Source organism: Thiomonas sp. FB-Cd, assembly GCF_000733775.1.
Taxonomy (GTDB): domain Bacteria; phylum Pseudomonadota; class Gammaproteobacteria; order Burkholderiales; family Burkholderiaceae_C; genus Thiomonas_A.
Genome location: NZ_JPOE01000005.1, coordinates 1,370,660 through 1,427,781 on the forward strand (window position 1 = coordinate 1,370,660; position 57,122 = coordinate 1,427,781).

The window sequence follows — 57,122 nt, forward strand, 5'->3', positions numbered from 1 at the left end:
GTTCACGCGCGATCCGTCGGGTAAGCGGGCGTCAACCATGGGGCTGGACTCGTCGATGCGGCGTCCCACCCGCGAGACGATCTTGTCGATGATGCGCATCAGGTGCGCCTCGTCAGAGAATCGCACGTCGGTGAGCTGGAGCTGGCCGCGTCGCTCGACGAACACCCGTGCATGGGTGTTCACCAGAATGTCGGAAATCGTCGGATCGGCCAGCAGCGGCTCCAGGGGCCCAAGCCCCAGCATCTCATGCTGGATGTCGCGCACCAGGCTGCGGCGCTCGACGTCGTTGATCACCAGGGGCTCCTCGGCAAGAAGCCGTTCCACGAGGATGCCGATCTCGTTGGACAACTGCTCGGGCGCCATGCTTTCCATGGCCGCCAGATCCAGGCGCTCGAGCAGGCGCTGGTGGATGCGGGTCTTCACCTCCTGGTGTTCGGCGGCGGCCGCCGGCTCCCGCCGGTGAATCACCTGCACGGTGGCGGAATCCTGGCTGATGCTCTCGAGACGGTCTCGCAGCGACATGATGATTCTCCCGATGGTTCAGGCCTTTTGCTCGCGGCGCTTCAGCCGGCTGAACCAGCTGCCCTGCGGGTCGGCGGGAAGCAGGCCCTGCACAAATTCCTGCAGGGCCTTGGTTACGGGGTTGTTGCGCGCCACGTCCAGCATGGGCTGCCCGTGGTTGACCGAAGCCGCCACGGCCGCGTAGCTGTTGGGAATCAGAAACGGTCGATCGCAGCCCAGAACGCGTTCAACGTCGTCCAGCGTGATCTCGCTTCCGCGCTCGTAGCGGTTGACAATCATGTGAATCTTCTCCTTGGCGTAACCCAGGGAGCGGAATACGGTGAGCAAACGGTGCGCGTCGCGCAGGAACGGCAGCGTCATCTGCATGACGGGGAACACGCGACGGGCTCGATCCAGCGCCTTGATCGTCACCGCGTCGAGCGAACGCCCGATGTCGATCATGACAAAGTCATATTGCGCCACGGCCAGGTTCAGCAGCGCATCGACGTGTTCGGGGCGGACCTCCATGGCCTGACCAGGGTCTTCCGGGGCCGCCAGCACGCCGAACTGCGGGTTCACCTGCACGAGGCTGGCCGCGAGGAAGGACGCGTCCAGGCGGTGGATGTTGCGCGCCACGTCCGCCAACGTGGTCTTCGGACTGTGATCATGCACAAACAGCACGGCGTCGCCGAACTGCAAGTTGAGATCGATCAGGATGACCTTGCGGCCCTCGGAGGCCAGTTGGTGGGCCGCGTTGGCGGCGATGAACGTGGAGCCGCTGCCGCCCTTGCAGGGAATGAAGGCTAGGATTTCGCCCGAGCGCCGCCCGGGCAGCGCGCTACCGAGCTTCTGATCGGCGCGCCCGATGGCAGCCAGCAGGCTTTCGGCGTCCACGGGCGAGGCCAGAACCTCGCGCACCCCTGCGCGCATGGCGCGCAGCAGAAACTCGGGCGTGTGGTTGGCGCACAGCATGATGGCCATGAGCTGGGGCCGCAGCATCGTCACCGCCTCCAGTTCCGCGAGCTCGCCGGGGTCGCGGCACATGCAGTCGAGGATGACCAGATCGGGCTGCGCCTGATTGACGACACCACGCAGCTTGCTCATCCCGCCTTCGGCGAGGTGCAGCATCTGGGGCTGCTGTCCGGCGTCGCGTAGCAGCTGCCCGATGAGTTCAAGGCTGCTGGGGCTGGGCGAGATGACAGCGATGTTCAACATGGCGCGATGTCCGAATGCTCAGAAGCAAACCGGGTTTTCTTGCCCGGCACTGTTGATACTCTGCATGCTCTCGCGTGGCAGCGTGGTCGAGAAGGCCGGCACCGAAGGCATGAGAAAGCCCATGAAGGGACTGATGAAGGGGATCTGATAGCCGCTGATGGACACCGTCACGCTCGTGCAGCTGCTGGATGTGCAACCGGACGGGTTATAGACGACCGACAACTGGGCGCTCGTCAGGTTCTGATTGAGCAGCACGTTGCGCATGCCGGCAAGAATGCTGGGGTCGCCAACATCGCAGACCACCGCCATGCGCGCACCGAGCCGCGTGGCCTCGGCCGCAGCATTCCACTGGAACAGGATCCGGCCAAAGTCGATGATCGCCAGCAGCACCGTGAAGAACAGCACAGCGACGAGTGCGAACTCGACAATCGCGGAACCCGTCTGCCGCGCTGATATGGGCGGATGATCTCGAGTGGCGGGGCCGGTGCGCATGGCAAGACTCACGACTGGCGCATCACGGTGCTGATGGTGCCGAAGGTGAACGACGGCAGGCCGAAGTTCAGTCCGAAGGCCGTAAAACCGACGCCGGACTGGAAGATGTATCCCTGGATCTTCACGGCGACGAGATTGATGCCTCCAGTCAGTGTGTAGGGCGGATCGCCTGGGCATTGCGAGGCGTCGACGCTGTCGCAGATCTCTACCATTGCCGGCGCCAGACCCGGAGCGAGTGCCGGCCCGGAGCAGCCCGTGTTGCCATATACGGCCAAGCACAGCGCAATCGCCTTGGCGGCTGGGTCGCCCGGGGCCTGGGTCGAGAGGTATCGGCACGCGTCGCGCGTGGTCTTGGCCAGGGTGTCATATTGGAATAGCGCACGGCTGAACTCGGTAATGCCAAACAGGACCAGCAGCAGCAGGGGCAGCAGCAGTGCGAACTCCAACATTGCCACGCCGCGCTGCATACGGGAGAGAGGATGGCGCATCATGGTCATTGCACCAGCGTGGGAACCATCGGCCCGAAGCTGCCTCCCGGCAGGCCGGTCGTGGCGCATGGATTGCCAGGCGTGTTGGACAGCCCCTCGAACTCGACACTGGCAGCACCTGCTCCATTCTTGTCGGTGATCGGATTGAGCATCAAGACGCAGGCATAGCCCTGCACCGGGGTGGACTGCGGGTTGGAGCCCGTCAGCAGGGAACAGTCGATGATGGGGGCCACGGCGATGCGGCGGTTGCCGGCAAGCGGGCTTGGCAGCATGTTGGCGTAGTTGTTCCCGAGCCCCATGGGATTGGCGGATTGATAGGGCAGGCCCTGGGCCTGAGAGGTCACGAAGTTGGACGCCGTGGCCTTGTCTCCTGATGCATCGACGCACGTGGAGGCGTTGCCGCCATAGGCATTGAAGGCGCAAGGCCAGGTGAGGCTGTTGGCGCCGCTTGTGGATGAAGCCGTGTAGGTAATCCCGGTCTTGTCGGGCTGCGCGCTACTGGGCGTGAGGTTGCTGGTGTAGAGGCCAAAGCGCGTGTTCCAGTATTTGGACAGCGCCGTGAGCTGGCCCTGTTGGCCGACTAGCGTGCCGACCGGCGGCAGATTGCATTCACCCGTTCCTGCGAGCATGGCATAGAGCTCGTTCGCCCCGCCGCTCGGCGGCGTGAAATCAATCCAGTTGTAGCTGCCGGTGTTCGGCCCGCCCGGAGCATAGAGTCCCGTCAACCATTGGCCGACGGTGAGGCCGTAGTCATTGGATGCGCCTTGTGAATTGGGGCCCTGGCAAACGCCCAGCGGAATCGCGCAACTGGTCACCGATGGCGACAGTGTGGCCACTGCCATGGCGTTGACCGTCTGCGGGCCAAAACCGAGCAAACGCATGAAGTACATCACGATGCCGGTCTGTGGCAGACTGCACATCACGTACTGCGCGTTCGGACTGGCGCCGCCGGCGATGGTCTGGTAGACGGAATCCGACCCCCCGGAGCCGCTCAGCACTGTGCTGAAGCTGATGTTGCCAGGCCCCAGCGCAGCATTCGTGGATTGCAGGTCGACCAGATTGCGGTTGCCCACTGCAATGCCGGCAGCCTCGGCATTCTGCAGGAATGTCCCCGGGCAGGTACCGCCGACGGCTGAGGCGCTACAGGTGAGCTCGCGCGCTGCGGCCAGAGCGCAGGCGTCGGTGGCGTTCTGCAACTCGGTCTTGATGATGAACATGCGACCAAGGTCGACGATGAGCCCGAGAAATCCCAGCATCACCACGAGCGCCAGCGCCACCATGACGATGATGGCGCCTTGCTGGGGCGCTCGCCGCACACGTGGCCGTTTCATGGCATTCGCCTCGATCGCGGGTGGTGCAAGGGGTTCACTGACCCCCGCTACTGCTGCCGCCGGCGATCGTGCCCCCGATGTTGATCACGTTGAAGGCAGGCGGCGGCGACTTGTAGCTCTGGTGGTAGCGGTCGATCACCGCCTGCGCGGATTTGCCGTCCAGGCCCGCAGGACTGCCTGGCTGGATGCCGGCCTGGGGGTCGATGTATTGCGCCTGCTTGTCGTACAGGACAGCCTGGCCGAAGCTCGAATCGAGCATGGGCGTGGGGCTGCTGCACCCGCTGAGGAGGCCCAGAAGCCCGAGGGATACAAGGATCAAGCGGTTCATGATGTGCGCTCCTGTCGGGGTGCTCGTTCAATGGGTTTCGAAGCCGCCGGCAGCAGCGGGTGCGGCCGGTGCCGAGGCTGGCGGGATGGAGCCTTCCATCTGACCCTTCAGGAAGAAGTCGGTGTAGCTGGGCGTGACGAACCGGTCAGTCGGCAGCGCGTAGTGTGCCGGCAGTGGCTTCACCAGGTGAGGGGTGATGACGAACACCAGTTCGGTCTGGTTCTTCTGGAACTGGCTGCTGCGGAACAAGGGCCCCAGCACCGGGAGGTCACCCAAACCCGGGACACGCTTGATCGTCTCGTTGGCGTTGTTCTGGATCATCCCGGCAATGGCAAAGCTCTGGCCATCGCCGAGTTGCACCGTGGTCTGCGCACTGCGGGTCGTGAAGGTGGGCAAAACCGCGGTGACGCCGCCGACGGTGGTGAACGGCGAGCCGGTTTGCGACAGCTCGGAGACCTCGGAGCTGATCCTGAGGTTGATGTTGCCGTTGTTCAGGACCACCGGGACAAACTTCAGGCCGACGCCAAAGCTCTTTTCTTCCAGCGTAATGGTCGGCACGCCGCTGATGGCATTGGTCTGCGACACCGGGATGAAGATCTTCCCACCCGACAGGAAACTGGCCTCCTGCCCGCTGATGGTCATGATGTTGGGCTCCGCGAGTACGCGCACGACGCCGTTGTTGTTCTCCGCATTCACGGCGACCAGTCGGTTGGCGCTCTGGATTGCGGCGAACACCCCAATGTCGCTGCTCAGCACGGCCGCCGCCGCACTGTCGAGGATGCTGCCGCCCGCTGAAAACAGGTTCGCGCTCCAGCCGCCAATGGCACCCCGTGCGCGGATTTCGGCGCCAAGGCTGTCGAGCAGTGTCTTGGAGATTTCCGCCACTTTCACGTCCAGCATCACCTGTTGCGGCGCGCTCACATGGAGCATGTTGATGACTTTTCCCTTCGGTGCGTAGGCTTCGGCAATGGACATGGCGCGCCCGACTGCTGTCGTGTCGCGTACCAGGCCGGTGAGGATGTAGGAGTCAGCAGCTGCCTGCACCTTGATGCCCTTGTCCTCCGGCAGCAAGAGATCGAGCTCGCTCTGCATCGCCGTGGGATCGACGGCCACGGTTACGTCAAGCACCGTGCACTGTCCGTTCTGGCTTTGCACGATGACGTTCATCGTGCCGGCGCGCTTGCCCAGAAGGTAAAGCTCGCTGGGGCTCAGCAGCATCACGTCGCTGTCGCCCACGCCATTGGTGTTCGCATTCGGCCCCGCGCTGACCTGCGGCTGCGTCGGGACGAGGCCGCCCTTGGGCCTGGCGCCTGCTGGCTCGGCCACGGGCTTGCCGGCAGCGCCGCCTGGCAGGCCTCCGATCAGCACCCGGATGGCTGGCTGGGGCAATCGGACAAGCGTGGACTTGCCCAGAGTAATGGTCGCCGTGGTCGACATGGCAATGCTGCTGCATGGTGGCGCGGAATTGGCGGAGAAGCGCGCAGCAGGCAGGGATATGGGGGCGCGATGAATGGGCACGGCACGAGCCGGGCCAGCGGGGTCGAGGAGTGCTGCCGCGCAGGCGAGAACCAGCAGGGTTCGCGCGCCGTGCATCGTCGTTTGGATCAACCGGTGCATGTTCATTCTTGTTCCCCTCGGTTCGCTGCAGCGCTCAGGCCTGGTTGTGTTGGGTTCAAAAGCACTGCAGGGTGCTGACTCCGTTTTTCACCACGTCCACACAGTCGCGACTCGCTGCGGCGGCCTCGCGGATTTGCCGGGGACGGGGCCGATAGGCCACGTGCCGTTCGACATCAACGGGCTTTGCCGGGGGTTGTGGAGACTCGGCGGTGGTGTCGAGCAGCTCGGGCTTCATCACGCCGGGCACGCGCATTTTGGTGGTGTCCATCTGGTTGCGCAGCACCAGTGACAGGGTGCCGATATTGCGCGCCAGGTCGATCTTTTCGGCTTGCTCCGGCGTGACTTCAAGCGTCACGGCGTTGACGACGCGGGGCTTGGTCTCGTCGCGCGACGTTTCCTGAGCGACAGCCAGCACAAGGATGTGTTGAAGCACGATCTTCGAGATCTGGCTGTCGTGTTGAAGATTCGAGCTGTCCTGGGTGTTGACGATGATGTCCACGTAGTTTCCCGGCAAGGCGAAACCCGCCACGCCGATCACATCGTTCACGCGCACGGTGATGGCGCGGTAACCGTCGGCAATCACGGCTGAAAGCCCGCCCGCCGTGCCCACCGGCGCAAGCTTGGACTCCACCAGCGGCTCTCCGCGCAACACCGTGGTCTTCACCACCCGCCCGTCGAGCTTCTTCACGTCTGTGAAGGCCCCGGGAGGCACGCTGCCCGCCGGCCAGTCTGCGGTGGTGAGCATCTGCGCGTTGAGCCGCGAGCCCAGCTGAATGTCCACCGCTGCAACCACCACCTTGTTGCCGGCGACCGCGCGCTGCTGCAACCAGTTTGCCGCCAGGACTGCGGCCAGCAGGCCAAGCAGCAGGGACACGACCAGCATGGCAATTGCTCTGGGGTTTTTCATGGCCTGTCTCCTCGTCTTGCCGCAGCGCGTCGAAATCGGTGTGGTGCTTCAGTGCTTGGCGAAATAGTTGTTCCAGGCCCAATCCAGGTTGGCCGCGCTCAACGTCGCAGCTTCGCCCTGGAAACGGGCACGGTCGCGAACCTGCTCGAGCAAATCACGCGGCAGGCAGGCCAGAAGAGGCCTGTCTTCGGCGGCATGGTGCTGCAGCAGATGCTCCACCGCAGCGCTCGAATAGGGGATCTCAAACTCGTCGCACACCTGTTGAAAGATGGCGCGGTAATCGGGCTCGTCGATGTGGCCCATATGAATCTTGTAGCCAAGCCGGCGCAGGAAGGCCTCGTCGGCCAGTTGGGACGGCAGCAGGTTGGAGGAGAACACCACAATCACGTCAAACGGGACCAGGAACTTGGCGCCGGTGTGCAGGCCGAGAAAGTCGATGGCGCGGTCCAGCGGGACGATCCACCGGTTCATGAGGCTCTGCGCCGGCACGAGTTGCCGGCCGAGGTCATCGATGATGAACAGGCCATTGTTGGCCTTGACCTGCGGTGGAGCCTGGTAGAAGCCCGCCTCGCGGTCGAATTGCAGATCCACCATGGGCAGCGTCAATTCGGCGCCGGTGCGAACCACCGGTCGCTCGCAGGCCACCCAGCGCAGGTCCCGGCCAGTGCCACGATCCAGACCCTGGTGAGGCAACGGCTCGTCGACTGCGCAGTGCACCATGGGGTCGTAGATCTGCATGATCTCGTTATCCACGGCAACGGCATGCGGAATGGCGACGTGGCCCGACAGCAGTCGCACCAGCAGTTCCGATACATAGGTCTTGCCGCTTCCAGGCGGGCCGTAGACAAAGATGGCACGGCCCGAATTCATCGCTGCGCCGAATTGCTCGGTGATTTGCGGTCGGATCACAACCCCACGGAACGCGACCTGCAGCTGCGGCTGCGTCACCCGCATGCTTTTCACGGACTGATGGCGCACCTGGGCGACGTAGGCCTCAAGGCCCACCGGCGCCGGGCCGGCGTATTGGCTGCGGCGCAGAAAGTCGCGCGCGCGATTGCGGCCCAACTCGGTGAGATTGAAGGCCATGGCCGCGTCGGTTTCGCCGCGGCGTGACATCTCGCACAGCCGTTCGCTGCGCAGAAAGCCCAGCAGGGCCTCCAGCACGGTCGCGGGCAGGCACACGTGCGCACTCAATTCGGGCAGACGCATCTGGCCGCGCAGATACAGCACCTTGACCATCAGCTCCAGAAGCAGCGCCTCGCTGACCCCCGTGTCCTGCACCCGCCGCACAGCGGGTGGGAGGACGGACACAGGCGCGGGCGCGGTAGCCGGTGACGGCGCAGAAGGAAATTCGACGTCGGCGTCAGGACCATGGTTCACGGTGTCGTCCAACGCCGGCTCGGTAGCCGGCGGCGCGCTTTTGCCGATGGCGCCGGGGCGCAGCAGGTCGGGCGCGTCGACCCCGAGCCACAGCGGCGAGGTGTCGTTTTCAAACATAGCTGACAAATCCCAATTGGCGCGCAATCAGGAACAGCGTCGTACCGGCGGCAATGGCCACCGCATATGGCAACATGCCTGCCGATTCGCTGCGGGCAATCTGTGCGGTCGGTGCGCTGCCGGCGGCCAGCTGCAAGGAGCCGACGAGCGCGGCCTGACTGAGGTTATGCCACAGCCGACCCAGCCGGCCTTTGACCAGGACGATGGCCAGCGCCAGGACGCCTCCGGCCATGAAGCTCCAAAGCACGGCATGAAGGCCGTCCCAGGGGCCGAGGTAGGCACCCGTCATGGCCATGAGTTTCACGTCTCCCGCGGCCATGCCGCGCAGCAGATAGAACGGCAGGGTGAGGACGAAGCCCACCCCAACGCCTTCAAGCGCGCCGAGCACGCCGACGCCGTCGTGTACGTAATCGGGGTGAAACCCGTTGTAGACCAGCGCATAACCGAGGCCGGCGAGCACAAGCCAGTTGGGAATGCGGTGGCGCGCCAGATCGATGGCACCAGCCAATAACAGCACGCCGATGAGCGCACCCAGGCGCGGATCGGTGGCGAGCATCCCCAAAAGGGTCAGGGCATCGTTCCAGTTGCTGGACATGGCGGCATCCGTGTCGGAGGGGGCTCAGCAGGAGGCCTGGCCGGTGGCAGCCTTGGTCACCTTGTTGCAAATCGCGGTATAGAGTGTCAGCAGGCTCTGGCCCATGACGCCGACCGCCACAGCAGCGGCCATTGCAATCAGCGCCGCCAGCAGCGCGTACTCGATCATCGTCACGCCACCCTCATCGCGGACGAGTTGCCTGCATACACTGCGCGTGCTCATGATCGTCCCCGGAAAGTCTCTACCGTGAGGGCGTCGCCGCAGCGGGGCCACCGCGACGCCCGTCTTGGCTGCACACGATTCAGCACGTTGCAGTGCCACCAGCTGCACTTTGGAGGCAGTTTGCGATCTTGGTGAAGACCTGCTGGATGCCGCCTTCCAGGATGATGATGGTGGCGATCAGCGCAACCGCGATCAGTGCGGCCAGGAGGGCGTACTCGATCATGGTCACGCCTTCGTCGTCGCGAACAAAGCGTTGGATGTGGGTCTGGATGCTCATTGCGGTACTCCAAGGGGATGAGGAAAAAAGTCCGTGGCCGCAGCCGCGGCCTTGGGGGCGACAGATGCGATAGGCTTCCGCATCTGCTTGAGGCCCATGCTAGACACAACCGTCGCCGTTCGGATGGGATCATGATCCCCAAATCAGGGGTCTCATTTGTCCCGCTCCGTCAGGACAAATGTCCCGTTTCATGGGCCGGGTTTGCCGATCTCGCGGGGCCCTATCGAGGGTGATTCGGTTGCCTGCGCGTCGAACCATCGGCCAAACCGATGCACGCTGTCGATCGTGCGCAGCAGCAACTCGGCTGGTGCGGCCTTGCCCAGTGCGGAATAGGCTCCCATGGTGCGGGCGCGCCGCTGCAGTTCAGCGTCTGGAGCAGCGCTGAGCACGATGACGCGCATGCCGCCCACGCTGTTGAGCTCGGGGATGAGGTCCAGGCCGTTGTCACTGTCGAGCACACTGTCGAGGAGCACGATGTGGGGGCGGGCATGGCGTGCGGCGAGCAGGGCCTCGGTGCGGTTGGCAGCCACCCCGACGAGTTCCAGTCGCGGCCACTCGCCCTGGATCAACCGCGCCATGCCCCAGAGCACGGTGCGGTAGTCGTCGACGATGAGCACGCGGATGGGGGCTGTCGCAGGTGTGGGGACATACATGGTGATGCCCGGTGATGAAGAGCCAGGCTCCCAAGGTAAGGCCGCCGCCGGCAAAAAGGCATGGGAGAAGGCTCCCGTTCTCGTCGGGACAGATGTCCCGGATGGACGCCTGCGCCCTTCGCGCACCCTCGATCACGCCTGGCCGGCGGCCAATTGGTGCTCGATGGCGTATAGGGTCAGGGCCACCCGGTTTTGCACGCCAAGCTTGTCGTAGATCGCGGTGAGGTGGTTGCGCAGCGTGTGGTCACTCATGCACAGGCTATCAGCCAGGGTCTTGTTCGGTGCACCGGGCTTCTTGACCAGGGCGGCGACGATGTCGCGTTCCTTTGCGGTGAGGCTGGCGATGCGCGCGGCATGGGGATCACCAGAGCTTGATGCACCGGTGGAACCACTGGTCAGACGTTCAAGCAGACGCGACATGGTGCTGCGATCCATCCAGACCTCGCCGGCGTGCACGCGCTGGATGGCAAGCAAGATGGTCTCGGCGGGAACGTCCTTCAGCAGCACGCCACGTGCTCCGCCGAGGATGGCACGCTGGTGAACCTGCGGGTCGCGCAGACCCGTGAGGACGAGCACGCGCGCTGGGGTACGGCGCTGGATGTCGCCGAGGAAGTCCAGCGCGCTTTCGCCATTGAGGTCGAGGTCGAGCAGGATGAGGTCGGGTTCGACGGCGTCGAGTGCCTGGAAGATTTCCTGGCGACTGCCGGCTTTGCCCACGATTTGCATCCGGGGGTGCTCGCTTACGATGAGACGGTCCAGTCCCCAGAGCATGCATTTGTGATCGTCCACCAAAAGAATGCGAATGGGATGGACTTGGTCATCGGTCGCGGTGTTCATGGCAGTGCTCGGTGGTGATGGCAACGTCACAAGGGGATTTCGGCGGTGACGACGGTGCTGCCATCGCTGCGATGCTCGACGTCGACATGGCCGCCGAGATGGTCGACGCGCTCGATGATGGAACGCGGGCGAAACGGCGTGGAGTCCACGCTCTGGCCGTGGGCGTGGTTGATGATCTGCACCACCAGTTCGCCTGCCTGACGCCGCAGGTTGAGGGTGACCCGGCGCGAAGCCGTGTGGCGGCGCACATTGCTCAGCGCCTCGTTGAGGATCTGGAATACCTCGGCGGCAAGGCGGTCGTTGAGGTGCATTTCGGCGTTGGCATTCACCGCGATGTCGATACCGTAGTACTCGCGGTATTTCTCCGCAACCCGCCACACAGCGTGCATCAGGGACGTCTCCCGCGGCAGGGCGCGGTCGCGCAGACCGCCGACATACTGGCGCAGCTCGGCAATTCCCTCGCTGGTCATGCGGATGAGGTCGTCTAGGTCCTCGGCCAGCGCGTCGTCGTGCGTGACGCGCCGGCGCAGGGCTTCGAGGCCGAGTTTGAGGCCGATATAGGGCTGGATGGTGCTGTCATGCAGGTCGCGGGAGATTTTTTCACGCTCGTGAAGCGTGGCATCGGTGGCGATGCGGTCGAGGATATGGATGTTCTCGACCATGGGCGTGATGTGACTGGCCACCTCGGCGAGGAAGATGACGTCATCCTCGCTGAAAGCGCCGGCGTCCGCACACAGGAAAAGCCGGCCCATGAAACGGCCGTGATGGGCCAGCGGCACCGAGGCGAAGCTTGGCGCTTCCAGAAACTGCGCCACGGTTCCCGCGCATTCGGCGATATCGTGCGCGGAGGGCGGGCCGGCCAGCCCCGCAGCTGGCAGCGGGCTGTCAATGGGAATGCGATGCCGCACTGCTCCATTCGCATAAGACACTCCGCTGTCCAGCGGAAGGTCGAGCAGGTGCGTGGCAAGTTCCGGGTTCAGCGTCTGCCCCACAAGCGGGGGCTTGGTCGGGTCGCGGTCGGCAAGGAATGCGACATGGCCGGCATCCTGCAATTCCATGATCGCCAGACAGGACTGCACTCCATAAAAGCCACGGATACGCTCAAGAAATTTTCCCATGATCTGTTGGGGGCCAAGGCGCGGATTGGGGATTCGGGCGAGATCGCCGAGGAGCGCCAGACGACGTTTCTGCAGGATTTCTGCACGTCCCCATCGTGCCACCAAATACCCGAGCATGAGCAGCACGACGACATGAGTCAGGGCCGGAATCGATGATGCGTCGTCGTGCGACGCAACCAGCGTGAAATGGGCCAGAGCGGTCAACAGTGCGGCGGCGACCGTGACCCGCAGGCCTTCGGCGAATCCGAAGCGCACGGAGGCGACAAGGACGGGAAAGAAAAAGTACGGGAACGCCGGGCTTTGGAGGCCGCCGCTGGCCACGCTCAGGGCGAGAATCCACAATACGTCTGCCCAATGCTGCCAGGCCGGTCGCAGGACGCTACGGACCTTGCCTGGCAGGGCATAAAGCATGGCGGCATAGAGCAGGTACAACGAACTCAGCGCCACGGCCGGCAGGGGCCTTTCATTGGCGGTGCGGCTGACGACGAAAATCAGGACAAGAGACTGCGCCAGGACGAGGCGCACGAGACCCAGCAGGCCATCGGGGATCGCGCTCGGGGGATCGGGTGAAGGTGCAGCCTCCTCGGACGAGCCGGGATTGGTGCGAAGGCCAGGCGCTGGGGGGGGCCGATGCCGGAAGGCGTTGCCTTGTGCGGCAACGCTTCGTCCGTCCTGGAGCGGCTGGATGGCCGCCTCAGGCCCCTTGTCACGCGATCGAACCACTCGAGCTCACGCATGGATTGCACCGCCCCCCCATTCGAAACCGTTCACGCCTCGCAGCAGCCATCAGATGCATGTCTCAGTTTTTCGGATGTGGTGTATTGTGGCGCCATTCAGGCTACGCGAAGCCCATCGGACCGAAATTCTTTCGAGACTTCGTGCGCTATTTCACGATTGTGGCGGGTTGCCGCACTGCAGCGGACGCGCGTCATGTGAACGGGGCACTTGCCATCGGGTGCCGGCCAGTGCGGCGAACGCGCCGGGATGGCCAGAACCGTCTTGCGTGTTTACCCCAAGTCGGCTCGATCGACACGCCGAACGTCAGCTGCCTTGGAGCCTGGGCGCCGTGGCCCCATGATCGTCGGTTCGGTTCTGGCGCTCATGGCTTGCGCGCCACCGCATCGATCAACGCCGAGCGCCCTGCGTGAGCATGGCCTTCGGCCAGCTCCGCCTCATGCTCGCGCAACAGCAGCCACTGGGCCTGGGGAAGCAGCTCACGCAACAGCGATTCCGTGTACAGGTGCTCGAGCTTGCCGGGGCCTCCCGTGCGATAGTCAAGTTGCTTGGGGGTGTAGCCCTGGATCAGCAGAAGACCGCCGGGTTTGAGGGTTTGCCAAATGCCGCCAAACAGCTTGCGGCGCAAGTCAGGGTCAGCGAACTGCACGAAGATGGCTGCGACGGCATCGAATGCGGCCGGGGTCCACGTCCACGCGTCCGCGGCGGCGACGTGAAAATCCACCTGCACGCCGCGCTCGGCAGCCCATTTCCGCGCTTTGTCGACCGCCACTGGCGAAATGTCGAATGCGGTGACCGCGTGGCCCTGCTCGGCAAGAAAGATCGCGTTGCGTCCTTCCCCATCGGCCACGCTCAGCACGTGGCTGCCCGGGGCAATGCGCTGGGCCTCGCGCTGAAGGAAGGCGTTGGGCTTATCCCCGAACAGCAGGCCAGGCTGGGCGAAGCGCGCGTCCCAGGTTGCGCGAGGGTCGGCGAAGGCGGGTGTCGATGCGGTAGTGTTCATTGCGTTGCGTGTGCGTTGCCCGGAAACCTCAATTATTTAAGTTTTTGTCCACTGCCGTCGTAGACCGACACGTCCATCGGGATGCCGTTGCGCACGCTCTGTCCTACCGTGCAAAACTCTTCGAACTGGCCGAGGATGCGGTCAAGGTGACTCAGGCTTTCGCCTTTCGCCCCCATGCGGATCGCCACGTCGATGTGCAGAACGCGCAGGCGGCCCGCCTCATTGCGGCCAATTTGCGCGCGCGCGGTGGTGGTCATGCCTTGCGGATCATTTTTGAACTTGGACAGAGCGAAGTACAGACTCGAGCTCATGCAGTTGCCTACCGCAGCCAGTAGCAGCTGAGCAGGCGAGGGTCCAGCCCCTTGCCCGAGAGGCGGCGGCTCGTCCGATAGCACGTGTGGCATCGTCGGGGTGAAGCTGATGTCGAACTGGTACCCCTCCTGCTGGGTCAGGACAACGGTTGGTGCGGATTCTTCAGACATGGCGCGCTCGGGAAGGATTGGCGAAGTGACAAAGCTTACGCAAATCCGTTGCGGCGGGCATTGCATTGGCGCAGGAACGCCGCCCATCCCGTGCATGCCATCGGGCCCGGTCGCAGGGTGCCGAAGCGTTTCGAGCCTGAGTGCGTCGCCACCTGGCAGGGGTCCAGGTCGCCCGGGCGCATCGCCCGCAAAGGCGCTGGTACGGGGGAGGGCTTGCGTGGTGGGGCGGGGTTGGCGCGCGACGAAACGTGAGCTGGGGTGGCAGCGGTTCGCTTCGCGTATGTCGATGAGCGCTGCGCGCTTGTGCGAGATGACGCACAAGCGACCCGTCCTTTGCACCGATTGGACTCTGGCTGTGCGGGGTTGCCGCACAATAGGCACAAGGGAGGAATGCGTCATGCCCCTGTCCAGCCGTCTCCTGCTGCAACCGGCCGAGCAGCGCTTGGCGAGCTTGCCATTGCCGTGCGCCCTTCAACTTCCGGGCGGCCAGCGCATCGGCGCCTCTCAGCCGCGGCTGCGCCTCATCGTGCGCGACGTGCGTGCCCTCATGCATCTCGCGCAAGGTGCGATCGGCCGAATGGCCGAAGACTATGTCGAAGGGAGGTTTGAGATCGAGGGCCGGTTGCGCGACCTGATGGCCGCTGCCCCCGCGCTGCTCGGCACGGATCCAACGCGGGAGACCCAAAGCGTCCTGCTTCGCGTACTTCAGGGCATGCAGCGCGCGGTCTGGGAGCGTACCCGCCAAAGTCGTGAGAAGGACGCTGCGCAGATCCAGCACCACTACGACGTCTCCGACGACTTCTATGCGCTATGGCTGGACCCCCGGCGCGTGTACTCCTGTGCCTACTTTGCCGAGCCAGGGATGACGCTTGCGCAAGCCCAGGAGGCCAAGCTCGACCTGATCTGCAAAAAGCTCATGCTCAAGCCAGGTGAACGCTTCATCGATATTGGCGCGGGCTGGGGTGGGCTGCTGTTGTGGGCGGCAGAGCACTATGGCGTGGACGCGACAGGTATCACACTGAGCAAGAACCAATGCGCGTACGTCAATGGCCTGATTCAGGAGAAAAAGCTCCAGGGGCGCGTGCGCATGCTGCTGCAGGGCCACCGCGACGTCGACGAGACCCAACCGTTCGACAAGATCGCTTCAGTGGGTATGTGCGAGCACGTTGGCCGGCCCAATCTGCCCCGCTATTTCGGCAAGATTCGCCGCCTGCTCAAGCCGGGGAGCTGGTGATGAACCATGGCATCACGGCGGGCGGCACGGATAACCCGCAGCTCGCGGGCGGGATGGGCGACTTCATCGAAAAGTGCATTTTTCCCGGTGGCCAGCTCGTGCATGCAAGTGTGATGCTGGAGACGATGGTGCGTGGCAGCCTGGAGCCGCTGGACGCGGAGTGTTTGCGCCCGCACTATGCGCAGACGCTCTGGTGCTGGGCCGACGCACTCGAAGAGCACGAGGGCCAAGCGCGGCAGGTTCTTGGCCCTCATGCCGACAAGATCATTCGCGCCTACCGCCTTTACCTGGCAGGGTCGGCCATGGGTTTCGAGCAGGAGTGGATCTCCCTGTTCCAATTTCTCGGTTCGCGGCCTGACGGCATGGTGGAGGGGCGCGACGGCGGTAGCGGCCTGCGCGCCCGCCAAAGCTCGTACCCGTTCAACAGGGCCTACATTTACGCCAAAGGTTTGCCCGAACCCGGGGTCTCCCCGCCTGCGGGCGTATAGCGCACCACCATCACTGTTTGACGACCACCTCCCGATCATTCCTTCAATCGCATTGCCACCATCGCACCTGCCATGCTCTACAAATTCAAATCTCAAGCTGATTCTGACCTGTACATGAACCAGGCGCCAGCCGAGCGCATCTTGGCCATCATCGGCAAGGACCCCGCTGCGCAGGGCATCATTGAGCCCGCTGACATGGCGGAGGCCATCGTCAAGCTGGAGAGGGCCGTTGCGGAGGACGACGCGGCGAGGACAGCGAGCACGGAGCCGACACCGGATGCGACGGAGCACGCAGGGCCCGCTGGCGGGCAGGCCATTACCTTGCACCAGCGTGCCTGGCCGTTCATCCAGTTGCTCAAACGCAGTCTCGCGGCCGACAAGCCCATCGTTTGGGGCGTCTGACTCGGGCTTCGGACGCTGTGTCTTCGGGAATTCCCGGGGGTTTTCCGAGGGCTGGTGTCAGCAACCGGTCAGACAGCCCCACAAGAATCCTCACGACGCGTAACAAATAAGTCCAAATGTTACCGTGTAGCTGACCCGTCGGGTCGGCACTGACACCGGCGATGTGCCCGTCATGCGGCAACGCCATCAGAACGAGGAGACGGTTTCATGGCATCAATCACCCTGGACGCCGCGCCGCGGCCGATGAGTACCGAAGAGCGGAAGGTCATTTTCGCGTCTTCGCTTGGCACGGTATTCGAGTGGTATGACTTTTACCTGTATGGCTCACTGGCGGCCATCATCGCCAAAAAATTCTTTGCTGGCCTGGACCCAGGGTCCGCCTTCATTTTTGCCCTCCTGGCATTTGCTGCGGGTTTCATCGTGCGGCCGTTCGGTGCGCTGCTGTTTGGACGCCTGGGCGACATGATCGGGCGCAAGTACACCTTCCTTGTCACCATTCTCATCATGGGGATGTCCACATTCATCGTGGGCCTTCTGCCGAGCTATGCCGCCATTGGTGTGGCCGCGCCGATCATCCTTATTGCACTGCGTCTGCTTCAGGGGTTGGCCCTGGGCGGCGAATACGGAGGCGCCGCGACGTACGTGGCCGAGCACGCGCCCCGCAGGAAGCGCGGCGCGTACACGTCATGGATCCAGACCACTGCAACGTTGGGTCTGTTCATGTCCCTGCTCATCATCCTGGGTGTCCGCACGGGTCTGGGTGAAGAGGCTTTCAACGAATGGGGCTGGCGTGTGCCCTTTCTCGCATCAATCCTGTTGCTTGGCATCTCCGTGTGGATCCGCCTCAAACTCAACGAGTCTCCCGCCTTCATCCGCATGAAGCAGGAAGGCAAGACCTCAAAGGCGCCCCTTACCGAAGCTTTTGGCAAATGGGCGAACCTCAAGTACGTCATTCTTGCCCTGCTGGGCTTGGTGGCCGGTCAAGCGGTGGTCTGGTACGGCGGGCAGTTCTACGCGCTTTTCTTTCTGACACAGACCTTGAAAGTGGACGGCGTCACGGCCAACGTCTTTATCGGTTTGGCCTTGCTGATTGGTACGCCCTTCTTTTTGGTGTTCGGCTCGCTGTCGGACAGGATCGGCCGCAAGCCTGTCATTCTTGCCGGATGTCTGATCGCCGCCCTGACCTACATGCCCCTGTTCCAGGCACTGACCAAAGCAGCCAACCCGGACCTTGCGGCCGCACTGGCAAAGACCCCGGTCACGCTCGTGGCAGACCCGGCGGAGTGCTCCTTTCAGTTCAATCCCACCGGCACGGCGAAATTTACGAGCTCCTGCGACATCGCCAAACAGATGCTCGCAGCGTCTTCTGTCAACTACACCACGGTTGCCGGTAGCGGTGTGGCCCAGATCCAGGTCGGCCGCCAGGTGATCCCGACCTTCAACGGCAAGGGCATGTCGCCCATCGCGTTCAAGGAGCAAGAGGCCGCCTTGAAAAAGGACATTGGCGCAGCCATCAAGGCCGCGGGTTACCCGGCCAAGAGCGACACCTCAAAGATGAACAAACCAGTGGTCCTCGCCATTCTTGTGCTGCTCGTCATCTACGTCACGATGGTGTACGGTCCGATTGCCGCAGCGCTCGTCGAGTTGTTTCCCACGCGCATCCGATACACGTCAATGAGCCTGCCCTATCACATCGGCAACGGTTGGTTTGGCGGGCTGCTCCCGACCATTGCCTTTGCCCTCGTGGCCCAGAACGGGAACATCTACTACGGCTTGTGGTACCCGATCATCATTGCGGCAGCCACCTTTGTCATCGGCCTTTTCTTCCTCCCCGAAACCAAGGATCGCGACATCTACGCGCACGACTGACACCGCCGTCTCCAGCAGCAGGTGCCGACGACGTGATGGCCGTGCAACGTGGAGCTTGGGCTGACGGGCGCGCCCACCATGCCGTGACCCGGGCCATGCGCCATCGGCCGCGTCCACCGCACTCTTGCGGGTTTGGGCCGGCAGTCCTGGTCTTGCGCAGGCCTCCTGGCCCTTGGGTAGGCGGGCGTGACGCGTTTGTATTGCGGCGCATCAATGGGACCCAAACCCCGTCCTCATCCAGGGTCAGGGGTGGACGCCGTTGCGCGGCGGGCAGCCAGGGTGTTGCCGACATCGCCGCCGTATCGACGAGCCGGGGCGGCACAGCACCCCAGGACGAGGCTAACTACTCCCCGGTTGGCCGGAGGCACTCTCGAGCATGCGGTGGACTTCCGCGAATGCTGCCCTACGGCCCCTTGCGCTCGTAAATCTGGCCTTGAATCATGACCAATGCCGAACTAAAGTGAAACCACGGGCGCCGCCGACATCCCGCAAAGAGCGTATCGGTGGGTCACACAGCGCCAGAGGAGCCAGATGATGAGCATTCTCGAAGGGGCCAAGGTCATCGGCGCGGCTGTCGTCAGCAGGCGCGGGGTCTTGGCTGGCTTGGGTGGCGCTTCGCTCGTGGCCGGCGCTGCGGTGCTGGGTGCCGACTGTGTTGCACGCGCCAACCCAGCCAGTACGGAGGGCATGGTGCGGCCTGACGCAATCAAGGCCTCGCAGGCCGAGGTGACGGGCTACCACGTCACCGAGCATATTCGTCGGTACTACCGGACGGCCAGACTCTGAGGCGCAGGTTTACACGTGGGGCGTTGCCATGAAGCGTGTTGCTACGACCATGCATCCGCGACTGCAACGACAGTGCCGTGCCGCGCATTGCCTGCATGGCCTTGGCACGGGTGCGGCTCCGGCGTGACTTGCGGCGGTCTATTCAAGGAGTTTCTTCCATGCTGCTCACCCGCAAATCACGGCCAGATGGCTCCGCAGCTGCCTCTGCTGTGGACAACCAGTGGGTTGTTCAACTCAAGCGCGGCCTCGAGCACGCGCTGCCGACCGTGGACCGGCGCACGTTTCTGCGGCGCTCGGGCCTTGGCCTCGGGCTCGGCGTCGGCGCCGGGTTGATCGCTTCCCAACTGCGCCTGGTGCAAAAGGCAGACGCCGCCGATACGCCGGCCCCCGGATCTGCAGGAAGTGGGCGCGTGGTGACGCGGCGGACCGTGTGCACGCACTGCTCGGTGGGCTGCGCAAGCGACGCGATGGTGGAGAACGGCGTGTGGGTAAGGCAAAACCCCGTCTTCGAATCACCCATCAACATGGGCGCGCATTGCGCCAAGGGCGCCGCACTGCGCGACCATGGCCGCGGCGACCACCGCTTGCGTTACCCGATGAAGCTCGTTGACGGCAAATACCAACGGATCTCCTGGGACAAGGCACTGCAGGAAATCAGCGACAGGCTCCTGGCAATCCGCAAGGAAAGCGGGCCGGATGCGCTGTTCGTCGTCGGGTCGTCCAAACACAACAACGAGCAGTCCTACCTGCTGCGCAAATGGGTTTCGTTTTGGGGCTCGAACAACTGCGACCACCAGGCGCGTATCTGCCATTCCACCACCGTGGCCGGAGTGGCCAACACGTGGGGCTATGGCGCGATGACGAACTCATACAACGACATGGCGAATGCCAAAGTGGCGCTGTACATCGGCTCCAATGCGGCTGAGGCCCACCCGGTATCCATGCTGCATCTGCTTCACGCGAAGGAAAACGGCTGCAAGGTCATCGTGGTTGATCCGCGCTTCACCCGCACGGCGGCCAAGGCCGACAAGCACATCCGGATCCGCTCGGGGACCGACATTCCGTTCCTGTTTGGCGTTCTTTATCACATCTTCGATAACGGCTGGGAAGACAAGGACTACATCGCCGCGCGGGTCTGGGGAATGGACCAGGTCAAGCAGGATGTGATGGCCAAGTGGTCTCCGGACAAGGTGCAGGAGGTTTGCGGTGTGGACGGCGATACCACCCTGATGGTGGCCAGGTGGATGCACGAGAACCGTCCCGGCACAGTGGTGTGGTGCATGGGTCAGACGCAGCACACCATCGGCCACGCCATCGTGCGCGCGTCCTGCATTCTCCAGTTGGCGCTTGGCAACGTTGGCAAATCCGGAGGCGGCACGAACATCTTTCGGGGTCACGACAATGTGCAGGGCGCGACCGATGTTGGTCCGAATCCCGATTCGCTTCCCGGCTACTACGGGGTGATCGATGGCGCGTGGAAACATTTCGCCAGCGTGTGGGGTGTGAATTACGAATGGATCAAGGGGCGCTTTGCGCCGGGCATGATGACGAAGCCCGGCATGACGGTCTCACGCTGGATCGATGGCGTGCTGACCCCTAATGACATGATCGATCAGGGCCCGAATCTGCGCGCGCAGATTTTCTGGGGCCATGCCCCCAATTCGCAGACGCGCGGCCTGGATATGAAGAAGGCCATGGATAAGCTGGATCTGCTCGTGGTGATCGATCCCTATCCGTCGGCCACCGCAGCCATGGCGGCCATGCCAGGCGAGGCCAAGGACCTCAACCCCAAGCGCGCGGTCTATCTCCTGCCTGCGACCACCCAGTTCGAGACATCGGGCTCAGTCACGGCCTCCAACCGCTCGCTGCAATGGCGTGAACAAGTGATCGAGCCGCTGTTTGAGTCGCGTACGGACCACATGATCATGGTGCAGCTGGCCGACAAGCTGGGCTTTGGCAAGGAGCTGGTGAAGAACTACAAAATGGTGCCGGGAAAGGGCGGAATGCTGGAGCCCGAAACCGAGTCGATCCTGCGCGAGATCAATCGTGGTGTGTGGACCATTGGCTATACGGGGCAGAGCCCTGAACGTCTGAAGGCGCATATGCGCAACATGCACGTGTTCGATGTGAAGACGCTGCGTGCGCGCGGCGGGATTGACGCAGAGACGGGATACAAGCTCGATGGCGAGTATTTCGGCCTGCCGTGGCCTTGCTACGGCACGCCGGAGTTGCGCCACCCGGGTACCGCCAATCTGTATGACACCTCGCTCAACGTGATGCAGGGCGGGGGAAATTTCCGCGCCAATTTCGGCGTCGAGCGCGATGGGCAGTCCCTGCTTGCGGCAGACGGATCGGCCTCCAAGGGCGCGGACATTCAAACCGGATATCCCGAGTTCGATGCCACTCTGCTGAAAAAGCTCGGCTGGTGGGACGAACTGACGGATGCCGAGAAAAAGGCAGCCGACGGAAAGAACTGGAAAACCGACCCGTCGGGCGGGATCATCCGCGTCGTCATGAAAAATCATGGCTGCTATCCATTCGGCAACGCCCGGGCGCGCGCGGTCGTGTGGAACTTCCCGGACCCCATACCCCAGCACCGCGAGCCGCTGTACTCGGTGCGCCCCGACATGGTGGCGCAATACCCCACCTACGACGATAAGAAGGTGTTCTGGCGCTTGCCCACGCTGTTCAAGACGGTGCAGGAGCAGAACATCGACATTGTCAAGAAATTCCCCCTCATCCTCACCTCGGGACGGTTGGTCGAATACGAGGGTGGGGGCGATGAAACGCGGTCGAATCCCTGGCTCGCCGAGTTGCAGCAGTTTGCCTTCGTGCAGGTCAATCCGGCCGTGGCCAACGACCGCAATATCCGGGAGGGCGATGACGTGTGGGTCAGCACGCCCACGGGAGCGCGCATCAAGGTGCGTGCGCGTATCACCGAAGCGGTGGATCGCAGCACAGTGTTCATTCCCTTCCACTTTGCCGGGCACTGGCAGGGCACGGACCTTCGCCAGTACTACCCCGAGGGCGCCGCGCCCATCGTGCTGGGTGAAGCCGTCAACACAGCCACGACCTACGGCTATGACGCGGTGACGATGATGCAGGAAACCAAGACCACCGTGTGCCAACTCGAGCGCGCATAACCCAAGAGGGGCATTGACCATGGCACGCATGAAATTCATCTGTGACGCCGAGCGCTGTATCAACTGCAACGGCTGCACCACGGCCTGCAAGAACGAGAACGAGGTGCCGTGGGGTGTCAACCGACGGCGCGTCGTCACCATGAATGAGGGTGTGCCTGGCGAAAAGTCGATCTCGGTGGCCTGCATGCACTGTTCGGATGCACCATGCATGGCGGTTTGTCCGGTGAGCTGCTTTTACCGCACACCGGAGGGCGTCGTGCTCCACGACAAGGACATCTGCATCGGTTGCGGCTATTGCTCCTATGCGTGTCCTTTTGGCGCACCGCAATTCCCGGCCAACGGCGAATTCGGCCTGCGTGGCAAGATGGACAAGTGCACCTTCTGTGCGGGTGGTCCTGCGCCGAACGGTTCGGAAGAGCAATTCCGGGAATACGGGCGCGACCGCCTGGCCGAAGGCAAACTGCCGATTTGCGCCGAAATGTGCTCGACCAAGGCATTGCTCGCAGGTGATGGCGAGGTGATCGCTGACATCATGCGCGAGCGTGTCTTGCATCGCGGCGGCGGAGCGGAACTGTGGGGTTGGGGCACGGCCTACGGGACAGGCACGCAGCGTCAAGGCGGGGCACCGCCACAATCCGCACAAGGGGCACAATCATGAAGATGATCAGGCCGTTGGTGGCCTGCGCTTTGCTTCTGGCTCTTCTCGATGCGTGCAGCCAGAAACCGCAGACGTTGACGCAGACGGGCGTGCCGCAAGCGCAGGCGCCCTGGATGGGCGCCAAGCCCGCCTTCACCGCACAGGGTTGGAAGCCGGGTGACAAGGCCAGCTGGCAGCGCGAGATCGACCGCCGTGCCCAGGACCAGAATGAATACGTGCGCATGCGCTAAATGCGAGGGCATGATGTCCCGATTCCGGATGGCCTTTACGGCGGGCTGCATGGCGCGGCCCCTGGTTTCGTTGCTGCTCGCCGCCGCTCTTGCACTGAGCGGGTGCCTCATTGCGAGCCCGGCCTGCGCTGCCGGGGCATCGTCGGCGGCGCCGATGGAGCGCACGGCGCCACCTCAGGCGCGTGCCAATGGGCGCAGTGACGCAGCCCCGCCTGGCGCGGCCCGCTTGCCGGGGTACCTCCGGCAAAGCAACGCGGAGCGCGCGAAGGTGCAGCCCGGCAACAATGCGCCCATGTGGCGTGGCATCAAGGAGCAAGCGGGATTCACCAGTCTTCCGTATCCCGAGGCCGGGGTGCTGATCCAGCCCCAGACCCATTACGCCGGCTCGGCCTTCACCTCGGCAGGTGAAGCCTGGCGCCAGAGCCGCAACAGGCTGCTGATTCCGGTCGGAGGTTGGCTTTTGGTCATCGCCGTGCTTGGCCTCGCCGGCTTCTTCCTGATTCGCGGCAAAATCCGCATGGAACACAAGCCGACGGGGCGCAAGCTCGAGCGCTTTACGCCGTCTGAGCGTTTCATCCATTGGACGGTAGCCCTTTGCTTTGTCGTGCTGGCTGTCTCCGGCATCGTGATGATGTTCGGCAAGTTCTTCCTGTTGCCGTTGATCGGCGGCGCGCTTTTCGGCTGGCTTGCCTACGGGCTCAAGACCATTCACAATTTCGTGGGGCCGCTTTTCGGCGTCGCGCTGCTCCTCGTGCTTGTCACGTTCATCCGGGACAACATACCAAGCAAGCGGGATCTGGCGTGGCTCGCAACGGCCGGTGGCATATTCGGGGGCCGCGAGGGTCCATCGCCACGGTTTAACGCGGGCGAGAAGGTGTTCTTCTGGACGGGCTGGTTGTTTCTCGGCGCCATCGCAGTCGGCTCGGGTCTGGTGCTGGACAAGTTGGTGCCGGATGTTGTCTTCACGCGGGGCGTCATGCAGGTGGCGGAGATCGTGCATGCATCGGCCACGGTGGTGTTGATGGCGATGTCTTTTGCGCACATCTACCTCGGCACAATCGGCGTTGAGGGCGCGCTGGACGGCATGCGCACCGGGTATGTCGATGAGAGCTGGGCGAGGCAGCACCATGCGCTGTGGCTGGATGACATCAACGCCGGCAAGATTCCGGCGCAGCGAAGCGGCCAAAGCGTGCAAGCCCCAGTGCCGATGGTCAAGCCCAAAAGTTGAGGAGTCTTCTTCATGAAGCGTGCCAATCTCATGGTGGCCGTTAGCCTGCTGGGACTGGGCAGCCCGGCCTGGTCTGAACTGCCGCCGCCGAGCGCCGCGATGAAAGCCAAGGCGGATGAAGCTGCAGCCAAGGCGAAATGGAGCGACAAGGTCGCGGCCTACCAGCTGTGCGAGGCGCAGAACAAGGTGGCGAGCTTTTACTACGCGCAGGCCAAGGAACAGGGCAAGCCGACCGCGCCACCGGTGGACACCCCGCCATGTGTCGATCCCGGCCCGTTTACCGCGGTCTCGGCAGACACCTCCGCGTCCGCCGGTCGGCCTGCGGCATCAGCAAAAGGATCGAACTAGGCGGTTGAGCAGGGCGGGACGTCAGGACGTGGCGAAGACGGATTCGGAGGTGGAGAGCACATTAGGGCTATGTCGAGCAGGGTCTGCGCCGGCACGGTCGTGCAGGCGTAGGCTCTGTCGCTTATAAAGAGAAAAGACGACGGCGTCATCATGCGCCGCCAAACCCCTGCCCGACCACCCAGTTCGTTGCCTTGACCATGCCCACGCCATCGATCACCTCGCCTTCACCCGCTGTCGAACGGGCGAGGCCCTCTCAGGGTCCGCTGCTGAGTGACGCCCGCGTCGACCTCACGCGGGGAGTCGAAGTGCGCAACGAGTACGGTGAATGCCAACAAGTGCACATCCCGGCAGAGCGGCCTCTGACGCTCTATTTGGACAAGGTCGAGATCGTCACGCTCATGACCGTAGGCGCTGCCCCCGAGCTGTTGGCGCTCGGCTACCTGCGGAACCAGCGCCTCGTGCGCTCCCTTGCCGAAATTGCCTCCGTGCAAGTCGATTGGGACGTCGAGGCCTGTTCCATCACCAGCCGTGGTGGCATCGCCGGTCTGGAGCGGCGCAATGCTGCCAAGCGGGTTGTGACAACCGGTTGTGGCCAGGGCACCGTGTACGCCAGCCTGATGGACGAGGTGGATACCCTTGCGCTCGATCCGGACACACGTCTTCGGCAAGGCGAGCTCTACAGCCTGCTGGAGGTCATGCGGATGCGCGACAGCATCTACAAGACTGCTGGCTCCGTGCATGGCTGTGCCTTGTTTGCAGGTGGCGAGCTCTTGATGTTCACCGAGGACGTCGGCCGCCATAATGCGGTGGACGCCATCTCGGGCTGGATGTGGTTGCACGGCGTGGCGGGCGCCGGCAAGGTTTTTTACACCACCGGCCGGCTCACTTCCGAGATGGTCATCAAGTGCGCGCTCATGGGCGTGACGATCCTCGTGTCGCGTTCGGGGGTGACGCAAATGGGCTACGACATTGCCGCGCGTCTTGGAATCGCGTTGTTTGCGCGCTGCGCCAACCGGCACTTTCTCCAATACACCGCGCCGGATCGTTTCATCCCCGAGCCGATTCCAAGGCCGCAGCCTTTGCTCGCATGAACGCCCCAACGCTCCCCGGCCCAACGGGTGAACTGCGTCTGGCAGTCATCCTGCAACGCGATCGCCTGCACAGCGCGTGGCAGCGCTGGAGCTGGAGCGTGCGTGATGTGTTGCAGGCCAATGACGAAGGACCGATGCCTCGCTGCCTTGTCTGGAACGCGGCCAGTTCGCAGTGGCTGTTTGGCAGCTACGGCCTTGAACTTCACCGTGACGAGGGTGAGGGCTACCACCTCAACCTTACTTCGCCCAGTCCATCGTGGTTCGTCTGGTGGACGGGGCCCGCCGATCCCGATTGCGATGATCCACGCGTTCAACCCGGTGGATTGCCTGCGGTGCAGGCCATCACGCTGTCGTACAACGAGGCAGCCCGCTGGATGGACGCGGGCGAAACGGTGGAAATCGTGCCGCTGCCTGGAGCAGTGGCAAACTGGCTGGCGGCGTTCACCGCCATGGCTTACAGGCCGGAGCCGCGAAGGCGTGTACGGCCGCAAAGCTTCCTTGCGCCACAGGAGCGCGACGCCACGCTTGCGCAGGCAGCAGCCGAGAATGGGCATCAACCGCAGCCCACGGCCGGCACTTCAGACAATCGCGCCGGCGACATGGACGCGAGGGCTGCGGGACGCAAAAGGATCCACACATGAAACCCCCAGACCGTGAGGGCGTTGGTCATGCCGCGGGCGTTCTCGCACGTTGGTCGCGTCGCAAACTGCAGGCGCAATCGCGGCGCATGGACGATGGCGCGACGCGCGCAACCGGCGCCGCGCCCGTCCATCCGTCGCCTCCCGCTGCTGCCGAAGCGCAGGCTGTGGGCGAAGCTGCGGTGCGAGAAGCGCCAACAATGCAAGAGCTGGAGTCGCTCGATCACAGCGCCGACCTGCGGCGTTTCATTGCGCGTGAGGTTGATGAATCGGTACGCTGCGCGGCCCTGCGCAAGATCTTTCAGGATCCGCGATTTAATGTGATGGATGGGCTCGACACCTATATTGACGACTATAACGTCGCCAGTCCGGTGCCTGTGAGCATGCTGGATCGCCTTCGCCACGCTGCATCCGGGGTCGTGGTCGCTCAGCCAGATGAGGAGCCGCCTGCGACTGGTCCTGCACAGGAGGCTTGCGAGCAACATGGGAGCGTGACCACGCAGGCGCCCGCCGCCAACGATGGCTCGGTGCCGGGTGCAGGGCCCGCACGCGCTTTGGAGCAGTCGGTGTCAGAGCCGCTGCTTGAGCATCCCGAGGCACCGCACGCATGAAAACCCTGGTCTGTGATTGCAACCACAGCATGCCGCTGGACTTCGCTGCACTGTCGGGTGCCATCGGGGAGTCCCTGACCCCGCACAGCCAGCTCTGTCGACGCGAAATCACGCAATTCCAGGGTGCTGCGCGCGGTGCGGAACCCTTAATCGTGGCCTGCACGCAGGAGGCACGGTTGTTCACTGCGGTCGCCGCGCAGACCAGCGGCGTTGCGCCGCCCGATGTGCGCCCCATGCGTTTCGTCAACATTCGCGAAACGGCAGGCTGGAGCCGACAGGCTCACGCTGCCGGCCCGAAGATCGCTGCACTGCTGGCCGCGGCCAGGCTTGGCGAGCCCGAGCCGGTGCCCACAGTCAGTTACTCGAGCCAAGGCCACTGTCTCGTGATTGGCGACGCCGAATCGCTCAGCCTTGCCGTGAGTTTGCTGTCCAACGCGCTTCGTCTCACGTTGCTGGACACGGGAGCAGCCCGTGGCAAGGGGCGCTTCGGCGGCTTGCCGCTGGAGCGTGGGCAGGTTTTGCATGCTGGATGCGTGCACGCCGTGCGGGGGTGGCTTGGCGCCTTTCAGGTGGAATGGCAGAGTTCGAATCCCATTGATCTGGATATATGCACGCGCTGTAGCGCGTGCATCAAGGCCTGTCCGCAGGGGGCGATCGGCTTGGATTACCAGATCGATCTGACGCGTTGTACAGATCAACGGGACTGCGTACGCGCCTGCGGTGCCATTGGCGCGATCAATTTCGAGCGGCCGCCTCAAGCCCACATCGACACGTTCGACCTGGTGCTTGATCTTCAGCCCCGGCCGGCGATCCGTCTGCATCAGGTTCCACAGGGCTACTACGCGCCGGGTAGCGATCCACTGGAGCTTGCGCGCGCCGTGGGCGAGCTGCGCGACCACGTCGGCAGGTTCGAGAAACCGCGCTTTGTCCACTATGAACCCAAGCTTTGCGCCCACACGCGCAATGGGCTGCTGGGGTGTAATGCCTGTGTGGACGTATGCTCAGCCGAGGCGATCACCAGTCGCGCCCGCTTGCGCGCAGACCAGCCGCCACAGCCGGTCAACTCGGTCCATTTACCACGTGAGAAGACATCCCGCTTCCTCAACCAGATCGAGGTTGAGCCACATTTGTGCGTGGGCTGCGGTGCCTGCGCCACGGTGTGCCCGTCGGGCGCACTCGCATTCGAGTGGCCGCGCCCCGCCGACATGGGTGCGCGGCTCAAGGTTCTGCTCTCGACGGCTCGGCGCGCCGGGCTCGAACGCCCGGCACTGCTGTTGCACAGTCAGGCGCAGGGTGCGCGACTCCTGGCTGAGCTCGGTCGCCTGGCAGCAGCCAATGGCGATGTCCAGGGCGTGCCTGCGCATGTCGTGCCCGTTGCGTTGTGGCATGTTGCCTCGGTTGGCCTGGATCTATGGTTGGCGGCGGTTGCCTGGGGGGCGGCTGAAATCCTCGTGCTTGCGAGCAGCGAGGAGGCGCCCGCCTATCTCGATACCCTGCGCAGCCAACTCGCCCTCGGCCAGACCCTTTTGCATGGCATGGGTTATGCCGGAACGCGCCTGGCTTTGTTGCAGACACACGATCCCCTTGAGCTTGACGCGCTATTAGGGGCCTCGCGCCCGCAAGGTCCGGTGCCCGAAGCCGTTGCCGGATTTGCAGCCCTGGCGCAAAAGCGGGCGACACTGGAGCTCGCGCTCGATCACCTTTTACGCCATGCCCCGGTGCAGGCCGTGGGGCGCGGTGAGCAGCCGATAGCGCTGCCGCACGGAGCGTTTTCCCCGTTCGGGTCCGTTCGCGTCGATACCGCGCGCTGCACCCTTTGTTTGAGCTGTGTCGGTGCCTGCCCCGAAGGGGCGCTCCTTGATAATCCTCAGGCACCGCAGCTGCGCTTCATCGAGAAGAATTGCGTGCAGTGCGGCCTTTGCGTCAAGACCTGCCCCGAAGACGCCATCCGTCTTGAACCCCGCCTGCTATGGGGGTCGCAGCGCGGCGAGCCGCGCTCCTTGCATGCGGCCCAGCCCTGGCGGTGCATACGCTGTGGCGCTCCTTTCGGCACTGTGCAGGCAATCGAGCAGATGCTGGTCAAGCTCGCAGGGCATCCCGCGTTTTCCGGCGCAGCTGCCGAGCGCCTGAAAATGTGCGGTGACTGCCGCGTGATCGACATGCACACCGCTGCCGGCCCCACCATCGACGACCATTCGCATTGAGATTGCCCATGCCCTCCGCCCCCTCTGCGGTCATGCCCGCGCTGGCTGACGCGTCCAGCCCCGAGGACGCGGATCGCGCCAAGGTGTGGAACGTGCTCGCACGCCTGTACATCGCGCCGCCCGATGCGGTGCTGTTGCGCCATCTGGCCGGAGGGGTGGAGGTGCAGGCGCGCAGTGGCGAGCCCAGCGCGCTGCAGGCTGCTTGGGACGCGCTTGCCAACAAGGCTGGCCTTGTGAGCCAGGAGACGGCGCGCGAGGAATTTGAAACGCTTTTCGGTGGCATCGGTCGCCCGTCGGTGTATGTCTACGGTTCGTATTACCTGGCAGGCGCCCTCCACGAAAAGCCGCTTGCGCGGCTGCGCAGCGACCTGCAGACGCTCGGCCTTACCCGGCGGCAGGACGTGGGTGAGAGCGAGGACCACTTCGCGATCCTCGCCGAGATCATGTGGTTTCTGAGCACGGGCAACATCCCGGGTCGTCAGGATCTCGCGCACCAGCGTGAGCTGTTCCAGAGGCATATCGAGCCCTGGGCCTTGCGCATGTGCGACGCCATCGTTGACCATCCAGCGGCTGACTTTTACCGCAAGGTGGCCGAATTCACGCGTGCGTTCCTGGTGGTTGAGCAGGTTGGTTTCGATTTGCTGGACTGACGCGGCCGCCAAGGATCACGAAACCGGGACACTGGCATGCGGCGATGCCGCGTGTCTCGGCAGGGCTTTGCGGTGCGTGTCGTGATCCTTTGCGGGCGGTGCGCTGCCCGCGGGCACCTCAGAGGGCGACTGCCGCGGACCGATCTGCCAGGCATGGAGCGTGAACGAGGTGTCCATGCCACAGGCCATGCAGGCTGCGTGCGGCTACCACCAGCCAGATGCCGAGAAGGGCTGCGGTGAGGGCAGCGGCGAACACTGTGAATCCGCGCAAGCCTGTGTGCACACCCAGGCCGTAGGTGGCCGCGATGAAGACACCGACGGGGAAGGTGAACCCCCACCATCCCAGATTGAAGGGCAAACCCCGCCGTGCCTGCACGGCGGTCAGTAACGCTGCGGTGAGCAGCCACCAAAGGCCGAACCCCCACAGGACCAGAGCGCCGACCACGCCCAGGGGCTCGGCAAGCGATGCCAGAGGTGCGAGCGGCGTGCCGACGAGGGCGCGTTCGGCAGCGACGCCCAGCGTTTGCAATGCGAGCGCGCCGGTCCCAAGAGGACCAAGACTTAACCAGGTCGACACGGCCATCTCCTGCGGTGGAAGCTTGTGCACCGCCAAGCGGAAGTAGAGCAAGGTGAGAATGCCCAGTGCGAGCGGCACGGACATCCCCCACAGGGCATAGCCGGCGACAATCAGGTCCCGAGCCTGTGGCAAAGGCAGGTGATTGGCCAGCAGGCCGGCACTGGAGGCCGCGACTTCAGCGGGCACGATAGGCAGGAGCCATACGCCCGTCATGCGGTCCAAGCCGTGCTCTTGTGCGCAGAACATCATCAACGGAACCAGCCAACCCACGGCAAGGCTCAGGACGACGTCCAGCCACCAGAGCTGGACAGCCGCTTGCGGTGCCCAGGGCCATTGGGGAAACATCGTCGCGAGACCATTGACCAGCGGAATCAGTGCCATGGGCAGGGCTCCGAGGAACATGGACTGCACCGGGTGGCGCAAAAGGGGCAGCGCATAGTGCCGGAAAAATATCCAGCGCGTGGCAAACAGCATGAAGAAGAAGATGAAAATGGCGGCGTCGGCCCAGAAGAGGGCGTACACGAGCAGCATGCGCCCGGGAAAGTCCAGGGGAAACTGGGCCAGCAAGGTGAAGACGATGCCCGTACCCATGTTCAACGTGAACCAATTGGGTGTGAACTGCCTGATGAGTTCTCGAGGATGCGCAAGCGCCTGCAGGGGAAGAAATCGGTGCATGAGACGGTTTTCCGAATTGAACTGATGATGAGGGATGCTAGACTAAATAAACAATAAAAACTAATGAAAAGAAATATGATGAACTACAAAAACGATTGATTGGTCACCGTCGGGACCAATGCGCGCTTGGCTGGGGGCCCATGGGTGTCGCCAGCAGGCGCGGGTGACCATGACGCTGACGTTCCCGAGCAACGCTGCTTCCCGCCATTCCATGCTTGCACGCAAATACCGCTACCTCCTGGCCTTGGCGCAAAGCCGTCACTTTGGACGCGCTGCCGCAAGCTGCCATGTCTCGCCGTCGACGCTTTCGGCGGCCGTTCGCGATCTGGAGAGCGAGTTGGGGGTGGCCATTGTTGAGCGTGGGCGCACGTTCTCGGGCTTCACGGCTGAAGGCCTGTCGGTGGTGGACTATGCCCGTCGCATGAGCGCAGTGGAGGCGGATTTTCGGTTGCACCTCAGCAAGATGGGTGGTGGGCTGAGCGGGCGGCTCTCGCTTGGGGTGATTCCCACTGCGCTGACCGTTGTGGCGGGGCTCTCGGTGGCCCTCGCGCAGCGGCATCCGCAGCTCAGGCTGGAGATCCTCTCGCTCAATACCGGGGCGATCCTGCGTGGGGTGCAGGCCTTTGAGCTGGATGGGGGGATTGTCTACACCGAGTCCAGTAACGTGGAGGGTCTGGATTTCATGCCGCTTTGGCAGGAGCGGCACGTGCTGATTGCGGGTCAGCGCATCGCAGCCTCGCTGCGCGACACCATGAGCTGGAGTGAGGCTGGGCAGCTGCCGCTTTGTCTGCTGACGCCCGACATGCAAAACCGCAAGACCATCGACCGTGTCTTCGACGCGCTGGGAGCGCGTCCGCAGCCCAGCCTGGAGACGAACTCCATTGTCAGCATGCTGGCGCACGTTGGGAGTGGGCCTTGGTGCGCCATCCTTCCCGGCAGTGTGCTGGACGTCGTGGGCACCCCCAAAGGTGTGAAAGTCGTGCGCCTGGTCGAGCCAACGGTGACGTGGGAAACCGGGTTGATCACCGTGGCGCGCGAACCGCGCCCAGTCGGCGTCGAGGCGCTGCTGGCCGCAGCCCGCACCACTCGGGAACGCTGATGGCAATTAGCACCGCGCACTTCGGAACCGGTCGCCGCGCGCGTTTGCGAAGCGCCTGTTTGCCATTCTCGGCCCATTGCGCGCCGAATGTTCGGAAAAATTGCATAAGTCTTCGGAAAGAATCGTGACCGGAACAGGGATCTCCATATGGATTTTGTTCATCAAATTCCGGTATAAATGCTCAGGCCCCCCATGTCGGGGGTCTAGAAAACAATCGGACCCATGAGGAGACACGATGTCTGAATCCCTAGCAAGGCCTATGCCGGCGAGCGGGTTACTTGACCGCGAACGCACCGTTGCCGGTGCACGATTCAACCGCTGGCTGGTGCCGCCCGCGGCTCTTGCCATCCATTTGTGCATCGGCATGGCGTATGGCTTTTCCGTGTTTTGGCTTCCGATGACCAAACTGTTGTCAAACACGGACGAGGCGACGTGCAAGGCGCAAGGGCTGATGGCCGAGATGTTCAGCACGACCTGTAACTGGACCGTGCCTTCAGTCACGCACACCTTCGAGATGTTCATCGCCGTCCTCGGCATTGCTGCGGCACTGTGGGGTGGCTGGCTGGAGCACGCCGGTCCCCGCAAGGCCGGGTTCATCGCCGCATTGTGTTGGGGTGGTGGACTTGTCCTTGGTGGCATTGGCGTGTCCACGCACCAGCTCTGGTTGCTGTGGCTGGGCTGCGGGATCATTGGCGGGGTTGGGCAGGGACTGGGCTACATCAGCCCGGTGTCGACGCTGATCAAGTGGTTTCCGGACCGTCGGGGGATGGCCACGGGCTTTGCCATCATGGGCTACGGCGGGGGCGCAATGATCGGAGCGCCGATTGCTGTGGCACTGATGAAGCATTTTGGCGGCGGCGACAGCTCGCAAGGCGTGGCCACGACCCTGATCGTCATGGGTATTTTGTATTTCATCGTGATGTCGGCTGGTGCATTCGGCATTCGCATTCCCCCCAGCGGCTGGAAGCCGACGGGATGGGACGCGGCGTCGAGCGGCTCCAGAAAGGCGATGATTACCCCCCATCATGTGCATCTGGATGTGGCCTGGAAGACGCCCCAGTTCTGGTTGATCTGGGGTGTGCTGTGCCTGAACGTGACAGCCGGGATTGGCGTGATTTCCATGGCCAGTCCCATGCTGCAGGATGTGTTCGGTGGGCACCTGATTGGGCTGGATTCGCTCACGGCGCTGACCACGGCGCAAAAGGCGGCTGTTGCGGCGTCCGCGGCCGGGCTCGTGGGCTTGATCAGTCTGTTCAACAGTCTTGGGCGGCTGTTTTGGGCCAGCATTTCGGACCATATCGGCCGCAAGATGACGTACTCCGTGTTCTTTATCCTGGGCATGGCGCTGTACATCAGCCTTCCCACGCTGGGACATTTGGGCATGGCAGGTCTGTTCGTCATTGGCGTGTGCCTGATTCTGACGATGTACGGCGGAGGCTTCTCGACGGTGCCGGCTTATCTTGCTGACATTTTTGGCACCCAGATGGTCGGGGCGATTCACGGGCGGCTGCTGACCGCGTGGTCAGTGGCGGGCATCGTCGGACCCTTCCTGATTGCAGCCATTCGGCAGACGCAGATCAACGCCGGGGTGGCGCACAACCTCGTGTATGACCGAACCCTGTACATCCTGGCGGGTCTGCTCCTCGCGGGGCTTGTCCTCAACCTCCTGGTGCGCCCGGTCGACGCCAAGCACAACATGACGGCCGAACAACTCGCGCGTGAACGGGCTCTTCAGCACGAGGATCGCACCGCGGGTGATCCCGCGCATGCAGCGCGCGGCCCGTTCGGGCTCACCGGGGTTCTGGCCTGGGCTGCCATCGGCATCCCCTTCCTCATCGGTGTCTATATCGCCCTGCAGAAGGCCGCAGTCCTTTTTTGAAGTAAGGTTCGAGAGTCGGTCTCCCTTTCCCGGCTCCTCATTCCATGCATAACGAGGCCGGCATTGACGCCGGCCTCGTCACTTCACAAGACTCTCCCATGCCCACCCCAGCGCCCACAAACACTCCTCGAGCGGTCGAGTCGGAGCAAAGCGCCGCGCGCGCGCAGCCCGTGCGTTTCATGCGCGTGACTCCGCGCGGTGGTCTCGTCAGCCCCGAGGCTCGGCAAGCTGTCAAGGCGGCCAGCGGCGACTTGGCGTCACGTCCTGACTTGCTGATCGAGCACCTGCACCGCCTGGTGGACGCCGAGGGCGGGCTGCGCCCGTCGCGTCTTGCAGCCTTGGCCGAGACGTTGCGCCTGTCCACCAGCGAGGTGTATGAGGTGGCAAGTTTCTACCACCACTTGCGCCTGTTGCGCGAGGATGAGCCCGCGCCACGGGCGACCGTGCGCGTGTGTACCAATCTGAGTTGCGCACTCGCCGGCGCGGATGCCTTGCTCCACGCGCTGCAACACCGCTGCGGTGCCGATGTCGCAGTTGAAGGCGCGTCGTGCATGGGTCTGTGCACCCAGGCGCCAGGTGTGCTTGTGGGGCGCCACGCGCTCGGCAACGCCACGCCCGAGGCGGTGATTGCCGCACTGCCCCAGGCGTCTGCTCCGGCCAAGCCGCCTGCAGCTGCCGTGGACTACGCCGCGTATCGTGCCGGGGGCGGTTACCGCCTCCTCGAGGAGTGTCATGCCGCGGCGCGCGCGCCGGAAGCAATCATGGCACAACTTGAAGCCGCGGACTTGCGCGGGCTGGGCGGCGCCGGCTTTCCATCCGTGCGCAAATGGCGCACGCTGGCCCAGCAACCGGGCCCGCGTCTGATCGTACTCAATGCAGACGAAGGCGAAGTCGGCACCTGCAAGGACGGCCACATTCTGCGTACGGACCCCCACCGCGTGCTCGAAGGCATGCTTGTTGCGGCGTGGGCCGTGGCTGCCGGCAGGATTTGGATTTATCTGCGTGACGAATACGCAGCCGAGAGCGCCTTGCTGCACCGCGAACTGCAGGCCCTGCATGAAGCGGGGCTCGTGCGCTATGGCGGCGTGGACGTCGGTGGCCCTGAGGATGATGAACCGGGAGCGGACGCCGAGGTGCGTGCGCGACCGCCGCGGGTGGCGCTACGCCGCGGCGCGGGCGCCTATATCTGCGGCGAGGAGTCCGCGTTGATTGAGTCCCTTGAAGGCAAACGTGGCATGCCACGCCTGAAGCCGCCCATCGTGGCCATCAGCGGGTTGTTTGGCAGGCCGACGTTGGAGCATAACGTGGAGACCCTCTGGTGGGTTCGCGATATCGTGCAGGGTGGCGGTCAAGCGTGGGCCGCACTGGGCCGGCGCGGACGCAAAGGCGTGCGACGCTTCACCGTGTCTGGGCGCGTGGCCAGACCTGGCGTCTACCTGGTGCCAGCCGGCATCACCGCGCGCGAACTGATCGAGGAGCATGCCGGGGGAATGGCTCCGGGCTGGTCGCTCTATGGCGTATTGCCGGGCGGCGCATCAGGGGGCATCCTCAACGCGAATCAGGCGGATCTGCCCCTGGACTTCGGCACCCTTGACGCCGAAGGTTGCTTCATCGGCTCGATGGCGCTCATCGTTCTGGGACAGCGGGAGGGCCATGTTGACAAGGCACGCGAGGCAGCCACCAACTTGATGCAGTTTTTTGCCCACGAGAGCTGTGGCCAGTGCACCCCGTGCCGCGAAGGCACCCACCAGATGCTTGCGGCGATGGCTTCGCCAGCGTGGGATGCAACGCACATCGCCGGGCTGACCCGGATCATGCGCGATGCCTCGATATGCGGACTCGGTCAAGCCGCTCCCAATCCAACCGACAGCGTCTTGCGGCATTTTCCACAGGAGGTCGTCTTGGAAGGCACGCTTGCCGGCGGCGCGGACAAGAGTGAGCCGCGCGGATGACACCAATGGAAAGATGAGGACAGCAGGGCGTCGCATCGCGGTGCCGTGCTGCCTTTCGTGGACGGGCATCGTCATGCCGCGTTGCGCGACCCCTACTCGATGAGGACTGAACCATGGACATGACACCTCCCGCTGTTGCCTTCACACTGGACGGCAAGACCCTGCTGGCCCATGCGGGGGAGACGATCTGGGCAGCCGCGCAGCGCCACGGGGTGGAGATTCCCCATCTGTGTCATCATGACCCTTTGCGTCCGGCCGGCAACTGCCGCGCCTGCATGGTGGAGGTCAATGGCGAGCGCGTGCTTGCGGCGTCGTGCTGCCGCAGCGTTGAGCCCAACATGCAGGTGAGCGCGCGCAGTGAGCGGGCACTGGCTGCCCAGCGCGGCGTGCTGGAGTTGCTGGCTGCCCGCCAGCCCAAGCGGGTCGACCGCATTGATAATGAGTTGGACCATTGGTGCCAGCGCTTGGGCGCCGACCGCAGCCGCTTTGCGTCAGCTTTTGCCGGCGCGCGCGCCGAGGCCGCGCATTGGCCCGCGCCTCCGAGAGCAGACGACTCCCACCCGGCCATCAGTGTCAACCTCGATGCATGCATCCAGTGCACACGCTGTCTTCGCGCGTGTCGTGAGGAGCAGGGCAATGATGTCATTGGCTTGGCCGGCAGGGGTGCGTCGGCCCAAATCGTGTTCGATCAGGCCGCGGCGATGGGTGAAAGTACCTGCGTGGCATGCGGCGAGTGCGTGCAGGCTTGTCCCACTGGCGCACTCGCCCCAGCCAACGGATCCTGGGCCAGCCTCAGTACGCGGCAGGTGGATTCGGTCTGCCCGTACTGCGGCGTGGGGTGTGCGCTCACTTACCATGTCCAGCTTGACGCTCACGGCCACGAACACATCGCTCGAGTGGAAGGGCGCGACGGGCTCGCCAACCAGGGGCGCCTGTGCGTCAAAGGGCGCTTTGGCTTCGACTACGTGGCCAACCCGGCCCGGCTGACCACCCCGCTCATCCGCCGCGAGGGCGTCCCCAAGGACCCTGAGCAGGTGCGGCTGTCCGATTGGCGCGCCGTCTTCCGCGAGGCCACTTGGGACGAGGCGCTGGAACGCGCCGCCGGCGGGCTTCTGCGCCTGCGCGCGCAACACGGGGGCAAGGCCTTGGCCGGGTTCGGCAGTGCCAAGGGCAGTAACGAGGAGGCGTATCTTTTTCAGAAGTTGGTCCGCGCGGGTTTCGGTACCCACAATGTGGACCACTGCACCCGGTTGTGCCATGCATCCAGCGTCGCGGCGCTGCTTGAAGGCATTGGCTCGGGCGCGGTGAGCAACCCGGTCATGGACGTGCTGCACGCCGACGTGGTCCTGGTCATTGGCGCCAATCCAACCGTCAACCACCCGGTGGCCGCCACGTGGATGAAAAACGCCATGGCGCGCGGCACGCGCTTCATCCTGGCCGATCCACGGCGCACGGAATTGGCCCGCAAGGCGTGGATGACCCTGCAGTTCCGCGCCGACACGGACCTGGCCCTCCTTAACGCCATGCTGCACGTGGTGTTCGCAGAAGACCTGGTCGATGCGGCCAGCGTGCAGGAGCGTTGCCATGCCGAGGATGTTGAGGCCATCCGCAGGCACGTGGCTCCGCTCAGCCCCGAGGCCATGGAGCCCATATGCGGCGTCGCCGCAGCGGACATTCGCGCCGCTGCTCGGGCATTTGCCACCAGCAAGGGATCGATGATTCTCTGGGGCATGGGAATCTCCCAGCATGTGCACGGCACCGATAACGTGCGCGCACTCATTGCGCTGTGCCAGCTGACGGGACAGATCGGTCGTCCCGGGACGGGGTTGCACCCGCTGCGTGGACAAAACAATGTCCAGGGCGCCAGCGATGCTGGGCTGATTCCGATGATGTTCCCAGACTACGTGCGCACCCAGGACGCGGGAGTGCTCGATCGCGTGGAGCATTACTGGGCATTGCCGCAAGGAAGCCTGAGCCGTGAGCCTGGCCTGACTGTGGTCGAGATTGTCCACGCCGCGTTGGCCGGCACCATCCGCGGGATGTACATCGAGGGCGAAAACCCAGCAATGAGTGACCCTGACGTGCACCATGCCCGCCAAGCGCTGAGCGGCCTGGAGCATCTGGTGGTGCAGGATATCTTTCTCACGGAGACGGCAGCGTTGGCCGATGTGGTGCTGCCCGCATCCGCATGGCCCGAGAAAACCGGCACGGTGACGAACACGGACCGCTTGGTCCAGCTTGGCCGCAAGGCGCTTGCCCTTCCGGGACAGGCGCGTGCGGACCTCTGGATCATCCAGGAAATGGGCCGGCGCCTCGGGGTGACGCCCATCGCGGAGGTTGATATGCACGGTGGTGATGCGGGTGTGGGCGCCGTGTTCGAGGAAATGCGTGGCATGATGTCCTCCATCGCCGGTATCTCGTGGGCGCGCCTTCAGCGTGAAGGCGCCGTGACCTATCCTTGCACGGCAGAAGATGAGCCGGGGCAGCGTGTGGTGTTTGTCGACCGCTTTCCGACCGCCGACGGCCGTGCCAGGCTGCTGCCCGCGCCGCTTGCGTTTGCGGACGAGCGACCCGATAACGCCTACCCGTACGTGCTGATTACCGGGCGCGAGTTGGAGCACTGGCACACGGGAGCGATGACCCGCCACGCCAGCGTCCTCGACGCGCTGCAACCCGCGCCCACCGTCAGCGTCCATCCCATCCTGCTCGCCAAGTTGGGGTTGAGGGCAGGCGATGCGCTGCATGTTCAGTCACGCCGTGGCGCCATCGAGCTGGCCACCCGCGCGGACGATGCGATGCCGCAGGACGCCGTGTTCATCCCCTTCGCCTATGCCGAGGCGGCTGCAAATCTGCTCACCAACGCGGCACTGGATCCATGGGGCAAGATCGCCGAGGTGAAGTACTGTGCGGTGCGCCTGGGCAAGGCGGCAGCGCCAACCCCGTGATGGTGCCGGCCGCGCTCGGGGCTGGCCGATCAAGCGATGGCCCGCGCATCGGCTTGGCATTGGGCAGTGGCTCAGCCAGGGGCTTGGCCCATCTTGGCGTTATCAGGGCCATCGCCGATGCCGGGCTGCACATTGACTGCATCGCGGGTACCAGCATGGGGGCGCTCATTGGAGCGATTGCCTGCGCTGGAAAGCTCGACATGCTGGAGGCCACGTTCGCGCAGTTCGACCGGAAAAGGACCCTGTCGTTTTTCGACGTGGTGCTGCCGCGATCGGGTTTGATTGATGGCGCCAAGGTCAGTGAACTGGTGCGCGCGCATGTTCATGCCGACCTCATCGAGGCACTGCCCATAGCGTTCGCGGCGGTGGCGACCGATATCGCCAGCGGCGAGGAAGTGGTGATTCGCTCCGGCGACGTGATCGAGGCCGTGCGCGCCAGCATTTCCGTCCCGGGCATCTTCACCCCGCTGCGCACCGACGGGCGCATCCTGGTCGACGGCGGGCTGACCAACCCAGTACCGGTCAGCGTGGTGCGAACCATGGGAGCCGACGTGGTGGTTGCCGTCGACCTGAACGACCAGATCGTGGCAGGAAAGAACTTCAAACCCTTTCGACGCGAAGCGCCCGGGGGCCAAGGCATGGGCGACGCAGCGATGACGCGATTGGTTCGCAATTACCGGCAGACGATGGCCGATCTGAAGGCGCGGTTGCTCGCCCGCGATGCTCCGGCGGCGGCGCAGTTTTCGCGCTGGGCGCTCAAGGAGGACCCGTTGCCGAACATCTTTGACGTGTTGTTGGCGTCAATCAACGTGATGGAGACACGGATCACCAAAACGCGCCTGGCGCTTGATCCGCCGGATGTGCTTATCCAACCCCCGCTTGGACATATCCGGTTTCTCGAGTTTGGGCGCGCCGAAGAAATCATTGCCATTGGCTACCAGAGCGCGGCGGACGCGCTGTCGCAATGGCTTGCGCAGCAGGGCACCGCCCCCAACGATGACTCCCGTGCCCCTGCCCCTGCCCCTGCCCCTGCTGTGGGGGCGTCCCTGAGCCGGTGAGTGGAGGCACACTCCGGCACGTCTCGACGCGGTTGACCAAGCGCGCGGCAGGCCCGCATCGCCTGTGACGTGCGTGGTATGGCCATGCCGCCAGCAGCAGGAACGCGCCGAAGCGACGCAGGGGCAGCCCAGTGGCGCGCCAGAGCGCTACAGGAAGCGCCATCCCTGCGATGCAAGCGGCGGCCGCCAGCCAAGGGCGGGGATGTCAATGATCTGGGGGCGAAACCACGTTATGATTTGCCAAGCATATCGTGATAATGCTGGACATTGCATAACCAGGCAAAACGCGATCCATGAGCGTCTCCAACGACACCACTCCCCGTCCGAAAGTCCGCCTTGAAATCAAACAGGGCACGGCGATCGGGCCAGGCAAGGCCCGGTTGCTCGAGGCCATGGCGCGCACCGGCTCGATTTCAGCTGCTGCCCGGGAGCTCGACATGAGTTACCGGCGTGCCTGGCTGCTTGCCAGCAGCCTGAACCAGGCATTCAAGTCGCCCCTGATTGAAGCCAGCAAAGGGGGAAGCGGCGGTGGTGGAGCGCTGCTGACTCCGCTCGGATATGAAGTCCTTCGGCGCTACCGGCGCATGGAATACAGGGCCTTGCGCGCCATCGAGTCTGATATGCGAGCCTTCAATGCCCTGCTGCGTGAGGGCGATGATGACCCGTCCGCGCTCGATGTCGCCGCTGATGTGGCCGATGAGCCCGGCAGTGATGGCCTTGTGCGGGCTATGGACCAGCCGCTTCGCGCCGCAACCGTCAGCGCGAAGCGCGGCCGGCCGCGAAAGGGCGCTGCATTTCCCAAGGTTTGACCCGTTCGCGTAACGGCTCATTGCCGCGAGCGCGCCGTTGAGCGGATTGGCCTCCATCGGCTGCTCGATGCACGAATGGCGCGCGACGTCACCGGCGCGCCAAAGCTAGACCGTCTCCGGCGCGAGCAGCGCCACGACAGCTGCACGATGAGGGCACCCGGAGCGGGCTGCGCCTGCATTCCGGCAAGCGGCGATCGGATCCGGGCGCGCCGCGGCCAACCCTTTGGAGCATGAATGCCCTGTAATCGAAAGGTCCAAGCGGATATATCGATTTCGAGGCGAACGCATGCATGTGCGCAACCGTCAGCCACAACGTAATTGGCAAAGAGGGTCGAGCGATAGGCTAGAAGTTTCTTGCGTTATAGTTAATTAAATATAACCCTTGATCGGGCTGCATGTTCACTGGGGCTGGATGTGCATGCTCGCTGGCCTTCCCAGCCCATGGAGTATTCGATGCAACGTTTCACGAAGGGATCCCGCTTGCTGGCCGCTGTCGCCCTTGCAAGCGCCTGTGCGGTTCCCGCAGCGCAAGCGGCGAAGCCCGTGCTTGCGGTGGCTTATGCAGGTTCGATGGGTGCATTGATGGACAAGGGCTTGGGCCCAGCCATCGCAAGGCAGACGGGTGTGCAGTACCAGGGCGAGGGCGCTGGCGCCTTCGGGCTCGCACACTTGATTGCCGCCAAGCAGCTGAACCCTGACGTGTTCGTGTCGGTGACCCCAGGTCCGATCAGGGTGCTGCAAAAGGCGGGGCTGATTGGTACGGCGGTACCGGTGGCCAGCACGCAGATGGTCATCGCATACAGCCCCAAGAGCCGCTTTGCCAAGGATTTCATGGTCGCGTCGGCTGGCAAGGCAAATTGGTACGAGGTGCTGGAGAAACCGGGATTGAAATTTGGTCGGACCGATCCCACCGTGGACCCCCAAGGCCGAAACATCGTGTTGACCATGCTGCTGGCCGAGCACTACTACAAAAAGCCGGGATTGGCCGACAAGATTCTGGGTGGCGTGTTCAACACGAGACAGATCTTTACCGAGCCTTCGCTCTTGTCGCGCCTCGAATCGGGTCAACTTGACGCCACTTCGGGGTACCTCAGTGCCGTCATCTCGCATGGGTTGCCCTATGTCAGACTTCCGGCCCAAATCAATCTGAGTGATCCAGCCATGATCGACACCTGGTACAGCAAGGTGCACTTCAGTATTGCGCTGCCCAATGGCAGCAGCGATAACGTGTCTCCGCAACCGATGGTGTTCTATGCCGCCGTGCTGAAGAACGCCCCCAACCCCGAGGCGGGCGAGGCCTTCGTCAAGCTCATGACCAGTGCAGAGGGGCAGAGGATGTTTAAGGCATACGGGTATGGCGAACCCAAGGGTGGCAATCTTCAGTAAATCCATGGGGTGGGTGACAATGGCGCCGCTGCCCAGTTTTCGCTGCCCGACCTGCCCACATGTCCATCCTTCCCCTGGATTCCGCCGCCGCTGATTTCGGTGGCCATCACCCGAACGCGGGTGAGGCGCGGCGCGCCTGGGTGGTGGCTGCGCTCGGCCTGGCCGGGCTAGCCTTTCTTGCGGTTCCATTTTTCGGGTTGTTCATCAGCACACCCTGGAGCCAGTTGCAACTGCAGCATGGTGATCTCTCGTCCTTGAGGGCGTCGGTGATCTACACCCTCGTGGCCGTGACGCTTGTCGTGATCTTCGGCACGCCTGTGGCATGGTGGCTGGCGAGGTATGAGTTTCGGGGCAAATGGGCGCTGGAACTCCTCGTCCTGCTGCCGCTGCTGACGCCGCCGCTGGCCATGGGCCTTCTCCTGTCCATGAGTTACGGGCCCTACAGTTGGGCGGGGCAACCGCTCGCACAACTGGGGCTCACTCTCACCAACACGACGAATGCATTCGTGCTTGCGCAAATTTACGGCAGCGCACCGTACTTCATCGTGGCCGCGCGCTCGGCCTTCGAAGGCGTGCCGCGCGAACTCGAACAGATGTCGCTCACGCTGGGGCAGTCTCCCTGGCGCACGTTCTGGCGCATTACCGTGCCACTGGCCAAGCTCGGGCTCGGCGCCGGGGTGGCGCTGGCCTGGGTGCGGGCGCTCGGTGAGTTCGGCATCGTGCTGATCGTCGCGTACTACCCTCAGGGCATTCCAGTCAAGCTCTGGGTCAATCTGCAAGACACGGGGCTTTCGGCAGTTTATCCCCTGCTATGGCTTTTTTTCGTGATTGGCCTGCCTTTGCCGTTGTTGATGGGTGCGCTATCGCGGCGCAATTCCATGCGGCATTAAATGCTCCATGCGCGTTGATCTTTCCATCACACACCCCGTCGTACTTTCCGCGCAATTCGAGGTGCGTGGTTTCACCGTGTTGCTGGGGGCGAGCGGAGAGGGCAAGAGCACGCTGATCAAGGCGCTGGCCGGTCTGGTGCCGAGTACAGGCGAGCCCTTCAATGGGCTGCCCCCGCAGCGCCGGCCCGTCGGCTATCTGCCCCAGGGCTATGCGCTGTTTCCGCACCTGAAGGCATGGGAAAACGTTGCGTATGCGCTCGGTGGCACGCTCAAGGAGCATCGCCGCATTGCACTTGATCTTCTCGGCGCCCTGAATCTTGCGCATCATGCGGAGAAGCGCCCAGCGCAACTCAGCGGCGGACAGCAGCAACGCGTGGCCTTGGCCCGGGCGCTGGCGCGCAAGCCCCACATCCTGCTTCTCGATGAACCCACATCGGCGCTGGACGCGAGCACGCGAGACGAAGTCATGGCCGAACTCATCTCGCGCATGCACCAGCTCTCGGTTCCCGTGTTGGCCGCGACCCATGATGCAAGCCTGGCTGCGATGGCCGATTGGATGGCGTTGATGGCGGGGCGGCGGGTGGTGCAGCAGGGTGTTCCGCGGGAGGTGTTCGCACACCCAGCCAGCATTCAGGCGGCCGCACTCCTGGGTTTTCGCAACCGTTTCGTGGGCACCGTGTTGCGCCAGGAGGAGCACGGCGGCTACACCCTTTTGCGATGGGATGCAGCAGATGCCACGCTGCGCGTGCCGCTGCTTCCGCAGGCCGCCCCAGGCTGCCTCGTCGATTGGGTGGTGGCTGCGGATGACGTGCGCCTGCCGCCCCTCAAGCTTCAGGAACAGCGCGCAAGCGAAAACCCGGTGCACGGCCGCATCGAGCACCTGGTCGTGCAGGGTGCCAATACCACTGCGGCCTTGCGCTGCGGCGACGCGCTGTTATGGCTCACCGCGCCTTATCGTTTGGCCGACCATCATCACCTGGCTCTCGGGGACCCATTGAGCGTGGATTTGCGCACTTCGCATATCCGCGGTTGGCTGCGTGAGCCGGTCGCTTCAGGGTCGCACGCAGCGCAACGCCGTGCCCTCTAGCCTGGAGTCTGGGGCGCCAGTGAAGCCAGTGCCTCGATGAGCTGATCAACGTCGCCCAGCGTATGGGCCGCTGAAAGGCTCAGGCGCAGACGGGCCGTTCCCTCGGGCACGGTGGGCGGGCGGATCGCGGGCGCCCAAAACCCCTTTTGCCACAAGCCGGACATCGCTGCGAGCGCTGATGCGTTGTCGCCGATGATGATGGGCTGAATCGGCGTCTTGGAGGCGGTGAGTTGCCAGCCTGAAGGAAGCACCTTCGCGCAACCGGCGCGCAAGCGTCGATTCAGGTCCTGCAGCGTTTGCCGCCGCCACTCTTCTGCGGCGATCAACTTGAGACTGACGCGCAAGGTTTCAGCAATGAGGGCGGGCGCTGCAGTCGCAAAGATGTAGCTGCGTGCGCGCTGCATGATCCATTCCACCAAGTCATCTTCGCCGGCGACAAAGGCGCCAGCCACGCCTGCCGCCTTGCCGAGCGTTGCCATGACGATCAGCCGCGGGCTGCGCAGTCCGAACATCGCCGCCGTACCGCGACCTCCTTCGCCGAGCACGCCAAACCCGTGCGCGTCGTCGATGAGGAGTAGCGCATCAAACCGGTTGGCCAACTCAAGCAGCGCCGGGAGCGGTGCAATATCGCCGTCCATGCTGAACACGGCGTCAGTCGCAATGAGCTTGCGCCGCGCGGAGCTTGCTGCCAGCAGTCTGCCGAGCGCGTCGACATCCGCGTGCGGGTACACCTGCACGTCGGCGCGTGACAGCCGCGCACCGTCGATCAGGCAGGCATGGTTGAGGGTGTCTGAAAACACCGCGTCGCCGCGTCCGACGAGCGCCGGCACAATGCCCACATTTGCCGCGAAGCCGGCATAGAAATACAGCGCCCGCGGCAAACCCACAAAGGCGGCTAGTTCGGCCTCCAGCGCCTCATGAGCGCTGCTGTGGCCACACACGAGCGGGGACGCGGTCGCGCCCACGCCAAAGCGTGCGGCCGCTTCGCATGCTGCTTCAATCAAGGCCGGGTGTTGGGCGAGCCCCAGATAATCGTTGCTGCAAAACGCCAGCATCTCGCGACCGTCAACCGTCAGGCGCACGCCGTCGTAGCGCTGCACGACCCGGCGCCGTCGACGCAGGTGCGCGGCGTCGAGCGCATCGAGATCAGCTGTGAAGTCAGGTGTCATGAAACATCCGAAAGGGCAAGGTCATGAACTCTCCCGCCGCTAAACGCATGGCGTTGTAGCTGGGGTTTCGCGGGTCACAGACTTCGACTTGCCACGTTGCCATGGCAGAGGTTTGGGTCTCGCCGCCACGCCCGTCCCAGGCGTGTCCTGCGTGTTGAATGCGTCGATGATGACCACCGATGCGCTGTTGCGGTCGCGTGGCATGACATGCCCGCAGTGCGGGCAGACACGCATGCGGTCTGCGAGCGTCTTGGGCACAATCTCCCAGCACGCCGCGCAGCGTTGCGACGGTTTGATCTGGCGCGTATTGCTCAGATGCAGCCGCGTACCAGCTTCTTCCGCTTTGTACGCCAGCATCGGATGCGCCATGCCGAACGCGGCCGAGAGAATTTCCCGGTTGAGTCCGGCCTTTTGCCGCACGCGACGGCCCGGTGCATCCACCGTGCCCTTCGCGCTGCGGCTCATGGTCTTCGGGGCCAATTGCTCCGTGGCCAGGACGGCGCATTGCCGCACCATCCTGGTCGTTTCCTTGTGCACGAAGTGCCGGCGCAGGTTGGAAATCCGGTCGTGCAGCCGGGCGATGCGACGCCCGAGCCGTTTGAAGCGCAACGATCCGTTCTTCTTCCTGGCGCGCTGGCGTTGCAGCGCGGCAAGGCGCGGCAGTTCCTCGCGCAGCCAGCGCGGGTTCGCAATCGTCTGTCCGTCGTCGAACGTCGCCCAGTCGGTGATCCCGAAGTCCACGCCACGGCGTAGATCGGCGGTGCGCTGCCGCGCACAGGCCGACTCGGGCACGCGCAGCGTCACCGACACGAACCACCCACCACCTTTGCGCGTGAGGGTGATGTCGTTGGGTTTTGCCTGATCGCCGAAGCGGTGCCGGCCGCGCGCCCGAATGGACATCGCAGCCTCGCCACTGCCAATGCGCAGCGTGGCACCACGACCGCCGTGCTGCATGAGCTTCCAGCCAGCCGGGTCGGGATAGGCAAAGCCCGCGAACCGCTTGGCGGCCTTGAACCGCGGGAATCCGGGCGTTTGACCAGCTTTGACCCGGCGAAAGAACGACTGGAAGGCGAGATCCAGCCGCCGCAGCGTCTGCTGCAAGGCATGGCTGCCGAGTTCGTTGAGCTCAGGCCGATCGGCCTTGATCTGCGGCAGGACGTTCTGCTGCTCGTCGTAAGAGATGCACTTCCTGGCCTTGTGCCAGGCGTCGATGCGCTCCTCGTGCGCCGCGTTGTACAACTCGCAGTGCAGCCGCGTCCACGCCTCCAGCTGCGCAGCTTGCGCGGCATTGGGGTACAGCTTGAGCGTGACTTTGCGCCGTTGCATGCTGGTATTTTATCCAGCCTCGCAAGGAACAACAAGCGAAACCCGCCTGCTTGACCCCCTCCTGCCCGGACGGCTTCGCCTGAGCGACGCTGTGCGTCGGGCCGGGCGAGGAAGGGGAATGCGCGGGCATTTGTTCATGGATGAACTGGGCAAGCGGCCGGCATCGCCAGATGGCCCGGATGCGCACGCCTTGGCGCCGTGTTCAGGCGTCGAGCGTCGATCATGTCGGCAATTGGAGGAAAACTGCCGCCCGCACGCTGTCGGGCGGGGCCATGTGCGGAATCACGCCCAGGCAAGGCGCGCGCAGGCGGGCGCGCAGCGTGGCGATATTGTCCTCGGCGCGCAGCATGTCGGCGTCGATGCGATTGGCGATCCACCCCGCGAACGGAAGGCCGCGGGCAAAGATGGCCTCTTGGGTAAGCAGTGCGTGGCTCAAGCAGCCCAGCTTGATGCCGACCACCAGAATGACCGGCAGACGCAGTTCGCGCGCGAGATCGCCCCCGTCCTCGATGCTCGACAGCGGCACCAGAAATCCTCCAACCCCTTCGACCACCACCGCCTCGGCGCTTCGGCGCAAGTCGGCAACGCATTGGGCAATGTGCGCCAAATCGATGCGCACCCCTGCGGCCTGCGCAGCCAGATGTGGGGATGCCGGCTCGGCGAGGTGGTAAGGGTTGTCGAGCGCGCCTGGCACTTGCACTGTGCTTGCTGCGCGAAGGTGCGCCACATCGTCGTTGATACCTCCCGGTGGGTGCCCGGCAGCCACGGGCTTGGTGCCCACGACGCGCGGGAACTTGGCGCGCAACGCATGCAGCAGCGTGCACGCGGCGAGGGTCTTGCCGATTTCGGTATCCGTGCCGGTGACAAACCAGGCGGGGGCCAAGGTGTCCATCAAGGTAGGGGCGGGCTGGAGGCTTGCGGATGCGTCGCGGTCGTGAGGACGGTAGCGAGTGCGCCAAGCGCCGCATCGCGCAGGAGTGTGGCAGCATCGTCATCAATGACGTACGGCGGCATGAAATAGATGGTGTTGCCGATAGGCCGCAGTAGCGCGCCACGCTTCAAGGCGGCTGCGGCGAAGTGCCTTGCGAAATCTGCAGGCGCGCCGTCGACGTCCCAGGCCCAGATCATGCCTAGACGGCGGGCATGGATCAGGCGTGGATGCGCGGTCAGCGGGGCAAACACGGCATCGAGGATCGTCGCGCGTTCGCTGTTGGCAATCAACTGCGCATCATTCAGCAACGCCAGCGTGGCAAGCGCGGCACTGCACGCGAGCGGGTTCCCCGTGTAGGAGTGCGAATGCAGGAAGCCAAGCGCCACGTCATCATCGTAAAACGCGTGGTAGATGCTATCGGTGGTCAACACCACCGATAGCGGCAAATAGCCGCCCGTGAGCCCCTTGCTGAGGCAGACGAAATCGGGCCTCACCCCCGCCTGTTCGCAGGCGAGAAAGGTGCCGGTACGGCCCATGCCAACGGCGATTTCATCGGCAACCAGATGGACGTCAAAGTGCGTGCACAGCTCGCGGGCGCGCGTCAGGTATTGCGGGGCAATCATGACAAAGCCGGCGGCACATTGCACGAGCGGCTCCACAATGAGTGCGGCGGTCTCGTGCGCGTGGACCTCGAGGTGGGCTTCAAGCGCGCGCACGCAGTGTGCAACCCATTGCGATTGCTCCATGCCCGTTGGCCGCGCGCGCGCATCCGGTACAGGCACCGTGGCGGACACGCGCAGCAGCGGGCCGTAGTTCGCGCGAAACAATGGGATGTCGGTCACGGACAGTGCCCCGACAGTCTCGCCGTGGTAGCCGCCGGCCAGGCCGATAAAGCGATTTTTTTCGGGGCGGCCAACGTTGCGCCAATAGTGCGCGCTCAGTTTGAGCGCGATCTCGGTGGCTGATGAGCCATCGCTGCCATAGTGCGCGTGTGACAGACCTGTGCGAGCGGCCAACGCTTCGGAGAGTTGGACCACAGGCGCATGGGTGAGACCCGCGAGCATCACGTGTTCAACCCGATCCATCTGCGCGCGAATGGCCGCCTTGATCGAGGGCTGGTTGTGGCCAAACAGATTCACCCACCAGGAGCTGATCGCGTCGACGACGCGCCGACCCTTTGCGTCAGTGAGCCACACGCCTTCGCCGCTGACGATTTCCAGCGGGGGCGCCTGTTCATGACGCTTCATCTGCGTGCAAGGGTGCCATACCGCGCGCAAGCTGCGCGCGGGAATGTCCAAAGCGGCGGGCAAGGGTTTATCCATGAGCTGCATGAAGCAAAGTGGTGATGATAGGAACACTGCAAGGTCTTGTCCGGGAAGACACCACGGGCGGGCGATCGGGAATGGTGCCCCGGCGCAATGCTGCCGGGCGCAACGGCACGCTCGGCAGCTGGTGCAGAGGGTCATGGACCGCCGCGTTGCGCGCCGGGCGCTGCGCGCGGCTCCATGCTTAGATTTGCCAAGGGGATCCGGGCGCGACCGCGCCGAGACAGCATCCATCATCGTGCCCGGCACCAAGCCCGGAGCAAGGCGTGGGAGTCCGCACGCCCTGTTGTTGAGCTCGGTTTGCCTGCTCCGGTGGCGAGGGCATCGGAAAAGTCGTTTGCAGCCCTGGGTGTGCAGTGCTTCAATGGGGGCGCCGGCGCCATGCCGGCATTTTTGCCCAAACCATGTGGAAGCTCACCGGTCCCATCCAGCACATCAGCAACTATCACGCCGAACTGACCCGCATTCGCCGTGATTTGCATGCGCATCCCGAACTCGGGTTTGAGGAGGCGCGCACGGCCAGTCTTGTCGCCGCAGAGCTGTCCAGCTATGGCGTGGACGAGGTCCACGCCGGCATTGGCCGCACGGGCGTGGTGGGGGTCGTGCGTGGAAGGCTCAATGTCGAGACCAGCCTCGACGGGCCATTGAATGGGGCGGCGGATTCCTGCGTGCGCGCGGTGGCGCTGCGCGCCGACATGGATGCGCTGCCCATCAAGGAGGACAGCGATTTCCCCTGGCGTTCGGCTCGCAGCGGTGTGATGCACGCCTGCGGCCACGATGGTCACACCACCATGTTGCTTGGTGCCGCACGCTATCTGGCGGCCACACGGAATTTTGCCGGCAGCGTGTATTGCATCTTCCAGCCTGGTGAAGAGGGGCTGGGTGGCGCCAAGGCCATGATGGACGACGGTTTGTTCGAGCGCTTCCCGGCAGACTGGATCTTCGGCATGCATAACTGGCCGCAGTTGCCTTCTGGAAAGATCGGCCTCGCGCCGGGCGCAATGATGGCGGCGGCGGACCGCATCACCATCAAGGTCACGGGCGATGGTGGCCACGGCGCCCATCCGGACATGACCATCGACCCCGTTCTTGTGTCAGCGCACATCATCACGGCGGTGCAGAGCATCGTCGCGCGCAATGTCAACCCGCTGGACGATGCTGTCGTCAGTATTTGCGCACTGCAGGGCGGCGATCTGTCGGCCATGAGTGTGATTCCGCGCCAGGTCACCCTGGTGGGAACGGTGCGCAGTTTCCGCACGGAGGTCCAGGCTTTGATCGAAAAACGCCTGGGTCGCATCGTGCAATCCGTGGCGCAGGCCTTTGGGGCCAGTGCGGAGATGCAGTACGAGCGCATATACCCCGCCACGATCAATACCCCGCAGGCGGCACATTATGCCGCCGAGGTTGCCGCGGAGATTGTGGGTGACGCCTCCGTGGTGCGTGATCTGCCGCCCAGCATGGGGGCCGAAGACTTCGCGTTCATGTTGCAGGCCACGCCGGGCGCGTACCTGCGCCTGGGGCAGGGATCCGAGGGTGGGGGCTTTCTTCACACGCCGCGATTCGACTTCAACGACGCCGTCCTGCCCTTGGGGGCGGCGCTTTACGCGCGCCTGGCGGAAAGGGTGCTGAGCCAGCCGGTCGGCGCGATGCTCTGAGCGGGTTTGCCTTGCGCCATCGCGCAATTGGGTCTAGGCTTGGCCAGCTGGGCTGGCGCGTTGCGTCAGGGGTGATGTACACGTCATTGAAAGGAATTTCATGCACCTGCTTGCGTTTCTCATCATCGGCGCCGTTGCCGGCTGGCTTGCCGGGCTCATCACCAAGGGTGGTGGATTCGGATTGCTCGGCGATATCGTTGTTGGTGTGGTCGGAGCCTTCCTCGGCGGATTTTTGTTCCGCATGCTGGGGCTTTTCCCGGGCGGGGGCCTCATCCCCAGCCTGATCGTGGCGACCATTGGTGCTATCGTGCTGTTGTTCTTGATCCGGCTGATCAAGCGGGCGTGACGATTTGTGCGCGTGGTCGACGCAGATCGTCGGGCCATGCCAAAATTCGGCAGGCCACGATGTCGCAGCACCAAGAGATCTTCAGCCGAGAAACACCCGGGCGAACTTGCGCTTGCCAACCTGAAGCACCACGGTTCCGGCGGCAAGCTTCAATGTGCGGTCTTCCACCAGCGTGCCGTCCACCCGCACGCCACGCTGGGCAATCATGCGCAGCGCTTCGGCGGTGGAGGGCACCAACCCCGCCTGTTTGAGGGCAGCGGGAAGGGGCAACCCGCCTTCGGGCAGGGCCAGCCGTAGGTCGGGGATATCGTCCGGCACGCCACCGCGGGCACGCAGTTCGAAATCCGCCTGCGCTGCGTTGGCGGCTTGTGCTGAGTGAAAGCGAGTGACGATCTCGTGTGCAAGCAAGACCTTCGCGTCCTTGGGGTTGCGCCCGGCGTCGACTTCCGCTTTTAGTGCGGCAATTTCGTCTAACGGGCGGAATGACAGCAGTTCGTAGTACCGCCACATCAGCGTGTCACTGATCGACAGCAGCTTGGCGTACATGCTGGCAGGCGCCTCTTGGATGCCGATGTAGTTGCCCTTGGTCTTGGACATTTTCTCGACCCCGTCCAGTCCCTCAAGGAGCGGCATGGTCAGGATGCACTGCGGTTCCTGCCCATACTCCTTCTGCAGCTCGCGCCCGACGAGAAGGTTGAATTTCTGGTCGGTTCCGCCGAGTTCCAGGTCGCTATGCAGTGCAACCGAGTCGTAGCCCTGCATCAGCGGATAAAGAAGTTCGTGCATCGCGATCGGCACGCCGGCCTTGAAGCGCTGGGTGAAATCATCACGCTCGAGGAGCCGCGCCAGGGTGTACTTCGCCGCAAGGCGAATCATGCCGTCGGCTCCCAGCAGCTCGCTCCATTCGGAGTTGTAACGAATTTCCGTTCGCTCAGGGTCGAGCACCAGGCTGGCCTGCGCGTAATAGGTCTGTGCATTGGCCTTGATCTGCTCGATCGTCAGCGGCGGGCGGGTTGTGTTGCGCCCGGAGGGATCGCCGATGCGTGAGGTGAAGTCGCCAATGAGGAAAATCACCGTGTGGCCCAGATCTTGCAACTGTCGAAGCTTGTTGAGCACGACTGTATGACCGAGGTGGATGTCTGGAGCCGTTGGATCCAGCCCAAGCTTGATGCGCAGCGGCTTGCCCGTGGTGGCGCTGCGTGCAAGCTTGGCCTCCCACTCGGATTGCACCAGAAGCTCTGAGCATCCGCGCTTGGTGATGGCCAGGGCTTGCTGCACCGTCTTGGCGAGTGGCCCTGTGGACTGCGCAGCACTTGCAAGCGGAGCGTCAGGATTGTGAAAAGAGGAATCAGTCATGGCTTTTGGGGAATTTTTGCAGGAAACGGCTGTTAAACTTGGCCCCGCCCTGCATCCTGAATCGGGTCGCGGATTGCGCATCGCCAAGTTTTTCCATGCGCGTTTGCACCTCAGTCATGCAGTGTATTGGAGGCGTTCGCACGCGCCGTCGTCCACGCTCGATCGCGGAGACAGTGCGTTGGCCCAGACGTCGCGCTTGCGCGGCAGGCTGCTTCAGGAATGCTCTCCACCCCTTCCGCCCTGGCCGGCTCCTGCCGGCTGGTTGTTCCGCCACTCGACGAACAAGGAGTGTGCATGACTTTTTTTGCCCAAAACCCCAACCGGCTTCGCGGCCGCATCGCTGCGCTGCGCGAAGCGGTCGAGCGCCACCCGGGCCGCGTTGCGGCTGCCGTTGGCTCGACCTTGCTGCTGTCCAGCGCGACGGCTTTCGGCCTTGCCGAATATGGTCTACAGCCCCAGCTTCCCTCAGCCACGACGCTGAGCATTCCCGTGGCCATCGACGTCGCGCCACAAGTGCAGGCGCTGGATGACCAACCGCAGCAGGTCTATACGACGGCCCATGTACGCGCGTCCGACACGGTGGAGTCGTTGCTGCGCCGTTTGCAGGTGACCGATCCGGCGCAATTGAAGGATCTCGTCGCCAATGCCGATCTGCGCGTCCTGCTCGACGCGTCAGGCGGGGTGGTGACGGCGAAGGTCAATTCGGTGGGCCAACTGGTGCAGCTTCAGGCGAGATTGCCGCAAACAGCGCCGACTCGACCCGAGAAGGACTTGCAACGCGGTGGAGTGGATCACGCCCAGGTGCCGGGCCGTCAGACCTGGCGTCTGCTCACCCTCACCAGCCAGTCTGGCGGTGGCTTTGCCAGCACGGTGACGCAGGAGAGCGCGCAGGCACAGTTGCGCATGGCAACGGGCGTGGTGCAATCAACGCTGTTCGCGGCGGCCGACGAGGCGCATATGCCCGATGCCGTAGCCACGCAATTGGTCAACCTTTTTGCTGGAGAGGTGGATTTCCGCCGCAGCTTGCGTCCAGGCGACCGCTTCACTGTCGTGTGGCGGCAATATGAGGCTGGCGGCCAGACCCTGCGTGTGGGACGCATCGTCTCGGCCCAGATCACCAGCCGTGGCGTCACGCACGCTGCCGTATGGTTTGATCCGCAGGGCGACAAGAAGGCCGCGGGATACTACAAGCCCGATGGCAGCAGCCTGACGCGCGCGTTTCTGCTCTCGCCCTTGCCCTATGACCGGTTGACCTCAGGCTACGGCTGGCGCATCAGCCCCATCTTCCACAAACCCGAATTTCACAAAGGCATCGACCTGGCGATCCCCGTGGGCACGCCCGTGCGCACGATTGCGGACGGACGCGTGGTCTATGCGGGCTGGGGCACAGGGTACGGAAAGTACGTCAAGGTGGTGCATCCCGACGGCTTCGCCACGATCTACTCGCATTTGAGCCAGTTCGACGTGCACGTCGGTGAGCACGTCAAGCAGGGCGAGGTTGTGGCACGATCCGGCAACACGGGGTGGTCGACCGGGCCGCACTTGTATTTCCAGTTTTTCGTTGACGGTAGACCAGTGAACCCATTGACGATTTCGCACTATTCGCCGAAGGGAAGTGCTGTTCCAGCCGATTTGCGCAGCGCCTTTTTCGCGCAGACATCCGATCCTGCGAAGATGTTGGCCCTCGTTCCGGGGCCCGAAGTCGCCAGTGGTGTCAACCAGGCGCATGCCCAAGGCGCCCTGCGCAACGGCTGACGCATGGCACCCACCAAGCGCTCAAGCGGGTATCGCACAGCCCTGCGAGCAGCGCACGATGGAGCGACTTCCGCGGCGTGTCTTTTGCGCGCCGTGTTTCGTGGACATCCGGGGCGCGCGGCATTCGCAGCCGGCGTGGTGCTGATGGGGGCAGGCGTTACTGCCTATGCCATTGCGCCTGATTCGCATGACCCGGCACTCCGGCCCGCAACGCTCCTCACCATCCCGCTGCAGACGGACGCCGCGGCGCAAGCCGAGTCCCTGGATGAACAGCCAGTGGTGTTGCATGACAGCACCCAGATCGGTCGAGACGACACGGTGCAGACCCTGCTGGGGCGCTTGGGCGTGACCGACCCGACAACGCTGCATACCCTCAGCAGGGACGCCCAGATGCGCGCCCTTGTCGCGGGGGGCAACATCGGTTCGGAAGTGGTGGCCGAAGTTGACAGCACCGGGCAGCTGCGCAAGCTTGAAGCCACCTTGGTGCCCCGCGCTGGAGGATCCCCTGCTCCCTCCGCCGGTCATGGGGCGCAAGGCGAGGTGCTGCGTGTTGCCGATCTCGCGCCGCAGGGCAAGCGGCTCACGCTCGCCCCATCTGCGGCAGGCTGGACCGCGCGCCTCGTGCCGCTTGACCTGCACACGCAGACGGCCATTGCCGCGGGGGAGATCGGGAGCAGCGTCGCCGAGACGGCGCAAAGGGCGGGCCTCGCGCCGGATGTGATGGTCCAGCTTCGCCAGATCTTCGCCGACCGGCTCAATGTCCATCACGATCTGTCTGCCGGCGAGCACTTTGCCATGGTCTATGAGGTGTTCATGGCGAATGGCCGCACGGTGGGCACGGGGCGTGTGCTTGCTGCCGAGCTCACCAGTCATGGCAAGCGGTTGCAGGCGCTGTGGTTCGCTCCGCGCGATAACCCAGGGCAAGGCGCCTACTACACCCCGCAAGGCCATGCTCTGCAGCGCGGTTGGCTCACCTCACCGCTGGCAGTCAGCAAGGTCACGTCGCCTTTCGGCATGCGCTTTGACCCCATAGCCCGGCGCGCGCAGTTACACGAGGGCGTGGACTTCCATGCGACCGTGGGCACGCCGGTGCGCACCGTCGCAAGCGGCCGCGTCGTCAAGGCTGGCAAGGAATCCGGCTACGGCAATGTCGTGAAAATTGATCATCCTGGCGGTTTCGAGACGGTGTACGCGCACCTGAGTCGAATTGACGTGCACGCGGGCCAACACGTCACAGGCGGTCAGGTCATCGCCAAGTCGGGCGATTCGGGCTGGTCGACGGCTCCGCACCTGCACTTTGAACTCCATGTCAGGGGCCGACTGGTGGATCCGCTGAAGATTGCCGCCTATATGCCGCCAAGCCCGTCCCTGCCCTCTGGCGAGCGAGCGGGGTTTTTCGCCGCGACCGCCGTCTTCAGCACCCAATTGGCTGCAGCAATGGGAGGCGCATCGCGCCTGGCCAGCGCGGCCCCAGCGGTTGAACTCGACTAAAGGGGCCGAAGGAGCCTTCGCCCGCGCATGACCACATTGCGCCACGCTCCGCCCAGGGCGGCTGATTTGTACATCGGCCTGATGTCCGGGACCTCGCTCGACGGGGTGGACGGCGTTTTGCTTGAACTTGCACGAAGCCCGGAAGCGGCTCAGGAGTCGCGGCACTCCTCGGCGAGCCACTTGCGCGTGCGTTCGCACGCCCACCAGGTTTTCCCTGGCCAATTGCGCACCGATCTGTTGGTGCTGACCCAGTCGTGCCCCGATGAGATTCATCAAGCGCAACGCGCTGCCATCGAGCTTGTGGATGTCTATGCGCAGGTGGTCACCAAATTGCTGAGTCAGGAAGCGCTCGCGCCGAGCGCTGTGCGTGCGATTGGCGCACACGGGCAGACGGTGCGGCACCGACCGGACCGTGGCTACAGCGTCCAGATCAATGCCCCTGCGCTACTGGCCGAGCGCACCGGAATCGCTGTGGTTGCCGACTTTCGCAGCCGCGATATTGCTGCTGGTGGACAAGGTGCACCATTGGTGCCGGCCTTTCACCACGCTGCGTTTTGGCACGCCGGCGAGGCATTGGCCGTGCTGAACCTTGGTGGCATCGCGAACCTGACATTGATTGACCAGGCCGGCAGCACGATCGGCTTCGACTGTGGTCCGGCCAATACCCTGCTTGACGGGTGGGTCCAGAAACATCTGGGCAGCGAATTCGATGCAGGTGGAAGCTGGGCGGCCGGTGGGGGCGTCTCTGCTGCCCTGCTGCATGACCTGCTTGCCGAGCCGTATTTCGCCGCTTTGCCGCCCAAGAGCACGGGACAGGAACGCTTTAACCTGGCGTGGTTGCAGCGCGCACTTGCTTCGCATGCCGCACTGCAACCGCAGGACGTGCAGGCCACCTTGGCGGAACTCACGGCCACGACCGTGGCGCAGGATTTGCGGCGTCACCTGCCGCAGGCGCGGACCCTGCTCGTATGCGGTGGCGGAGCGGAAAACGCCGATTTGGTGCAACGCTTGCGCCGACTCGTGCCGGGCGTGGACGTGATGAGTTCCGCCGCACGCGGCATGCCGCCTCAGCAGGTCGAGGCGGCAGCTTTCGCGTGGCTCGCGGCTCAGACGCTCGCCGGTCTGCCGGGTAATATCCCTGCGGTCACTGGTGCTGCGGGCCCGCGTGTGCTTGGTGCCGTTTACGCGGTTTGACTACACAGCGGTGAAGCTCAGACGGAAAAGGACGAGCCGCAACCGCAGGTCGTGGTGGCATTCGGGTTCTTGATCACGAACTGCGCGCCTTCCAGCCCTTCCTTGTAGTCGATCTCCGCGCCGGTGAGATATTGCAGGCTCATGGCGTCGATCAGCAGGGTGACGCCATTCTTCACCATCTGCATGTCGTCTTCATTGACCGCTTCATCGAACGTGAAGCCGTACTGGAAACCCGAACAGCCGCCACCCTGCACGAACACGCGCAACTTGAGATCGGCATTGCCTTCCTCGTCAATCAGTTCCTTGACCTTGGCCGCAGCGCTGTCCGTGAACAGCAGC

General features: G+C 64.0%; 51 protein-coding genes and 1 pseudogene (2 of these 52 running past the window's edge). 28 read left to right on the forward strand and 24 right to left on the reverse strand.

Translation table 11 applies throughout. The features are described 5' to 3' along the window. The 17 genes from CD04_RS0120130 to CD04_RS0120210 form a co-directional block, all read right to left on the reverse strand. Positions 1-522 carry the 5' end (the start) of a CpaF family protein gene (locus tag CD04_RS0120130; RefSeq protein ID WP_031410083.1) on the reverse strand. Its footprint begins 834 nt before the window's first position, so the window shows 522 of its 1,356 coding nt (coding positions 1-522); its start codon is at positions 520-522; its stop codon lies beyond the left edge, outside the window. Between the two features lie 18 nt (positions 523-540). After that, positions 541-1,716, reverse strand: a complete 1,176-nt coding sequence (locus CD04_RS0120135) for an AAA family ATPase (protein WP_231480707.1) — start codon at positions 1,714-1,716, stop codon at positions 541-543. An 18-nt stretch (positions 1,717-1,734) separates the two neighbouring features. Further along, positions 1,735-2,208, reverse strand: a complete 474-nt coding sequence (locus CD04_RS0120140; RefSeq protein ID WP_031410087.1) for a TadE family protein — start codon at positions 2,206-2,208, stop codon at positions 1,735-1,737. Between the two features lie 8 nt (positions 2,209-2,216). Beyond that, a complete protein-coding gene (locus CD04_RS0120145) occupies positions 2,217-2,699 on the reverse strand; it encodes a TadE/TadG family type IV pilus assembly protein (RefSeq protein WP_031410089.1) in 483 nt (160 codons plus the stop codon). Positions 2,700-2,701: 2 nt separating this feature from the next. Then, positions 2,702-4,027, reverse strand: coding sequence for a TadE family protein (locus tag CD04_RS0120150; protein WP_031410092.1), 1,326 nt, complete (start codon positions 4,025-4,027; stop codon positions 2,702-2,704). Between the two features lie 34 nt (positions 4,028-4,061). Further along, positions 4,062-4,355: a hypothetical protein gene (locus tag CD04_RS0120155; RefSeq protein ID WP_031410094.1), complete on the reverse strand. Its 294-nt coding sequence runs from the start codon at positions 4,353-4,355 to the stop codon at positions 4,062-4,064. A gap of 27 nt (positions 4,356-4,382) precedes the next feature. Then, positions 4,383-5,972 (reverse strand): type II and III secretion system protein family protein, encoded by a 1,590-nt coding sequence (locus CD04_RS0120160; protein ID WP_038168620.1) that lies wholly within the window; start codon positions 5,970-5,972, stop codon positions 4,383-4,385. 55 nt (positions 5,973-6,027) lie between these two features. Continuing rightward, positions 6,028-6,879: a Flp pilus assembly protein CpaB gene (cpaB, locus tag CD04_RS0120165; protein ID WP_031410098.1), complete on the reverse strand. Its 852-nt coding sequence runs from the start codon at positions 6,877-6,879 to the stop codon at positions 6,028-6,030. 48 nt (positions 6,880-6,927) lie between these two features. Further along, a complete protein-coding gene (locus CD04_RS0120170; protein WP_231480708.1) occupies positions 6,928-8,376 on the reverse strand; it encodes an ATP-binding protein in 1,449 nt (482 codons plus the stop codon). Beyond that, entirely contained in the window at positions 8,369-8,971 is a 603-nt protein-coding gene (locus CD04_RS0120175; protein WP_031410102.1) for a prepilin peptidase, read from the reverse strand. The genes CD04_RS0120170 and CD04_RS0120175 overlap by 8 nt, the downstream gene beginning before the upstream one ends. Positions 8,972-8,995: 24 nt before the next feature. Continuing rightward, the gene (locus CD04_RS0120180; RefSeq protein ID WP_031410104.1) at positions 8,996-9,193 is read right to left on the reverse strand and encodes a Flp family type IVb pilin; all 198 of its coding nucleotides are present in this window, start codon (positions 9,191-9,193) and stop codon (positions 8,996-8,998) included. A gap of 79 nt (positions 9,194-9,272) precedes the next feature. Then, positions 9,273-9,470, reverse strand: coding sequence for a Flp family type IVb pilin (locus CD04_RS0120185; protein ID WP_031410107.1), 198 nt, complete (start codon positions 9,468-9,470; stop codon positions 9,273-9,275). Between the two features lie 188 nt (positions 9,471-9,658). Next, the gene (locus CD04_RS22825; protein WP_051849470.1) at positions 9,659-10,123 is read right to left on the reverse strand and encodes a response regulator transcription factor; all 465 of its coding nucleotides are present in this window, start codon (positions 10,121-10,123) and stop codon (positions 9,659-9,661) included. 132 nt (positions 10,124-10,255) lie between these two features. Next, the gene (locus CD04_RS0120195; protein ID WP_031410111.1) at positions 10,256-10,960 is read right to left on the reverse strand and encodes a response regulator transcription factor; all 705 of its coding nucleotides are present in this window, start codon (positions 10,958-10,960) and stop codon (positions 10,256-10,258) included. A 26-nt stretch (positions 10,961-10,986) separates the two neighbouring features. Next, positions 10,987-12,801: a GAF domain-containing sensor histidine kinase gene (locus CD04_RS0120200; protein ID WP_031410113.1), complete on the reverse strand. Its 1,815-nt coding sequence runs from the start codon at positions 12,799-12,801 to the stop codon at positions 10,987-10,989. Positions 12,802-13,177: 376 nt separating this feature from the next. Further along, entirely contained in the window at positions 13,178-13,816 is a 639-nt protein-coding gene (locus tag CD04_RS0120205) for a cyclopropane-fatty-acyl-phospholipid synthase family protein (RefSeq protein ID WP_031410115.1), read from the reverse strand. 32 nt (positions 13,817-13,848) lie between these two features. Further along, entirely contained in the window at positions 13,849-14,298 is a 450-nt protein-coding gene (locus tag CD04_RS0120210; protein WP_031410117.1) for an OsmC family protein, read from the reverse strand. 397 nt (positions 14,299-14,695) lie between these two features. On the opposite strand from CD04_RS0120210, the pseudogene CD04_RS22330 reads away from it, so the two are divergent. From CD04_RS22330 to CD04_RS0120280, 14 genes and pseudogenes are all read left to right on the forward strand, one after another. After that, a pseudogene (locus CD04_RS22330) lies at positions 14,696-16,020 on the forward strand (class I SAM-dependent methyltransferase). Between the two features lie 72 nt (positions 16,021-16,092). Further along, positions 16,093-16,422 (forward strand): DUF1840 domain-containing protein, encoded by a 330-nt coding sequence (locus CD04_RS0120220; protein WP_031410119.1) that lies wholly within the window; start codon positions 16,093-16,095, stop codon positions 16,420-16,422. A gap of 207 nt (positions 16,423-16,629) precedes the next feature. Beyond that, positions 16,630-18,291 carry an MFS transporter gene (locus CD04_RS0120225; protein WP_031410121.1) on the forward strand — a complete coding sequence of 554 codons (1,662 nt, stop codon included), beginning with the start codon at positions 16,630-16,632 and terminating at the stop codon, positions 18,289-18,291. 531 nt (positions 18,292-18,822) lie between these two features. Next, the gene (locus CD04_RS0120230) at positions 18,823-19,077 is read left to right on the forward strand and encodes a hypothetical protein (protein ID WP_081858106.1); all 255 of its coding nucleotides are present in this window, start codon (positions 18,823-18,825) and stop codon (positions 19,075-19,077) included. A 158-nt stretch (positions 19,078-19,235) separates the two neighbouring features. Further along, positions 19,236-22,220, forward strand: coding sequence for a formate dehydrogenase subunit alpha (locus CD04_RS0120235; protein WP_031410125.1), 2,985 nt, complete (start codon positions 19,236-19,238; stop codon positions 22,218-22,220). A 19-nt stretch (positions 22,221-22,239) separates the two neighbouring features. Further along, the gene (gene fdh3B / locus CD04_RS0120240; RefSeq protein WP_031410128.1) at positions 22,240-22,878 is read left to right on the forward strand and encodes a formate dehydrogenase FDH3 subunit beta; all 639 of its coding nucleotides are present in this window, start codon (positions 22,240-22,242) and stop codon (positions 22,876-22,878) included. After that, positions 22,875-23,108 carry a hypothetical protein gene (locus tag CD04_RS0120245; protein WP_031410130.1) on the forward strand — a complete coding sequence of 78 codons (234 nt, stop codon included), beginning with the start codon at positions 22,875-22,877 and terminating at the stop codon, positions 23,106-23,108. Before fdh3B ends, CD04_RS0120245 begins: the two co-directional genes overlap by 4 nt. Before the next feature lie 49 nt (positions 23,109-23,157). After that, positions 23,158-24,336: a formate dehydrogenase subunit gamma gene (locus CD04_RS0120250; protein ID WP_031410132.1), complete on the forward strand. Its 1,179-nt coding sequence runs from the start codon at positions 23,158-23,160 to the stop codon at positions 24,334-24,336. A gap of 12 nt (positions 24,337-24,348) precedes the next feature. Next, positions 24,349-24,684, forward strand: coding sequence for a hypothetical protein (locus tag CD04_RS0120255; protein ID WP_031410134.1), 336 nt, complete (start codon positions 24,349-24,351; stop codon positions 24,682-24,684). Between the two features lie 197 nt (positions 24,685-24,881). Then, complete coding sequence (locus CD04_RS0120260) at positions 24,882-25,775, forward strand: formate dehydrogenase accessory sulfurtransferase FdhD (RefSeq protein WP_081858107.1); 894 nt, start codon at positions 24,882-24,884, stop codon at positions 25,773-25,775. Continuing rightward, positions 25,772-26,416 carry a DUF3305 domain-containing protein gene (locus CD04_RS0120265; RefSeq protein WP_081858108.1) on the forward strand — a complete coding sequence of 215 codons (645 nt, stop codon included), beginning with the start codon at positions 25,772-25,774 and terminating at the stop codon, positions 26,414-26,416. Before CD04_RS0120260 ends, CD04_RS0120265 begins: the two co-directional genes overlap by 4 nt. Next, complete coding sequence (locus CD04_RS0120270; RefSeq protein ID WP_051849472.1) at positions 26,413-27,024, forward strand: DUF3306 domain-containing protein; 612 nt, start codon at positions 26,413-26,415, stop codon at positions 27,022-27,024. The genes CD04_RS0120265 and CD04_RS0120270 overlap by 4 nt, the downstream gene beginning before the upstream one ends. Next, positions 27,021-29,228 carry a 4Fe-4S dicluster domain-containing protein gene (locus CD04_RS0120275; protein WP_031410142.1) on the forward strand — a complete coding sequence of 736 codons (2,208 nt, stop codon included), beginning with the start codon at positions 27,021-27,023 and terminating at the stop codon, positions 29,226-29,228. The genes CD04_RS0120270 and CD04_RS0120275 overlap by 4 nt, the downstream gene beginning before the upstream one ends. 8 nt (positions 29,229-29,236) lie before the next feature. After that, entirely contained in the window at positions 29,237-29,878 is a 642-nt protein-coding gene (locus CD04_RS0120280) for a molecular chaperone (RefSeq protein WP_051849473.1), read from the forward strand. A 118-nt stretch (positions 29,879-29,996) separates the two neighbouring features. On the opposite strand, the gene CD04_RS0120285 is transcribed toward CD04_RS0120280, so the two are convergent. After that, positions 29,997-31,130 (reverse strand): TDT family transporter, encoded by a 1,134-nt coding sequence (locus CD04_RS0120285; RefSeq protein ID WP_031410147.1) that lies wholly within the window; start codon positions 31,128-31,130, stop codon positions 29,997-29,999. A gap of 169 nt (positions 31,131-31,299) precedes the next feature. Between CD04_RS0120285 and CD04_RS0120290 the strand changes: the two genes are divergently transcribed. From CD04_RS0120290 to CD04_RS0120330, 9 genes are all read left to right on the forward strand, one after another. Beyond that, positions 31,300-32,229 (forward strand): LysR family transcriptional regulator, encoded by a 930-nt coding sequence (locus CD04_RS0120290; RefSeq protein WP_197033176.1) that lies wholly within the window; start codon positions 31,300-31,302, stop codon positions 32,227-32,229. A 235-nt stretch (positions 32,230-32,464) separates the two neighbouring features. Then, positions 32,465-34,108: an OFA family MFS transporter gene (locus CD04_RS0120295; protein ID WP_031410150.1), complete on the forward strand. Its 1,644-nt coding sequence runs from the start codon at positions 32,465-32,467 to the stop codon at positions 34,106-34,108. A gap of 179 nt (positions 34,109-34,287) precedes the next feature. Continuing rightward, positions 34,288-36,060 (forward strand): NADH-ubiquinone oxidoreductase-F iron-sulfur binding region domain-containing protein, encoded by a 1,773-nt coding sequence (locus CD04_RS0120300; protein WP_369792872.1) that lies wholly within the window; start codon positions 34,288-34,290, stop codon positions 36,058-36,060. A 113-nt stretch (positions 36,061-36,173) separates the two neighbouring features. Further along, positions 36,174-39,005, forward strand: coding sequence for a molybdopterin-dependent oxidoreductase (locus CD04_RS0120305; protein WP_031410154.1), 2,832 nt, complete (start codon positions 36,174-36,176; stop codon positions 39,003-39,005). Continuing rightward, a complete protein-coding gene (locus CD04_RS0120310; protein WP_231480709.1) occupies positions 38,936-40,063 on the forward strand; it encodes a patatin-like phospholipase family protein in 1,128 nt (375 codons plus the stop codon). Before CD04_RS0120305 ends, CD04_RS0120310 begins: the two co-directional genes overlap by 70 nt. Positions 40,064-40,356: 293 nt before the next feature. Then, positions 40,357-40,872, forward strand: a complete 516-nt coding sequence (locus CD04_RS25395) for a LysR family transcriptional regulator (RefSeq protein WP_081858110.1) — start codon at positions 40,357-40,359, stop codon at positions 40,870-40,872. 453 nt (positions 40,873-41,325) lie between these two features. Next, positions 41,326-42,258: an extracellular solute-binding protein gene (locus tag CD04_RS0120320; RefSeq protein WP_031410161.1), complete on the forward strand. Its 933-nt coding sequence runs from the start codon at positions 41,326-41,328 to the stop codon at positions 42,256-42,258. 59 nt (positions 42,259-42,317) lie between these two features. Further along, a complete protein-coding gene (locus CD04_RS0120325; RefSeq protein WP_031410163.1) occupies positions 42,318-43,148 on the forward strand; it encodes an ABC transporter permease subunit in 831 nt (276 codons plus the stop codon). A 7-nt stretch (positions 43,149-43,155) separates the two neighbouring features. Then, the gene (locus CD04_RS0120330) at positions 43,156-44,235 is read left to right on the forward strand and encodes an ABC transporter ATP-binding protein (RefSeq protein WP_051849475.1); all 1,080 of its coding nucleotides are present in this window, start codon (positions 43,156-43,158) and stop codon (positions 44,233-44,235) included. On the opposite strand, the gene bioF is transcribed toward CD04_RS0120330, so the two are convergent. The 4 genes from bioF to bioA form a co-directional block, all read right to left on the reverse strand. Then, positions 44,232-45,404, reverse strand: a complete 1,173-nt coding sequence (bioF, locus tag CD04_RS0120335; RefSeq protein ID WP_031410168.1) for an 8-amino-7-oxononanoate synthase — start codon at positions 45,402-45,404, stop codon at positions 44,232-44,234. The two genes, CD04_RS0120330 and bioF, sit on opposite strands and share 4 nt — an antisense overlap. A 39-nt stretch (positions 45,405-45,443) precedes the next feature. Continuing rightward, on the reverse strand, positions 45,444-46,730 hold the full coding sequence (locus tag CD04_RS0120340; protein ID WP_031410170.1) for an RNA-guided endonuclease TnpB family protein: 1,287 nt from the start codon (positions 46,728-46,730) through the stop codon (positions 45,444-45,446). Between the two features lie 220 nt (positions 46,731-46,950). Continuing rightward, entirely contained in the window at positions 46,951-47,622 is a 672-nt protein-coding gene (bioD, locus tag CD04_RS0120345; protein WP_031410173.1) for a dethiobiotin synthase, read from the reverse strand. Next, complete coding sequence (gene bioA, locus CD04_RS0120350; RefSeq protein ID WP_051849538.1) at positions 47,622-48,983, reverse strand: adenosylmethionine--8-amino-7-oxononanoate transaminase; 1,362 nt, start codon at positions 48,981-48,983, stop codon at positions 47,622-47,624. The genes bioD and bioA overlap by 1 nt, the downstream gene beginning before the upstream one ends. Before the next feature lie 407 nt (positions 48,984-49,390). Here bioA and CD04_RS0120355 point away from each other — a divergent pair, with 407 nt between their 5' ends. After that, complete coding sequence (locus CD04_RS0120355; RefSeq protein ID WP_031410177.1) at positions 49,391-50,641, forward strand: M20 aminoacylase family protein; 1,251 nt, start codon at positions 49,391-49,393, stop codon at positions 50,639-50,641. A 100-nt stretch (positions 50,642-50,741) separates the two neighbouring features. Then, on the forward strand, positions 50,742-50,987 hold the full coding sequence (locus tag CD04_RS0120360) for a GlsB/YeaQ/YmgE family stress response membrane protein (protein ID WP_031410180.1): 246 nt from the start codon (positions 50,742-50,744) through the stop codon (positions 50,985-50,987). An 81-nt stretch (positions 50,988-51,068) separates the two neighbouring features. Here the strand turns inward: CD04_RS0120360 and tyrS are convergent, their stop codons facing one another. Further along, a complete protein-coding gene (tyrS, locus tag CD04_RS0120365; RefSeq protein WP_031410182.1) occupies positions 51,069-52,343 on the reverse strand; it encodes a tyrosine--tRNA ligase in 1,275 nt (424 codons plus the stop codon). Between the two features lie 294 nt (positions 52,344-52,637). Here tyrS and CD04_RS0120375 point away from each other — a divergent pair, with 294 nt between their 5' ends. Genes CD04_RS0120375 through CD04_RS0120385 form a run of 3 tightly spaced genes read left to right on the forward strand, consistent with a single transcriptional unit; the run spans position 52,638 to position 56,783 of the window. Continuing rightward, a complete protein-coding gene (locus CD04_RS0120375; RefSeq protein ID WP_031410186.1) occupies positions 52,638-54,098 on the forward strand; it encodes a M23 family metallopeptidase in 1,461 nt (486 codons plus the stop codon). Between the two features lie 3 nt (positions 54,099-54,101). Then, on the forward strand, positions 54,102-55,589 hold the full coding sequence (locus CD04_RS0120380; protein ID WP_051849476.1) for a M23 family metallopeptidase: 1,488 nt from the start codon (positions 54,102-54,104) through the stop codon (positions 55,587-55,589). 27 nt (positions 55,590-55,616) lie between these two features. Next, positions 55,617-56,783 (forward strand): anhydro-N-acetylmuramic acid kinase, encoded by a 1,167-nt coding sequence (locus CD04_RS0120385; protein WP_051849477.1) that lies wholly within the window; start codon positions 55,617-55,619, stop codon positions 56,781-56,783. Positions 56,784-56,800: 17 nt separating this feature from the next. On the opposite strand, the gene erpA is transcribed toward CD04_RS0120385, so the two are convergent. Then, a protein-coding gene (gene erpA / locus CD04_RS0120390; protein WP_369792873.1) for an iron-sulfur cluster insertion protein ErpA crosses the window boundary here: on the reverse strand, positions 56,801-57,122 show its 3' portion. The gene runs 47 nt beyond the window's last position; the window shows 322 of its 369 coding nt (coding positions 48-369); its start codon lies beyond the right edge, outside the window — the gene reads right to left on this strand; it ends in the stop codon at positions 56,801-56,803.

Excerpts from the sequence above, each read along its gene's own strand:
- CD04_RS0120135 (WP_231480707.1), bottom strand. The coding sequence starts at position 1,716 with ATGTTGAACATCGCTGTCATCTCGCCCAGCCCCAGCAGCCTTGAACTC.
- CD04_RS0120140 (WP_031410087.1), bottom strand. The coding sequence starts at position 2,208 with ATGCGCACCGGCCCCGCCACTCGAGATCATCCGCCCATATCAGCGCGG.
- CD04_RS0120145 (WP_031410089.1), bottom strand. The coding sequence starts at position 2,699 with ATGATGCGCCATCCTCTCTCCCGTATGCAGCGCGGCGTGGCAATGTTG.
- CD04_RS0120150 (WP_031410092.1), bottom strand. The coding sequence starts at position 4,027 with ATGAAACGGCCACGTGTGCGGCGAGCGCCCCAGCAAGGCGCCATCATC.
- CD04_RS0120155 (WP_031410094.1), bottom strand. The coding sequence starts at position 4,355 with ATGAACCGCTTGATCCTTGTATCCCTCGGGCTTCTGGGCCTCCTCAGC.
- CD04_RS0120160 (WP_038168620.1), bottom strand. The coding sequence starts at position 5,972 with ATGCACCGGTTGATCCAAACGACGATGCACGGCGCGCGAACCCTGCTG.
- cpaB (WP_031410098.1), bottom strand. The coding sequence starts at position 6,879 with ATGAAAAACCCCAGAGCAATTGCCATGCTGGTCGTGTCCCTGCTGCTT.
- CD04_RS0120170 (WP_231480708.1), bottom strand. The coding sequence starts at position 8,376 with ATGTTTGAAAACGACACCTCGCCGCTGTGGCTCGGGGTCGACGCGCCC.
- CD04_RS0120175 (WP_031410102.1), bottom strand. The coding sequence starts at position 8,971 with ATGTCCAGCAACTGGAACGATGCCCTGACCCTTTTGGGGATGCTCGCC.
- CD04_RS0120180 (WP_031410104.1), bottom strand. The coding sequence starts at position 9,193 with ATGAGCACGCGCAGTGTATGCAGGCAACTCGTCCGCGATGAGGGTGGC.
- CD04_RS0120185 (WP_031410107.1), bottom strand. The coding sequence starts at position 9,470 with ATGAGCATCCAGACCCACATCCAACGCTTTGTTCGCGACGACGAAGGC.
- CD04_RS22825 (WP_051849470.1), bottom strand. The coding sequence starts at position 10,123 with ATGTATGTCCCCACACCTGCGACAGCCCCCATCCGCGTGCTCATCGTC.
- CD04_RS0120195 (WP_031410111.1), bottom strand. The coding sequence starts at position 10,960 with ATGAACACCGCGACCGATGACCAAGTCCATCCCATTCGCATTCTTTTG.
- CD04_RS0120205 (WP_031410115.1), bottom strand. The coding sequence starts at position 13,816 with ATGAACACTACCGCATCGACACCCGCCTTCGCCGACCCTCGCGCAACC.
- CD04_RS0120210 (WP_031410117.1), bottom strand. The coding sequence starts at position 14,298 with ATGTCTGAAGAATCCGCACCAACCGTTGTCCTGACCCAGCAGGAGGGG.
- CD04_RS0120220 (WP_031410119.1), top strand. The coding sequence starts at position 16,093 with ATGCTCTACAAATTCAAATCTCAAGCTGATTCTGACCTGTACATGAAC.
- CD04_RS0120225 (WP_031410121.1), top strand. The coding sequence starts at position 16,630 with ATGGCATCAATCACCCTGGACGCCGCGCCGCGGCCGATGAGTACCGAA.
- CD04_RS0120230 (WP_081858106.1), top strand. The coding sequence starts at position 18,823 with ATGATGAGCATTCTCGAAGGGGCCAAGGTCATCGGCGCGGCTGTCGTC.
- CD04_RS0120235 (WP_031410125.1), top strand. The coding sequence starts at position 19,236 with ATGCTGCTCACCCGCAAATCACGGCCAGATGGCTCCGCAGCTGCCTCT.
- fdh3B (WP_031410128.1), top strand. The coding sequence starts at position 22,240 with ATGGCACGCATGAAATTCATCTGTGACGCCGAGCGCTGTATCAACTGC.
- CD04_RS0120245 (WP_031410130.1), top strand. The coding sequence starts at position 22,875 with ATGAAGATGATCAGGCCGTTGGTGGCCTGCGCTTTGCTTCTGGCTCTT.
- CD04_RS0120250 (WP_031410132.1), top strand. The coding sequence starts at position 23,158 with ATGGCGCGGCCCCTGGTTTCGTTGCTGCTCGCCGCCGCTCTTGCACTG.
- CD04_RS0120255 (WP_031410134.1), top strand. The coding sequence starts at position 24,349 with ATGAAGCGTGCCAATCTCATGGTGGCCGTTAGCCTGCTGGGACTGGGC.
- CD04_RS0120260 (WP_081858107.1), top strand. The coding sequence starts at position 24,882 with ATGCCCACGCCATCGATCACCTCGCCTTCACCCGCTGTCGAACGGGCG.
- CD04_RS0120265 (WP_081858108.1), top strand. The coding sequence starts at position 25,772 with ATGAACGCCCCAACGCTCCCCGGCCCAACGGGTGAACTGCGTCTGGCA.
- CD04_RS0120270 (WP_051849472.1), top strand. The coding sequence starts at position 26,413 with ATGAAACCCCCAGACCGTGAGGGCGTTGGTCATGCCGCGGGCGTTCTC.
- CD04_RS0120275 (WP_031410142.1), top strand. The coding sequence starts at position 27,021 with ATGAAAACCCTGGTCTGTGATTGCAACCACAGCATGCCGCTGGACTTC.
- CD04_RS0120280 (WP_051849473.1), top strand. The coding sequence starts at position 29,237 with ATGCCCTCCGCCCCCTCTGCGGTCATGCCCGCGCTGGCTGACGCGTCC.
- CD04_RS0120285 (WP_031410147.1), bottom strand. The coding sequence starts at position 31,130 with ATGCACCGATTTCTTCCCCTGCAGGCGCTTGCGCATCCTCGAGAACTC.
- CD04_RS0120290 (WP_197033176.1), top strand. The coding sequence starts at position 31,300 with ATGACGCTGACGTTCCCGAGCAACGCTGCTTCCCGCCATTCCATGCTT.
- CD04_RS0120295 (WP_031410150.1), top strand. The coding sequence starts at position 32,465 with ATGTCTGAATCCCTAGCAAGGCCTATGCCGGCGAGCGGGTTACTTGAC.
- CD04_RS0120300 (WP_369792872.1), top strand. The coding sequence starts at position 34,288 with ATGCGCGTGACTCCGCGCGGTGGTCTCGTCAGCCCCGAGGCTCGGCAA.
- CD04_RS0120305 (WP_031410154.1), top strand. The coding sequence starts at position 36,174 with ATGGACATGACACCTCCCGCTGTTGCCTTCACACTGGACGGCAAGACC.
- CD04_RS0120310 (WP_231480709.1), top strand. The coding sequence starts at position 38,936 with ATGGGGCAAGATCGCCGAGGTGAAGTACTGTGCGGTGCGCCTGGGCAA.
- CD04_RS25395 (WP_081858110.1), top strand. The coding sequence starts at position 40,357 with ATGAGCGTCTCCAACGACACCACTCCCCGTCCGAAAGTCCGCCTTGAA.
- CD04_RS0120320 (WP_031410161.1), top strand. The coding sequence starts at position 41,326 with ATGCAACGTTTCACGAAGGGATCCCGCTTGCTGGCCGCTGTCGCCCTT.
- CD04_RS0120325 (WP_031410163.1), top strand. The coding sequence starts at position 42,318 with ATGTCCATCCTTCCCCTGGATTCCGCCGCCGCTGATTTCGGTGGCCAT.
- CD04_RS0120330 (WP_051849475.1), top strand. The coding sequence starts at position 43,156 with ATGCGCGTTGATCTTTCCATCACACACCCCGTCGTACTTTCCGCGCAA.
- bioF (WP_031410168.1), bottom strand. The coding sequence starts at position 45,404 with ATGACACCTGACTTCACAGCTGATCTCGATGCGCTCGACGCCGCGCAC.
- CD04_RS0120340 (WP_031410170.1), bottom strand. The coding sequence starts at position 46,730 with ATGCAACGGCGCAAAGTCACGCTCAAGCTGTACCCCAATGCCGCGCAA.
- bioD (WP_031410173.1), bottom strand. The coding sequence starts at position 47,622 with ATGGACACCTTGGCCCCCGCCTGGTTTGTCACCGGCACGGATACCGAA.
- bioA (WP_051849538.1), bottom strand. The coding sequence starts at position 48,983 with ATGGATAAACCCTTGCCCGCCGCTTTGGACATTCCCGCGCGCAGCTTG.
- CD04_RS0120355 (WP_031410177.1), top strand. The coding sequence starts at position 49,391 with ATGTGGAAGCTCACCGGTCCCATCCAGCACATCAGCAACTATCACGCC.
- CD04_RS0120360 (WP_031410180.1), top strand. The coding sequence starts at position 50,742 with ATGCACCTGCTTGCGTTTCTCATCATCGGCGCCGTTGCCGGCTGGCTT.
- tyrS (WP_031410182.1), bottom strand. The coding sequence starts at position 52,343 with ATGACTGATTCCTCTTTTCACAATCCTGACGCTCCGCTTGCAAGTGCT.
- CD04_RS0120375 (WP_031410186.1), top strand. The coding sequence starts at position 52,638 with ATGACTTTTTTTGCCCAAAACCCCAACCGGCTTCGCGGCCGCATCGCT.
- CD04_RS0120380 (WP_051849476.1), top strand. The coding sequence starts at position 54,102 with ATGGCACCCACCAAGCGCTCAAGCGGGTATCGCACAGCCCTGCGAGCA.
- CD04_RS0120385 (WP_051849477.1), top strand. The coding sequence starts at position 55,617 with ATGACCACATTGCGCCACGCTCCGCCCAGGGCGGCTGATTTGTACATC.